Below are 57259 nucleotides of genomic sequence, written 5' to 3' on the forward strand. Positions count from 1 at the left end.
CAAGACGCTCGGCTGGAATACCCCAGCCGAGCGTCTACGTGATCTACTCACCACCTAAAACCAAGTGGTGTTGCGACGACCCCTTGAACCCAAGCTCCCGGGGGCCTTTCCGTTCAACGGGCCGACTGGGTCAGCCGGATGCCGGATCAGCCGCTGAACTCGTCCTGGCTCTTGTGCGCCTGCTCCAGCAGCGTCCGCACGCCGGCCAGCTCGGACTCCAGCTTGGCGACCTTGCTCGCGTTGCCGGCCGCGCGGGCCTTGTCCAGATCGGCCTGGATCTTGTCGGCCTTCGCCTGGAAGAGGCCGACCATGCCGGCGGCGCGGGCCTTGGCCTCCGGGTTGGAGCGCTTCCACTCGGCGTCCTCGGCCTCGCGGATCGCCCGCTCGACCGCGTTCAGCCGGCCGTCCAGCTTCGGACGGGCGTCGCGCGGCACGTGCCCGATCGCCTCCCAGCGCTCGTTGACGTCGCGCAGCGCGGCCTTCGCGGCCTTCAGGTCGGTGATCGGCAGGATCGCCTCGGCCTCGGCCGCCAGCGCCTCCTTGAGCTTCTGGTTGCCGACCTGCTCGGCGTCCCGCTCGCTGAACACCGCGGAACGGGCCTGGAAGAAGACGTCCTGGGCGCCGCGGAACCGCGCCCACAGCTCGTCCTCGATGTCCCGCTGGGCGCGCCCGGCGGCCTTCCAGCGCGCCATCAGGTCGCGGTACTGGGCCGCCGTCTCGCCCCACTCGGTCGACGAGGAGAGCGCCTCGGCCTCCGTGACCAGACGCTCCTTGACGGCCCTGGCCTGGTCGCGCTCGGCGTCCAGGGTCGCGAAGTGCGCCTTGCGGTGCTTGGAGAAGACCGAGCGGGCGTGCGAGAAGCGGTGCCACAGCTCGTCGTCACTCTTGCGGTCCAGCCGGGGCAGGCCCTTCCAGGTGTCCACCAGCGCGCGGAGCCGGTCCCCGGCCTCCCGCCACTGGGTGGACTCGGCGAGCTGCTCGGCCTCCGAGACCAGGGCCTCCTTGGCGGCGCGGGTCTCGTCCTGCGCCTTGGCGCGGGCGGCCTTGCGCTCCTCACGACGGCTCTCGATCTCACCGGCGAGCGTGTCCAGCCGCTTGGCCAGCGACTCCAGGTCACCGACCGCGTGCGCCTCGACGACCTGCGACCGCAGGTGCTCCAGCGCGGCCTGGGCGTCCTTCGCGGCTAGGTCGGTGGTGCGCACCCGCTTCTCCAGCAGGCCGATCTCCACCTCGATGCCCTGGTACTTGCGCTCGAAGTAGGCGAGAGCCTCCTCGGGCGAGCCGGCCTGCCAGGAACCCACGACACGTTCGCCGTCGGCTGTCCTGACGTAGACCGTGCCCTGCTCGTCGACACGGCCCCACGGGTCGCTGCTCATAGCGCGTCCTCCACATGACGTCGCGCCCGCGCCGGGGCGGTACGCGTCCGTCGTCCACAGTTGATGTGCGGCGGACCGATGAGTCCGCCGTCCCGTCCGCCGTGCTCTGCTGCCGAGGGTGACGGCCGGCGGGTCTGGGCACCCTACACAACGCCAACATAGGCGACCAGGCCCGGTGCTGTCCGCATCCGGGCCGGGCGATTTCGGGCCCGGGCCGCGCCGACGCCCCTCGCGGGCGGTGGCGACGCGGCCCCGGCGTGGATCAACCCTTCGCGACGGTGACCGAGTTGAAGGTGACGTCGGCCATCGGGTGGCCGTCCGTACCGCCTTCCAGGGTGCCCGCGGCGGCGATCTTCTCGACCACGTCCAGACCGCCGGTGATCTTGCCGAAGGGGGTGTAGCTCGGCGGCAGCTGGGTGTCCTTGTAGACCAGGAAGAACTGGCTGCCGTTGGTGCCGGGGCCGGAGTTGGCCATCGCCACCGTGCCCGCCGGGTAGGTCGCGCCGGTCAGGTTCTCGTCGGCGAACTTGTAGCCGGGGCCGCCCGTGCCGCCGGGGACGGTCGCGCTGGCGGTCGGGTCGCCGCACTGCAGCACGAAGATGCCGCCCGTGGTCAGCCGGTGGCACTTGGTGTGGTCGAAGTACTGCTCGCCGGTCAGGAAGGCGAAGGAGTTCACCGTGTGCGGCGCCTTGGCCGCGTCCAGCGCGATCGTCACCTTGCCGCAGTTGCTGTCCAGCGTCGCGGTGTACGAGGCGGCCGTGTCGACCGTCATGGCCGGCTCGGCCTGCCACTGCTTGCCGTTCGGCGCGCCCGGCGCCGGGTCGGCGCAGCCCTCGACCGGCTTGCGGGTCGGCGTGGTGGGCTCGTCGGTCGCGGTGGGCGCGGCCTGCGCGGTCGGAGCGGAGTCCTTCTTGTCGTCCGAGTCGAAGGCGCCGGTGCCGACCAGCGCGCCACCGCCCGCCAGCACGACCACGGCCAGCGACGCGCCGAGGATCGTGTTGCGGCGCTTGCGCGCGGCGTGGGCCTCGGCCCGTCGCTGCGCCTGGCGCTCGTACTTCTCGCGGGCGAGCTGCCGCCGCCGCTGTTCGCTGGTGACCACCGGCCGTGTCTCCTACATATGCGCTGGGGGGTCCCCCGCCCGATGGCGGGCGGGGAGGGAGTGGGTACGAATGCTGAAGCGGATCATCGCATCCATCGGCGGCCAAGTGTAGGTACCACGGCTGTAAGAACGCGGTGAACCCGTCATGATGAAGTGAACCTGTCACCCCCTGTCTGGTTCGCAACCGGACCCGGACCGCCGGTAGGCTGCGTTACATCGTGTAGCTGCCACTGTCGACCGAATCATGAAGGACTCGCGTGTTCATCGCCGGATTCCCCGCTGGAGCCTGGGGCACCAACTGCTACCTGGTCGCACCGGCGCCCGGCGAGGAGTGCGTCATCGTCGACCCCGGCCACCAGGCCGCCGCCGGCGTCGACGAGCTGATCCGCGAGCACGGGCTGAAGCCCGTCGCGGTCGTCCTCACCCACGGGCACATCGACCACGTCGCCTCCGTGGTCCCGGTCTGCGGCGCCCGCGGCGTCCCGGCCTGGATCCACCCCGAGGACCGCTACATGATGGCCGACCCGGAGAAGGCGCTCGGCCGCTCGCTCGGCACCCAGCTGATGGGCGAGCTCACCGTCGGCGAACCCGACGACGTACGCGAGCTCACCGACGGCAGCGTGCTGGAGCTCGCCGGTCTGAAGCTCACCGTCGACCACGCGCCCGGCCATACCAAGGGGTCGGTGACGTTCCGGACGCCCGGCGCCGAGGACCTGCCTCCGGTGCTCTTCTCGGGCGACCTGCTCTTCGCCGGCTCCATCGGGCGCACGGACCTCCCGGGCGGAGACAGCGAGGCGATCATGCGGTCGCTGGCCCGGGTGTGCCTGCCCCTCGACGATGCCACCGTGGTCCTGTCCGGCCACGGCTCCCAGACCACCATCGGCCGCGAGCGCGCCACCAACCCCTACCTCAGGCAGGCGGCGGGAGCGCTCGGCGCTCCGGCCTTCCCGCGACGAGGAATGTGACGGAAGAGAAGTTGAGCACCTTCACCGCCCCCAAGGGCACCTACGACCTGCTGCCTCCCAGCTCCGCGACCTTCCTGGCGATCCGCGAGAGCCTCTCCGCGCCGCTGCGCCGGGCCGGCTACGGCTACATCGAGACCCCGGTCTTCGAGGACGTCAAGCTGTTCTCCCGCGGTGTCGGCGAGTCCACGGACATCGTCACCAAGGAGATGTTCTCGCTCACCAAGCGCGGCAAGGAAGACCTCGCGCTGCGCCCCGAGGGCACCGCCTCGGTGGTCCGCGCGGCGCTCCAGGCCAACCTGCACAAGCTGGGCAACCTCCCGGTCAAGCTCTGGTACTCCGGTTCCTTCTACCGCTACGAGCGTCCGCAGGCCGGCCGCTACCGCCAGTTCGCCCAGGTCGGCGCCGAGGCGATCGGCGCCGAGGACCCGGCGCTGGACGCCGAGCTGATCATCCTGGCCGACGACGCCTTCCGCTCGCTGGGCCTGAGCGACTACTCGCTGCTGATCAACAGCCTCGGGGACAAGCAGTGCCGGCCGGTCTACCGCGCCGCCCTGGTCGAGTTCCTGGACGGCCTGGACCTCGACGAGGAGACCCGCCGCCGCGCCGGGATCAACCCGCTGCGCGTCCTCGACGACAAGCGCGAGTCCGTCCAGGCCCAGCTGACCGACGCCCCCAAGCTGCGCGACTACCTCTGCGAGGAGTGCAAGGCGTACGACGAGAAGGTGCGCGAGCTGCTCACCGCGGCCGGCGTGGCCTTCGTCGACGACCCCAAGCTGGTCCGCGGGCTGGACTACTACACCCGCACCACCTTCGAGTTCGTGCACAACGGTCTCGGCTCGCAGTCCGCGATCGGCGGCGGCGGCCGCTACGACGGCCTCTCCGAGATGCTCGGCGGCCCGGCGCTGCCCTCGGTCGGCTGGGGCCTCGGCGTGGACCGCACCTACCTGGCGATGGAGGCGGAGGGCATCGCCCTCGACCTGCCCGCCACCACCTCGGTCTACGCCGTCGCGCTCAGCGACGAGGCCAAGAACGTCCTCTTCGCCAAGGTGGTCGAGCTGCGCCGGACCGGCGTCGCCACCGACCTCGCCTTCGGCGTCAAGGGCATCAAGAACGCCATGAAGTCCGCCGACCGTTCCGGCGCCCGCTTCGCGGTGCTGGCCGGTGACCGGGACCTCGCCGAAGGCGTCGTCCAGCTCAAGGACCTGACCACCGGCGAGCAGAACCCCGTCGCCCTCGACGCACTCGTCACCACCCTGAAGGAGAAGCAGCTGTGATCCGCACGCACGACGCGGGCACGCTCCGCCCGGAGCACGCAGGCACCACCGTCACCCTGGCCGGCTGGGTCGCCCGCCGCCGAGACCACGGCGGCGTGGCCTTCATCGACCTGCGCGACGCCTCCGGCACCGTGCAGATCGTGGTCCGCGACCTGGACTCGGTGCACGGCCTGCGCGCCGAGTACTGCGTCAAGGTCGTCGGTGACGTCCGGGTGCGCCCCGAGGGCAACGAGAACCCGGACATCCCGACCGGCGCGGTCGAGGTCGTGGTCAGCGAGATCGAGGTGCTCTCCGAGGCCGCCCCGCTGCCCTTCCCGGTCGCCGAGTACGAGCCCGGCACGGTCAACGAGGAGGTCCGGCTGCGCTACCGCTACCTGGACCTGCGCCGTGAGGGCCCGGCCAAGGGCCTGCGGCTGCGCTCCAAGGTCAACAACATCATCCGCCGGGTGATGGAGGAGAACGACTACCTCGACATCGAGACGCCGTACCTCACCCGCTCCACCCCCGAGGGCGCCCGCGACTTCCTCGTCCCGGTCCGCCTGCAGCCCGGCCACTGGTACGCGCTGCCGCAGTCGCCCCAGCTGTTCAAGCAGCTGCTGATGGTGGCCGGTATGGAGCGCTACTACCAGATCGCGCGCTGCTTCCGCGACGAGGACTTCCGCGCCGACCGCCAGCCGGAGTTCACCCAGCTCGACATCGAGGCCTCCTTCGTCGACCAGGAGGACATCCTGGCCCTCGGCGAGAAGATCGTCGGCTCGATCTGGCGCGAGGTGCACGGCTACGAGATCCCGAACCCGCTGCCCCGGATGACCTACGCGGACGCCATGTCCCGCTACGGCTCCGACAAGCCGGACGTCCGCTTCGGACAGGAACTCACCGACCTCACCGAGTACTTCAAGGGCACCGCGTTCCGCGTCTTCCAGGCCCCGTACGTCGGTGCCGTGGTCATGCCCGGCGGCGCCTCGCAGCCCCGCAAGGCGCTCGACGCCTGGCAGGACTGGGCCAAGGCGCGCGGCGCCAGGGGCCTCGCCTACGTGGTCATCGACGCCGAGACCGGCGAGCTGCGCGGCCCGGTCGCCAAGAACCTCTCCGAGGAGCACCTGGCCGGCCTGGCCGCCGCCGCGGGTGCCAAGAACGGCGACGCGATCTTCTTCGCGGCCGGCAAGCAGCGCCCCTCGCAGGAGCTGCTCGGCGCCGCCCGCCTGGAGATCGGCCGCCGCTGCCGGCTGATCGACGAGTCCGCGTGGGCCTTCCTCTGGGTCGTCGACTTCCCGATGTTCGAGCCGATCGAGGACGACAAGGGCGAGTTCCAGGGCTGGCACGCGGTGCACCACCCGTTCACCGCCCCGACCGCCGAGTCGCTCGCCACCTTCGACACCGACCCGGGTACGGCCCTCTCCAACGCCTACGACCTGGTCCTCAACGGCTCGGAGCTGGGCGGCGGTTCGATCCGTATCCACCAGCGCGACGTGCAGAAGCGGGCGTTCGACGCGATCGGCCTCTCCGAGGAGGAGGCCGCCTCGCAGTTCGGCTTCCTGCTCGACGCCTTCAACTACGGCCCGCCGCCGCACGGCGGTGTGGCCTTCGGCCTCGACCGGATCGTCACGCTGCTCGGCGGGTACGACACCATCCGCGACGTCATCGCCTTCCCGAAGACGTCCACCGGTGGTGACCCGCTGACCGGCGCCCCGACCCCGATCACCCCGGCCCAGCGCCGGGAGGCCGGTGTGGACGCCCAGCCGAAGGTCCGCGAGGACGCCAAGTCCGAGGCCCAGCCCAAGGCCTGACCCTTGATCGGCTAACCTTTCACGGCCCCGGACGGTTCACCTACCGTCCGGGGCCGGTCCACAATGGCGTGCGACACAGAGAGGGTTCCCCCATGAAGGTCAGTACCAGGATCGAGTGTCCCGACGACGCACCCGCCACCAGACGGGTCCACATGGCCGCGTTCCCCGGCCCCGACGAGGCGGACCTGGTGGACGCGCTGCGCCGCGATCCCGCCTGGCTGCCCGGGCTGTCGGTGGTCGCGGTGGACGAGTCCGGCCTGGTGGTCGGCCACGCCCTGCTCACCCGGCTGCCGGTCGGTGACGGCAAGGGCCTGGCGCTCGCGCCCGTCGCGGTCGCCCCCGAGTGGCAGCGCAAGGGCGTCGGCGAACTCGTCGTCCGGGCCGCGCTGTCCGCCGCCGAGGACGCGGGCGAGAAGCTCGTCATCGTTCTCGGAGACCCGGACTACTACGGCCGGTTCGGGTTCACCCCGGCCCAACGGCACGAGGTCACCGGCCCGTTCGAGGTGCCGGACATCTACTTCCAGGCGCTCGCCCTGCCCGCCTACGACGGCGCCCCGCGCGGGCTCTGCCGCTACCCCGAGCCCTTCGAAGCCGTCTAGTCCTGCTGGAGTACTAAGGCGTGTCGGCGCCGGAGCCGACGGTGGTCCGGCAACTGCGCACGAACGCGGCCATCGCGGGCGTCGGTTCCCGGTCCTTCGGCCAGTAGAGCCCGACCTGGCTCGGGCTCAACCCCCGCACCGGCCGGTACGCGACATCCTCCCGCGCCGCCAGCCTGCTCATCGTCTCCGGGGCGAAACCGACGCCCTGGCCGCACACCACCGCGGCCAGCCACTCGTCGGTGTTGCGTGCCACCGCGCCGATCCGCACCGGCCGCCCGCCCCGCTCCCGGACCGCCAGCCAGTAGTCGCGCCAGTGGCCGGCCTCGTGCGGGATCGCCACGAAGGGCTCGTCCAGCAGCTCCTCGAAGTCGATCACCGCACGCCCGGCCAGCCGGTGCCCGGCCGGCAGCGCCAGACAGCGCGGCTCCTTGCCGAGCAGTGCGACGCTGTACTGCTCGGAGAGCGACGGCGGCCCGTGCCAGAGCGTGAGGTCGATCTCGCCGGTGGCCAGGCCGGACGTCGGGTCGAGCCAGTTGTTCTGCCGCAACTCCACCTGCCAGCCGGGCATCCGCCGGGTGAAGTCCGCCACCGTGCGGCGGGTCATCAGGTTGATGATCCCGCCCTCGAAGCCCACCCGCAGGGTCGAGCCCTGCTCGGCCGCCGCCGCCCTGGTGGCGCGCAGCGCGTCCTCCCAGCCCGCCAGCACGGTCCCGGCGTACTCGGCCAGCGCCCGCCCGGCCGACGTGGGCGCCATGCCGCGGCGGGAGCGTTCGAACAGCTCCACCCCGAGCAGTACCTCCAGCTGGCGGATCTGCTTGGTGAGGGTCGGCTGCGAGACGAACAGCCGGGCCGCCGCGGCCGTCAGCTGCCCCTCCTCGCAGACCGCGGTGAAGCCGCGCAGCAGTCGGGTGTCCACATCCATGCCCCAAGGTTATGGAACGGGATATTGGACCGGTCCGGCAGGTCTGGGCCAAGGTGATCACCCGGCCCTCGGGCCGGTCCACGGGGGAGCCCGGCAGCGGCGGTTCAGGGGGCCGCCGCTGCCGCGCCGACCGGACAGGACCTGCGGGAGCGGCGCATTGCGCCTACGGTGAGTGCTCATCAGCACGCTCCCCGGTCTTCGGCCGGCAGATGTCCCGCGACGGAGGTACCCAGGTGGCCAAGGTCCAGCATGAGCGGTCCGCCCAGCCGGAGCGGCTGGCGAAGAAGCCGTACGAGCGGGAGCTGCTGCGGCTGCAGAACGAGCTGGTGAAGCTCCAGGAGTGGGTGCGCGCCGAGGGCGCCCGGCTGGTGGTCGTGTTCGAGGGGCGGGACGCGGCGGGCAAGGGCGGCGCGATCAAGCGGGTGACCGAGTACCTGAACCCGCGCATCGCCCGGGTCGCCGCCCTGCCCACCCCCACCGAACGCCAGCGCACCCAGTGGTACTTCCAGCGGTACGTCGAGCAGCTGCCGGCCGCCGGGGAGATCGTCCTGTTCGACCGCAGCTGGTACAACCGGGCCGGCGTCGAGAAGGTGATGGGCTTCTGCACCGACGAGGAGTACTGGCAGTTCCTGCACCAGTGCCCGACCTTCGAGCGGATGCTGATCGAGTCGGGCGTGCTGCTGCGCAAGTACTGGTTCTCGGTCAGCGACACCGAGCAGCAGCGGCGCTTCCGGGACCGTCTGGAGGACCCGATGCGGCGCTGGAAGCTCTCGCCGATGGACGTCGAGTCGATCACCCACTGGGAGGACTACTCGCGGGCCAAGGACGAGATGTTCGTCTACACCGACACCCCCGAGTCGCCCTGGAACGTGGTGGAGAGCGACGACAAGCGGCGGGCCCGGATCAACATGATCGCCCACCTGCTCTCCAGCGTCCCGTACCACGAGGTCACCCCGCCGAAGATCGACCTGCCGCCCCGCCCGGCCCCCCGCGGCTACCAGCGGCCCCCGCGCGACCTGCAGAAGTACGTGCCGGACCATGCGGCCAGGCTGGAGTAGCGGCCCTGTCGGTGGGCTCGCATAGGCTTCCGGTGTGGACGAACCGGACCTCTTCACCGCCGCCGCCGAGGAACGCCAGGCCAAGGAGCCGGGGCGGGCCCCGCTCGCCGTGCGGATGCGACCGCGCACCCTGGACGAGGTGGCCGGGCAGCGGCAGCTGCTGAAGCCCGGCTCACCGCTGCGCCGGCTGGTGTCGGGCTCGCGCGGCCCGGCGGCGACCAGTTCGGTGATCCTCTGGGGGCCGCCCGGCACCGGGAAGACCACGCTGGCGCATGTGATCAGCCAGGCCGTCGAGGGCCGTTTCGTCGAGCTGTCCGCGATCACCGCCGGGGTCAAGGAGGTCCGGGCGGTGATCGACGGCGCCCGCCGCGCGGTCGGTATGAGCGGCCGGGAGACGGTGCTCTTCCTGGACGAGATCCACCGGTTCTCCAAGGCCCAGCAGGACTCGCTGCTGCCCGCCGTGGAGAACCGCTGGGTCACGCTGATCGCCGCGACCACCGAGAACCCGTACTTCTCGGTGATCTCCCCGCTGCTGTCGCGCTCGCTGCTGCTCACGCTGGAGTCGCTGACCGACGACGACATCCGGGCGCTGCTGCGCCGGGCGGTGGCCGACGAGCGCGGTCTGGAGGGCTCGCTGGAGCTCTCCGAGGAGGCGGAGGACCACCTGGTGCGGCTGGCCGGCGGGGACGCCCGGCGGGCGCTCACCACGCTGGAGGCGGCGGCCGGCGCGGCGCTGGAGAAGGGGGAGGCGAGCATCACGCTGGCCACCACCGAGACCGCCGTCAACCACGCCGCGGTCCGGTACGACAAGGACGGCGACCAGCACTACGACGTGGCCAGCGCGCTGATCAAGTCGATCCGGGGCAGTGACGTGGACGCCACCCTGCACTACCTGGCCCGGATGATCGAGGCGGGGGAGGATCCGCGGTTCATCGCCCGGCGGCTGATGATCTCGGCCAGCGAGGACGTCGGCCTGGCCGATCCGACGGCGCTGACCACGGCCGTGGCGGCGGCCCAGGCGGTGGCGCTGATCGGCTTCCCGGAGGCGCGGATCATCCTCTCCCAGGCGGCGATCGCGCTGGCGCTGGCACCCAAGTCGAACGCCGCGTACCTGGCGATCGACGCGGCGCTGGCGGACGTCCGGCAGGGGCTGGCGGGCGCGGTGCCACCGCACCTGCGGGACGCGCACTACGGCGGCGCGGGCAAGCTCGGGCACGGTCAGGGCTACCAGTACCCGCACGACCTGCCGGAGGGCATCGCGGCGCAGCAGTACGCGCCGGACGCGGTGCACGGCAAGGCGTACTACCGGCCGACCCGGCACGGCGGGGAGGCCCGGTACGCGGACATCGTGGAGTGGACCAGGGGGCGACTGAAGGGCGAGTGAGCGGCGGGTATACTCGTGCGGAGTGCCATGTCCCGGGACGGCGGCAGGGGAGACCTTGCTGACCGGCCGCACCAGCGGGGCACTGGCCGTAGACCCCCTCGCGGGGTCTTGAGGAGCGTTGCGCACCGTTTCGGTGTCGCGTGCAGCCCACCAACCCCGGTTCGGTGGGCCGCTCGTGCGCAAGCACATCCGTGCCCGGCTCCGGAGAGCGGCTGACCACACCACCCGCGGGTGGAGCGGTTTTTCTCCGGGTCGCGAGGAGCGACCTCCGTCAACACCTGGTGAAGCCGTATTCATAAGCAAGGAAGGTTTGGTTCATGGCGAACCAGAAGCGTCCCAAGGTCAAGATCGCGCGTGCGCTCGGCGTGCCGCTGACCCCGAAGTCCGTCAAGTACTTCGAGGCCCGCCCGTACCCGCCCGGCCAGCACGGCCGTGGTCGCAAGCAGAACTCGGACTACAAGGTCCGTCTGCTCGAGAAGCAGCGTCTGCGCGCCCAGTACGACCTGAGCGAGAAGCAGATGGCGCGCGCGTTCGACCGCGCGAAGAAGGCCGAGGGCAAGACCGGTGAGGCGCTCGTCGCCGAGCTGGAGACCCGTCTGGACTCCCTGGTGCTGCGTTCGGGCATTGCCCGCACCATCTACCAGGCCCGCCAGATGGTCGTCCACGGCCACATCGAGGTCAACGGCGGCAAGGTCAACAAGCCGTCGTACCAGATGAAGCCGGGCTTCGTCGTGACCGTTCGCGAGCGCAGCAAGGAGAAGGTCCCGTTCCAGGTCGCCCGTGAGGGTGGCTACGCGGGCGAGGGCCAGACCCCGAAGTACCTCGAGGTCAACCTGAAGGCCCTGGCCTTCCGCCTGGACCGTGCGCCGCAGCGCAAGGAGGTCCCGGTGATCTGTGACGAGCAGCTGGTGGTCGAGTACTACTCGCGCTGACCCGCGGGCGGTGCACCCCGGTGTACCCCAGCGAGCCCCCGTCGCCTCTCGAGGCGGCGGGGGCTCGCCCCTTTTCACGGCTCTGCCGTCACAGCTCCCCGCCGGCCATCGCGGCGGCCAGCCGCAGGTGCGGGCGGGCCTCCTCGGCGCGGCCCTGGCGCTCCAGGGTGCGGCCGAGCATCAGCCGGGCGTAGTCCTCGGCGGGGTCGGCGTCCAGGACGCGGCGCAGTTCGGCTTCGGCCCGGGACAGCTGGGCGGAGTGGTAGTAGCTGCGGGCCAGCAGCAGCCGGACGGAGAGGTTGGCCGGCTCCTGGGCCAGGACCGCCTCCAGGAGGCGGGCGGCGTCGGAGTACGCCTTGGAGTCGAAGGAGAACTTCGCCATGCGGTACTCGTCGGCGGCGCTGTAGGTGGCCACGGTCGCTCCTTTCGGTGCCGGTCGATGCCCTTCGGCGTCCTCCGCGCCTGGGGCTTCACCGGTTTCTCGCGGTGGTGCTGCCCCCTCCAGCAATGGACAATCTTCAACTATTCCATCGGTCGTTCGCCGGGCCGTCCGCCCGGCCGGTCCTCCGCGTCACCGTGGCCGCCGAGCGCCCGGCGGACCGCCGCGTCCAGGCCGAGCCGGGCGCCGCGGCCGAAGAAGCCGGCGGACTCCCGCCCGGTCAGCCCGGCCCCGGCCCGCCGTTCGCAGATGCGATGGGGGTCGCCGAAGCCGCGCGAGCCGAAGAACGGCCTGCCCACCGCCCGCCAGATCCGGTGCGCGGCGCCCTGCAGCACCCGGGCCTCGCGCAGGTCGCCCGGCCGGTCCGGACCGGTGGGCTCGGTCTCCAGCAGCGCCAGCACGTCGATCGCCAGCGCGATGCCGGGCAGGTCGTGGAGCCGGTGGCTGAGCCGGACGCTCTCCCTGGCCCGGACGCGGGCCAGCCGTATGTCGCCGTCCAGCCAGTGCGCGTACGCCAGCGCGTAGAGCCCCCACGCGTACGCCCATCGCTCGCCGTGCCGCTCGCACAGCTCGCGGACCCGGCCCAGCCAGAACGCGCCGCCGGGCCGGTCGCCCTGGAACAGCCGGGCCAGGCCCAGCTCGACCATGGCCATCAGGACGGTGCTGTCCAGCTCGCCGATCGCCCGGTAGCGCCGGAGCGCCTCCTCGAACAGCCCGGTGGCCAGGGCCGGTTCGTCGCCGATCAGGGCCGCGCAGCCCTGCCGGTGGAGCGCGTGGGCGAGCGCCCGGTCGTCACCGGTGGCCAGGGCCTGACGGCGGCACTCCTCCAGCACGGGCCGGGCGGAGGCCGGATCGCCCTGGAGGGTGGCCAGGTAGCCGGTCACCCAGAGCGCCTTGGCGCGGGCCTCGGTCGGTTCGGGGGCAAGCGCCAGCGCGCGGTCCAGCCAGCGCCGGCCCTCGCCGGGGTGGCCGCAGCCGGCCCAGTAGAACCAGAGGGCGCCCGCCAGTCGCAGCGCGCTCTGCTCCTCGCCGGGCTCGGCGAGGCAGAACTCCAGCGCCGTACGGAGGTCGGGGTGGGCGGTCCCGGTTCGCTCGGCGGTCTCCGCCTGGTGCGGCCCGGACCACTCGACCTCGCCCCAGGTGGCCACGCCCAGGTACCAGTCGCGGTGGCGGCGGAGCAGCCGGTGCTTCCCGCCGGTGGCGCGCAGCCGGTGCCCGCCGTACTCGCGCAGCGGGTCGGGCAGCCGGAAGCGGGCGCCGAGGGCGCTGCCGCCGCCGGCCCGGCTGCCGGGCGGCGCCCCCACCCGCAGGACGACCGACCTGCCGGCCAGTCCGGCGAGCAGGTCGGCCATCTCGTCCGGCTCGATGCCGTCGCCCGCGCAGACGTACTCGGCGGCCTCCGGATCGAAGTCGCCGGGGAAGACGGACAGCCGGGACAAGAGCAAACGTTCCTGCTGCGTGCAGAGCTCAAGGCGCGGGCCGTGCTCCGGCCGCCGCGCCGTCGTGCCCGGGGACTGGGTTGTCGAGTCGTCGGCCAAGAACTGCTCCCGTGTCCGGGCCCGGACCCTCGCGGTCCGGACGTGCGTCGGGCCGTGCGGGCGACGGTCCGCCCGACAGAACGAGGTGACCGGTCGGTAGGTTACGCGCGGGCTTCGCACACCCGACCGGATCCGCAGGGACGCCCCGGGGCGACAACCCGGTCCGGAAACCGGGCATGGGCGCGATAGGGTTCCCTTTGGAGAACAGCAAGGCGAGGGAGCGCGCAAGGTGTCCGTGGGAGAGCTGGCCGGGTTGCTCGTCGCCGTGTTCTGGGCGGTCCTGGTCACCCTGCTCGCCGTCGTCCTGGTGCGGCTCTCGCGCGTACTGAAGGAGGCCACCGTCCTGGTCTCCGCCGTGACCGAACAGGCCGTGCCGCTGCTGAGCGACGCCGGCGCCGCCGTGCGCAGCGCCAACGAGCAGCTGGAGCGGGTGGACGAGATCACCGCCAATGTGCAGGACGCCGCCGCCAACGCCAACGCGCTCTCCTCCACCGTCGCGGCCACCCTGGGCGGGCCGCTGGTCAAGGTCGCGGCCTTCAGTTACGGCGTCCGCAAGGCCGTCGCCAAGCAGAACGGCACCCTGACGCTGCCCGCCCAGCCGGGCGAGCGCGAGGAGCTGGCCCGGCTGATCCGGGCCGAGGTGCGCGCGGCGACCGCGCCCAAGGGCGGCCTGCTGGCCAGGGTCCGGCGCGTGGTGAGGGGCTGACGGCATGGTGCGACGCATCTTCTGGATGGCGGTCGGCGCCGGCGCCACCGTCTGGGCCATGAACAAGGCCAACGAGGCCGTGCACCGGCTCACCCCGGACAGCCTCTCCGGCACCGCCGCGCGCGGTGCGCTGCACCTGGGCGACGCGGCGAAGCGGTTCGCCCTGGACGTCAAGGCCGGCATGGCCGAGCGTGAGGAGCAGCTGCGCGAGGACCTCGGACTGGACGGCACCGCCGTCGTCGAGCCCCGGCGCCGCCGGGTCCTCAGGGGCGAGCCGCAGTACCGAGCTATCTCGGCGGCGCCCGGCAGCCCGGCCGCCGCCCTGCCTCCGCCCAGCAGTGCCCGCACTGTGTCCAACGGCGCCCGCGCCACCCCAGCCATCGACAACACGTCCCGCCGCGCGCTGCCGCCGCGGGACGGCATCCCGAACCGGAAGGACCACTAATGGAGTCGGCAGAGATCCGCCGCCGCTGGCTGCGCTTCTTCGAGGAGCGCGGCCACACCGTCGTTCCGTCGGCGTCCCTGGTCGCCGACGACCCCACCCTGCTGCTGGTCAACGCCGGCATGGTGCCCTTCAAGCCGTACTTCCTGGGCGAGGTCAAGCCGCAGTTCTCGCGCGCCACCAGCGTGCAGAAGTGCGTGCGCACCCTGGACATCGAGGAGGTCGGCAAGACCACCCGGCACGGCTCGTTCTTCCAGATGTGCGGCAACTTCTCCTTCGGGGACTACTTCAAGGAAGGAGCCATCACGTTCGCCTGGGAGCTGCTCACCTCTCCCGTCGCGGAGGGTGGCTACGGCCTGGAGAAGGAGAAGCTCTGGATCACCGTCTACCAGGACGACGACGAGGCCGAGCAGATCTGGCGGGACGTCATCGGCGTGCCCTCCGAGCGGATCCAGCGCCTCGGCATGAAGGACAACTTCTGGTCGATGGGCGTCCCCGGCCCCTGCGGCCCGTGCTCGGAGATCAACTACGACCGCGGCCCCGCGTACGGCGAGGAGGGCGGCCCGGCCGTCAACGGCGAGCGCTACCTGGAGATCTGGAACCTGGTCTTCATGCAGTACGAGCGCGGCCACGGTGACGGCAAGGACGGCTTCGAGATCCTCGGCGACCTGCCGAGCAAGAACATCGACACCGGCCTCGGCCTGGAGCGCCTCGCCGCCATCCTGCAGGGCGTCGACAACCTCTTCGAGATCGACACCAGCCGGCTGATCCTCGACCGCGCCGCCGAGCTGACCGGCCACACCTACGGTGCCGACCACAAGTCCGACATCTCGCTGCGCGTGGTCACCGACCACATCCGCACCGCGGTCATGCTGGTCGGCGACGGCGTCACCCCCGGCAACGAGGGCCGCGGCTACGTGCTGCGCCGTATCCTGCGCCGCGCCATCCGCAACATGCGCCTGCTGGGCGCCAACGGCGTGGTGGCCAGGGAGCTCACGGACATCACCATCAAGGCGATGGCCCCGCAGTACCCGGAGCTGGAGGCCGAGCGCAAGCGGATCGAGACGGTGGTCGCCGCCGAGGAGACCGCCTTCCTGCAGACCCTGAAGGCCGGCACCAACCTGCTGGACGCCGCGGTCACCGAGACCCGGCAGGCCGGCGGCGCGGTGCTCTCCGGCGAGCAGGCGTTCAAGCTGCACGACACCTACGGCTTCCCGATCGACCTCACCCTGGAGATGGCCGAGGAGCAGGGCCTCCAGGTGGACGAGTCCGGCTTCCGCCGGCTGATGCAGGAGCAGCGGGACCGCGCCAAGGCGGACGCCAAGGCCAAGAAGATGGGCCACGCCGACGTCGCCGCGTACCGCGAGGTCGCCGACAGGTCCGGCGCCAGCGTCTTCACCGGCTACAGCCTCACCGAGGGCGAGGCCACCGTGGTCGGCCTGCTGGTGAACGGCTCCCCGGCGCCGGCCGCGAGCGAGGGCGACGAGGTCGAGATCATCCTCGACCGCACCCCGTTCTACGCCGAGGGCGGCGGCCAGCTCGCCGACCACGGCCGGATCCGGCTGGACTCCGGCGCGGTGGTGGAGATCCGCGACGTGCAGCAGCCCGTCCCGGGCGTGAGCGTGCACTCCGGCGGTGTGCTGTTCGGCGAGGTCGTGCTCGGCGCCTCGGCGTACGCCACCATCGACATCGAGCGCCGCCGGGCGATCGCCCGCGCCCACTCGGCCACCCACCTGACCCACCAGGCGCTGCGTGACGCGCTCGGCCCGACGGCCGCCCAGGCCGGCTCCGAGAACGCCCCCGGCCGCTTCCGCTTCGACTTCGGCTCACCCGCCGCCGTGCCCGGCAGCGTCCTGGTCGACGTCGAGCAGAAGATCAACGACGTGCTCACCCGTGAGCTGGACGTCACCGCCGAGGTCATGACGATGGACCAGGCCCGTAAGGCCGGCGCCATCGCGATGTTCGGCGAGAAGTACGGTGACGAGGTCCGGGTCGTCACCATCGGGGACTTCTCCAAGGAACTCTGCGGTGGCACGCACGTCGGCAACACCGCCCAGCTGGGCCTGGTGAAGCTGCTCGGCGAGTCCTCGATCGGCTCCGGCGTGCGCCGTGTCGAGGCGCTGGTCGGCGTGGACGCGTACAAGTTCCTGGCCCGTGAGCACACGGTCGTCGCCCAGCTGACCGAGCTGGTCAAGGGCCGCCCGGAGGAGCTGCCGGAGAAGATCTCGGGCATGCTCGCCAAGCTCAAGGACGCCGAGAAGGAGATCGAGCGCTTCCGCGCGGAGAAGGTCCTCGCCGCCGCGGCCGGCCTGGCCGACTCGGCCGAGGACGTGCAGGGGATCGCCGTGGTCGCCGCCAAGGTCGCCGACGGCACCGGCGCGGACGAGCTGCGCAAGCTGGTCCTGGACGTGCGCGGCCGGCTCGGCTCGCGCCCGGCCGTGGTCGCCGCGTTCACCGTGGCGAACGATCGCCCGCTGACCGTGATCGCCACCAACGAGGACGCCCGCGGCCGCGGCATCAAGGCCGGTGAGCTGGTCCGGGTCGCGGCCAAGACCCTCGGCGGCGGCGGTGGCGGCAAGGACGACGTCGCCCAGGGCGGCGGCTCCAACCCGGGCGCGGTGGCCGAGGCCATCGCCGCGGTGCGCGGCCTGGTCGCGGAGCGCGCCTCCTGATGGTCGGAGAAGAGCAGGAACGGCCCTTCCGGCGGGGGCGGCGGATCGCCGTCGACGTCGGTGACGCCCGGATCGGGGTCGCGTCCTGCGACCCCGACGGGGTGCTCGCCACACCCGTGGAGACCGTCCCCGCCGGGGTCAAGTCGCAGGCCCGGATCGCCGCCATCGTCGAGGAGTACGAGGCGGTGGAGGTGATCGTCGGCCTTCCGCGCTCGCTCAACGGCAGGGAGGGTCCGGCGGCGGAGAAGGTCCGCGCGTACGCGGTCCGGCTGGCCAACCGGCTCCACCCGGTGCCGGTCCGGCTGGTGGACGAGCGGATGTCGACCGTCACGGCGACCCACGGCCTGCGGGCCTCCGGCGTGAAGGCCAAGAAGGGGCGCTCGGTGGTCGACCAGGCCGCCGCGGTGGTGATCCTGCAGACCGCCCTTGAGTCCGAACGGGTGAGCGGTCGCCCGCCGGGTGAGAGCGTCGAGGCGGTCCACTGACCCCCCTGTTCTAACGTCCCGGAGAGGGGCCCGTGCGGACGCGTCCGCACGGGCCCTCATCCGTTCCGGGACAGCCGAGGGGGCGCCATGACCGATCAGGACTTCACGCCCGGGCTCACGCCCGGCCACCTCGGTGCGCCGGTCCTGGAACCGGAGGGCCGTCCGCCGGGCGCGCCCCGTCCGCAACCCGATGCGCCGGATCCACACCGTTGGCGTAACGGGCTGGCCTGCGGGCTGACCGCGCTCGCCCTGGTGGCCGTCTTCGGCGGGGCCGGGCTGGTCGGGTACACCTGGTGGAAGGGCCAGCAGAATCCGCCGGCCGCCGCCGACTACGCGGGCGCCGGTTCGGGCAGCGTCCAGGTCTCGGTGCCCGAGGGCGCGGGCCTGAGCCAGATCGCCTCCGCCCTGGTGCACAACGGCGTGGTGGCCAGCTCGCTCGCCTTCACCCGGGCGGCGAAGGGCAGCGCGGCCGCCGCCGGGCGGATCCAGCCCGGCACCTACACCCTGCGGCAGCGGATGTCGGCGGCCGCGGCGCTCGCCGTCCTGATCGACCCGGCCAACGCCAACGGCCTGACCATCCCCGAGGGCTGGCGCGGCAACCAGATCTACGCGGCGATCGACAAGAGGCTCGACCTGCCCGACGGCACCACCCAGCGCGCCGCCCAGGAGCAGGCCGCCGAACTGGGCCTGCCGGACTTCACCAAGGGCAGCGTCGAGGGGTATCTGTTCCCCGCGACCTACAGCGTCACCGAGGGCACCACCGCGGTCGACCTGCTGAAACAGATGGTGGAGCGGGCCGGCAAGGAGTTCGCCAGGGACGATGCCGGCGTCGTCGCGCAGAACCTCGGGCAGAGCCTGTACGGGCTGGTGACGATCGCCAGCATGGTCCAGGGCGAGGCCGACAACACCGAGGACATGGCCAAGGTGGCCCGGGTCATCTACAACCGGCTGGCCAAGAACATGCCGCTGCAGCTGGACTCGACGATCAACTACGCGCTCGGCCGGTCGACGCTGAACACCACCGTCACCGACACCAGACTGGACTCCCCGTACAACACCTACCAGCACCCCGGGCTGCCGCCGACGCCGATCTCCAACCCGGGCCGCCAGGCGATCATGGCGGCCGTCGATCCGGCGCAGGGGGACTGGCTGTACTTCGTCACCGTGAAGCCGGGGGACACCCGTTTCACCGACAGCTTCGAGGTGCAGCAGCGCAATGTGGCGGAGTTCAACGCCCTCCAGACGGCGAAGCCGAGCGCTTCGGCGAGCACCTCGGGGAGTGCGCCGGCGGGGACGGGAACCGGTGATCCGAGCGGGGCGTCGCCGGGCGCGCCGGAGGGTGGGGCCGGGGGTGCGGCGGGGCACTGACGGGACGTCTGTCCTGCCGGGGGCCGGTCTGCGGTACGGTAACGTCTCCCTCCAGGCGATGCGCTAGCACGCCGGTTCGAGAACAGCCGGGACGCCGTCCCGGACGGCCGGTCCGATCCTCCGGCCGTCTCCGTCGGTGTAAGGGGATCAATGACCGATCTGGGTCGGGGCTACGGCCCCCAGGGCTCCGAGCCGTGGCACCCCGGGGAGCCGGGGTACGGTGGCCAGCAGCCGGTCCCCGGCCAGCAGGACGGCCAGTGGCAGCAGCATCCCCAGCAGGTTCCGCAGGGCCAGCAGTACGGTGCCGGCCAGCAGGGCCAGCCGCAGCAGGGCTACCCGCAGCAGGCGCAGCAGCAGGGCTACCCGCAGCAGGGTTACCCGGGTGGCGGGCAGCAGCCGCCGCAGCAGTACGGGCAGCAGCCTGTGCAGCAGTTCCAGCAGGGGCAGCCGCAGTACGGGGGCGGCCAGCAGGGGTATCCGCAGCAGCAGGACCAGGGCGGACAGGGCCTCCCCGGCCAGCAGGGGTACCAGGGCCAGCAGCAGGGGTATCCGCAGCAGGGCTATCCGCAGCAGCAGGGGCAGCAGGGTCTGCCCGGCGAGCAGCAGAACTTCCAGGCGTTCCAGCAGCAGGGTGTGCCGCAGGGGCAGTATCCGCAGCAGGGGATGCCCCAGCCCGGCGAGCAGCAGCAGGGCGTACCGCAGCAGGCGATGCCCCAGCAGGGTGTGCAGCCGCCCGTTCAGCAGCAGGTGCCGCAGCAGGGCGGGCAGCCGGGGGCGCCGGAGTCCGACGAGCCGCCGCAGGGCGGGCGGCGGGCGTCCCGGCGACGGGCCGAGCCCGTGGCCGGACCGGGCCCGGACGGTATCGACTGGGAGGCGGAGGCCGCCGCGCTGGAGTCGGGCGCGGCTCCGGCCGAGGCCGTTCCCGAGACCGCCGAGGACGAGTGGGACGGCCACGAAGGCGGTTACCACGAGGACGGCGACGAGGACCGGGACACCTTCCTCGGCGAGGAGGACAGCTCCCGCGAGGCCCAGAAGAAGCGCAAGGAGAAGGGCAAGAAGTCCGGCCGTCGCAACGGCGGGGCCTGCCTGGTGGTCGCCCTGGTGCTGCTCGGCGGTTTCGCCGGCGCCGGCTGGTGGGGCTACGGCTTCTACCAGGACCACTTCGGGCCGCCCCCGGACTTCGCCGGTGAGGGCACCGGCACCGTCCAGGTGGAGATCAAGAAGGGCGCCGTAGGGGCCCAGATGGGCCTCGCGCTGAAGCAGGCCGGCGTGGTCAAGAGTGTCAAGGCCTTCACCAACGCGTGCGAGAAGAACCCGAAGTGCATCTCCATCCAGCCCGGGACGTACTCCCTCCCCCGTGAGATGTCGGGCGAGGCCGCCGTCGCGAACCTGGTGGAGGAGAACGGTGGCGAGAAGCTGATCATCCGGGAGGGGCTGACGGCCGCCGCCACCTACGTCAAGATCGACGACAAGCTGAAGCTGCCCAAGGGCACCACGGCCGACGTCGCCAAGGCCCAGATCGGCAGCCTCGGCCTGCCCCCGTACGCCAACGGCAACATCGAGGGCTTCCTCTGGCCGGCCCGCTACTCGATCTCGGAGGGCATGAAGCCCGAGGACCTGCTCAAGCAGATGGTCAAGAACGCCGTCGACCGCTATGCGGGCCTGGACGCGGAGGCCTCCAAGATCGGTCTCAAGTCCGGCTACGAGGTGGTCATCGAGGCCAGCATCCTCCAGGCCGAGGGCAACAACCCGGAGGACTTCGGCAAGATGGCCAAGACCATCCAGAACCGTCTGGCCAACCAGACCGAGACCCAGCACCGCCTCGGTATGGACACCACGCTGCAGTACTCGCTCGGTCGCAAGGACCTCACCAGGAAGGACATGGACGACGCGTCCAACAAGTACAACACCTACCTCAACGCGGGGCTGCCGCCGACGCCGATCTCCAACCCCGGTGACGACGCCATCAAGGCGGTGCTGAACCCGGCGGACGGCAAGTGGCTGTTCTTCATCGCGATGTCCCCGATCAAGACCCTCTTCTCGGACACCTACAAGGAGCACCTGGCCAACGTGGAGCAGTACTGCACGGCGGCCGGCCAGGGCTTCGACAAGGATCGCGGCCACTGCACCACGAAGTAGTGGCCGCCCCGCCGTACCGCCGTTTCGGAGAACCAACGTGACCAGCAAGCACCGGGCCGCCGTACTGGGCTCGCCGATCGCCCACTCGCTCTCGCCGGACCTGCACCGGGCCGCCTTCGCGGCGCTCGGGCTGGACGGCTGGCGCTACGACCGGTTCGAGGTGGACGAGGCGGGGCTGCCCGCCTTCGTCGCCGGGCTGGACGAGGCCGAGTGGGCGGGCCTGTCGCTCACCATGCCGCTGAAGCGGGCGGTCATCCCGCTGCTCGACGAGGTGAGCGCGACGGCGCGTTCGGTGGAGGCGGTGAACACGGTGGTGTTCACCGCCGACGGGCGGCGGACCGGGGACAACACCGACGTCCCCGGGCTGGTGAACGCGCTGCGCGAGCGGGGGATCACCGAGGTGCCGGGCGCGGCGGTGCTCGGAGCCGGGGCGACGGCCTCCTCGGCGCTGGCGGCGCTCGCCCAGATCTGCACCGGCGAGGTGACGGTGTACGTGCGCAGCGCGGAGCGGGCGCGGGAGGTGGCCGAGCTGGGCGAGCGGCTGGGTGTCGCCGTGCGGACGGCCGACTGGGAGCGCGGCGCCGAGGCGCTGGCGCACCCGCTCACCGTCTCCACCACCCCGGTCGGGGCCACCGACGGGTTCGCCGAGCGGCTGCCGGCGGACCCCGGGGCGCTGTTCGACGTGCTCTACCACCCCTGGCCGACGGCGCTGGCCGCCGCCTGTGCGGAGCGCGGTGCGACGGTGCTGGGCGGTCTGGACCTGCTGGTCCATCAGGCGGTGCTGCAGAACGAGCAGTTCACCGGTCGTACGCCGGGCCCGCTGGCGGCCATCCGCGCGGCGGGCGAGGCGGCTCTCGCGGTCCGCTGAGGCGCTTCGGACGGTGGCGCGTTGTGCCGGTCCGGCGTTCGGTGCCCGGTTCACGCGTCGTGTCATCCCGGCATGACGTGCCGGGTCGCGTGGCCGCCGCCCGCGGAGCAGGAGGTCGGGCCCGCCGACTTCCTGCTCCCTTTCCCGCTCTCCTTCCTGTTCCCCGCTGGTCACGCCGTGTCCGCGTCCGCCCGTCGGCCGGGCGCCGTCCGTCACGCGGACTCTGCGCCCGGCTCGGCCCGGGGCATGAAAGGATTCAGGGACAAGGCACGCCCGGGCGGGTCGCGGTAGGTCCGTGACCGGTCCGCTGATGAAGGAGCTCCGTTGGGTACGTTGCGCTGGCTGACGGCGGGGGAGTCGCACGGCCCCGCACTCGTCGCGACGCTGGAGGGCCTGCCGGCCGGTGTGCCGGTCACCACGGCCGTGGTCGCCGACGCGCTGGCGCGCCGCCGGCTCGGCTACGGTCGCGGCGCCCGGATGAAGTTCGAGCAGGACGAGGTGACGTTCCTCGGCGGGGTCCGGCACGGGGAGACCATGGGCAGCCCGGTGGCGGTCATGGTCGGCAACACCGAGTGGCCGAAGTGGGAGCAGGTCATGTCGGCCGACCCGGTCGACCCCGAGGTGCTGGCGGGCCTGGCCCGCAACGAGGCGCTGACCCGCCCGCGGCCCGGCCACGCCGACCTCGCCGGGATGCAGAAGTACTCGCTCGACGAGGCCCGCCCGATCCTGGAGCGCGCCAGCGCCCGTGAGACGGCCGCCCGGGTCGCGCTGGGCGCCGTCGCCCGCGCGTACCTCAAGGAGACCTGCGGCATCGAGATCGTCAGCCACGTCGTGGAGCTGGCCGCGGCCAAGGCCCCGGCCGGGGTGCTGCCGCTGCCCTCGGACGAGGCGCGGCTGGACGCCGACCCGGTGCGCTGCCTGGACGCCGACGCGTCGAAGGCGATGGTCGCGGAGATCGACCAGGCCCACAAGGACGGCGACACCCTCGGCGGTGTGGTCGAGGTGCTGGCGTACGGGGTGCCGGTGGGCCTGGGCTCGCACGTGCACTGGGACCGCCGTCTGGACGCGCGGCTGGCCGCCGCGCTGATGGGCATCCAGGCGATCAAGGGCGTCGAGGTCGGCGACGGCTTCGAGCTGGCTCGCGTCCCCGGCTCGCAGGCGCACGACGAGATCGTGCCGACCGCCGAGGGCGTCAAGCGCACCTCCGGCCGCTCCGGCGGCACCGAGGGCGGCCTGTCCACCGGCGAGCTGCTGCGGGTGCGTGCCGCGATGAAGCCGATCGCGACCGTTCCGCGCGCCCTGCAGACCCTGGACGTGCGGACCGGTGAGCCCGCCAAGGCCCACCACCAGCGTTCCGACGTCTGTGCCGTGCCGGCCGCGGGCATCGTCGCCGAGGCGATGGTCGCCCTGGTGCTGGCCGACGCGGTGAACGAGAAGTTCGGTGGCGACCACGTCTCCGAGACCCGCCGCAACGTGCAGAGCTACCTCGACAACCTGATCGTCCGATGACCGCTGAGCGTCCGGCGGATTCCCCGGTCGTCGTGCTGGTCGGCCCGCCCGGCAGTGGCAAGTCCACGGTCGGGCGGGCGCTCGCCGAGCGCCTCGGCGTCGGCTTCCGGGACACCGACACCGACATCGAGCGGCTGGCCGGCAAGCCCATCCCGGAGATCTTCATCGACGAGGGCGAGCCGCACTTCCGCGAGCTGGAGGCACGCGCCGTGCGCGCCGCCGCCGAGGCCCACGGAGGTGTGCTGGCGCTCGGCGGCGGCGCGGTGATGGCCGAGGCCACCCGCGCGCTGCTGCGCGACCTGCCGGTGGTCTTCCTGGAGGTCCCGCTGGCCGACGCGGTCAAGCGGGTCGGCCTGGACGCCCCCCGTCCGCTGCTGGCCGTCAACCCCCGGGCCCGCTGGCGCGAGCTGATGGACGCCCGCCGCCCCCTCTACCTGGAGGTGGCCACCGCCGTCGTCGACACCGCCGGCCGCACGCCCGAGCAGGTCGTGGCCGCCGTACTGGAAGCACTGGAGCTGAAGACCCCCCATGACTGACATCGTCAGGATTCACGTCGGCGGCAGCGCCGGCCACGACCCGTACGACGTGCTGATCGGGCACCAGCTGCTCGGCGAGCTGGCGCCGCTGATCGGCACCCGGGCCAAGCGGGTCGCGATCATCCACCCGGAGGCGCTGACCAGCACCGCCGACGCCGTTCGCGAGGACCTGCTCGGCGAGGGCTACGAGGCGATCGTCCTCCAGGTGCCCAACGCCGAGGACGCGAAGAGCGCCGAGGTGGCCGCCTACTGCTGGTCGGTGCTCGGCCAGACCGGCTTCACCCGCAGTGACGTCGTGGTCGGCCTCGGTGGCGGCGCCACCACCGACCTGGCCGGCTTCGTCGCCGCCACCTGGCTGCGCGGGGTCCGCTGGATTTCGATGCCCACCACGCTGCTCGGCATGGTCGACGCGGCCGTCGGCGGCAAGACCGGCATCAACATCGCCGAGGGCAAGAACATGGTCGGGGCCTTCCACCCGCCGGTCGGCGTGCTGGCGGACCTCGACACCCTGGAGACGGTGCCGAAGCACGACTACGTCTCCGGCCTCGCCGAGGTCGTCAAGTGCGGCTTCATCGCCGACCCGGCCATCCTCGACCTGATCGAGGCCGACCCGGAGGGCGCCAGGACGCCGGCCGGGCCGCACACCGTCGAGCTGATCCGGCGCGCCATCCAGGTCAAGGCCGACGTGGTCTCCGGGGACCTCAAGGAGTCCGGCCTGCGGGAGATCCTCAACTACGGCCACACCCTCGGCCACGCCATCGAGCGCAACGAGCGGTACAAGTGGCGGCACGGCGCCGCGATCTCCATCGGCATGGTCTTCGCCGCCGAACTCGGCCGCCTGGCCGGACGGCTGGACGACGAGACGGCCGACCGGCACCGGACGGTGCTGGCCTCGGTCGGCCTGCCGCTGAGCTACCGCGCGGATGCCTGGCCGAAGCTGCTGGACGCCATGAAGATCGACAAGAAGTCGCGCGGCGACCTGCTGCGCTTCATCGTCCTGGACGGTCTGGGCAAGACCTCCGTCCTGGAGGGCCCCGACCCCTCCCTGCTGGTCGCCGCCTACGCGGAGGTCTCCTCGTGACCCGGGTGCTGGTGCTCAACGGCCCCAACCTCGGCCGGCTCGGCAGCCGCGAGCCGGACGTCTACGGTGCCACCTCCTACGCCGGGCTGGTCGAGCGCTGCACCGCGCTGGGCAAGGAGTTCGGCTTCGAGGTCGAGGTGCACGAGACCAACTCCGAGCAGCAGATGGTGGAGTGGCTGCACGAGGCGGCCGACGGCCGGGTCCCCGTGGTGATCAACCCGGGCGCCTTCACCCACTACTCGTACGCGATGCGCGACGCCGCCGCCCAGCGGACCGCCCCGCTGATCGAGGTGCACATCTCCAACCCGTACGCACGGGAGACCTTCCGGCACACCTCGGTGATCGCCGCGGTCGCCTCCGGCACCATCGCCGGATTCGGCCTCGGCTCGTACGAGCTGGCCCTGCGGGCCCTCGCCGGACAGCTCACCACGGGCTGACGCCTGGTCAGCGGCCCGGCGGCGGACTGTGCCCGTCGCCGGGCCGCCGTGTAATGTCCCCGCTGAAAGAAGTCGGGAGGTGACCGTGACGCAGTACTCCGGGGGTGGACAGGTCCCCCCGCGTCCCGTCGCTCCGCCGGCCCCGCCGTACCCCGGCACCGCCGCCGCCGGGCCCCTGCCGGCTCCCCAGAACCCGCCCCGGACCGGATCCCGGCCCGGGCCGCCGGACGGGCCGCGGCCCGCCGGGGCGCCCCCGCACGGCGGCCCGCCCACCGTTCCGCAGGGCGCGCCGGTGCCGCCCCCCGCCCCGCCCGCGCCCGCCGCCGCGGCTCCCGCCCCGGCCCCCGCGCGGGCGCCTGGCCCCGCGCCGGTGCCGGCCGGTGCGACCGGGCACTTCCTGCTGCCCTCCGGATCGCCCGTGCAGCTCCCGGCCCACCCGCCGCAGCGGCACGCGCCCGCCGGCCCGATCGCGGTGCTGCTGATCGGCCCGGCCGGCGCCGGCAAGACCACCGTCGCCCGGCACTGGGCCGAGCGGCGCCCCACGCCCACCGCGCACATCAGCCTCGACGACGTCCGCGAGTGGGTGCAGTCCGGCTTCGCCAACCCGCAGTCCGGCTGGAACAACGCCTCCGAGGCGCAGTACCGGCTGGCCCGGCGGACCTGCGGCTTCGCCTGCCGCAACTACCTGGCCAACGGCATCTCCTGCATCATCGACGACGCCGTCTTCCCCGACCGCCCGGCGATCGGGCTCGGCGGCTGGAAGCGGCACATCGGCCCCGGCATGATCCCGGTCGTGCTGCTGCCCAGCCTCGACTCGGTGCTCACCCGCAACGCCCGGCGCAGCGGCAACCGGCGGCTGGGCGACGAGGAGGTGGCCCGGATCCACGGACGGATGGCCGGCTGGTACAACTCCGGGCTGCCGATCATCGACAACTCCCACCTGGACGTCGCCGGCACCGCCGCCGAGCTGGACCGGGTGATCCTGGCCCGGCTGATGGGCATCCCGGTCCGCTGAGGCGCGGGCGGGAGCGGGGGGACGTGACCTGCGGCCCGGCCGGAGTGTCGGTGCCGGCTGCGATGATGGGCCCATCCTGCTGAACCACCCGGGGGAGCTAACGCCCGTGCCGGAAGGCCACATCATCCACCGTCTCGCCGCCGAGAACGCCAAGGCCTTCGGCGGCCGCCCGGTCCGGGTCTCCAGCCCGCAGGGCCGGTTCGCCGACGGCGCCGCACTGATCGACGGCCAACCGCTCGCCGAGGCGCAGGCCGTCGGCAAGCACCTCTTCCTCGGCTTCGAGGAGGGTGCCTGGGTGCACATCCACCTCGGCCTCTACGGCGGATTCACCTTCGGGGAGGGCCCCGCGCCCGAGCCGGTGGGCCTGGTCCGGCTGCGGATGGAGAACGACGACGCCTACGCCGACCTGCGCGGTCCCAACACCTGCGCGCTGATCACCGGGGCCGAGAAGGCCGCCGTCGCGGCCAGGCTCGGGCCCGACCCGCTGCGCGCCGACGCCGACCCGGAGCCGGCCTGGCGGCGGATATCCGCCAGCCGGACGACGGTCGCCGCGCTGCTGATGGATCAGAAGGTGCTGGCCGGCGTTGGCAACGTCTACCGCGCCGAGGTGCTGTTCCGGCTGGGTATCAGCCCGCACCGGGCCGGGCGCGACCTCTCCCGTGCCGAGTGGGACGCGATCTGGGCCGACCTCGTGGCCCTGATGCACGAGGGCGTCGGCGCGGGCCGGATCGACACCGTCCGCCCCGAGCACACGCCCGAGGCGATGGGCCGCCCCCCGCGCGTGGACGACCACGGCGGCGAGGTTTACGTGTACCGCCGTGCCGCCATGCCCTGCCTGGTCTGCGGTACGGAGGTCCGGACGGAGGAGCACGCCGCCCGGAACCTCTTCTGGTGCCCGGCCTGCCAGCAGGTGTAGTCGTCCCGGCCGCCGGGGGAGGGGTGCGGGCGGAACCGACGGCCGGCCGGCCTGCCAGCCCGTAGGCTGGGGCCGGGCCGGTCGGAGGGAGCGGGCAGGTGGAGGGCTACGAGAAGGCCAACACCGTGTCGGGCACGGTGTACGGCAATGTGGTGCAGGGCCGGAACGTCGAGGTGCACGTGCACGGGGCGCGGCCGCCGCTCGGGGCGCCGCAGCAGGTCAGGAAGCCCCGCCGGACCTTCGTCAACCGGGCGAAGGAGCTCGCCGCGCTCACCGCGGCGCTCGGCCATCTCGACGGCTCCCGGCCGGTCGTGATCGCCTTCACCGGCCTCGGCGGCGTCGGGAAGACGGAGCTGGTCGCCCAGTTCGCGGCCGGCCACGCCGAGCACTTCCCGGACGGCCAGCTCTACGCCGACCTCGCCGCCCACCGCCACCTGGGCGGGGTGGACCTCGGCGAGATCCTGGCCGGCTTCCTGCGCGGCTTCGGGCTGGAGCCGCACCAGGTACCGGAGACGCTGCCCGAACGGGCCGCGCTGTTCCGGACGGTCACCGCCGACCGCCGGGTCCTGGTGTTCCTGGACAACGTCGACCACGCCGCCGAGGTCCGCACCCTGCTGCCGTCCACCGGGCTGGTGGTCGTCGCGGGCCGGCGGCGGCTGCCCGGGCTCGCGCTGGACGGCGCCGAGGTGCTGCGGCTCGACCCGCTCAGCACGACGGCCGGCACCGAGCTGGTCCGGGGCTGGCTCGGCCCGGGCCGGGGCACCGACCGGGAGCTGGAGGACCTGGTCGAGCTCTGCGGCGGCCTGCCGCTCGCGCTGAACGCGGTCGGCTCCCAGCTGCTCGACCGCAGTGGGCTCCGGGTGGACCGGGTGGTGGCGGAACTCGCGGACAAGGAGCGGAGATTGGCATCACTCGGCAGTGACGAGGGCGCGATCGGCGACGTCCTGGACGCGGTCTACCTCCGGCTGGCCGGCCACACCCGGGACCTCTACCACCTGATCGGGACCGTCCCGGGTCCGCACGTCTCCGTCGAACTGGCCGAGGCGGTCGGCCTCGAACGGGTGCCGGACGGTCTCGCCGACCTGCTCGCCGCCCACCTGCTGGACGAGGTGGTGGACGACGGCCCGGAGGAGCGCTTCCGCACCCACGACCTCGTCCGGCTGCACGCCCGCGACCGTGCCCGCCGGCAGCCCGGCCGGGCGGAACTGCTGCGCGGGATCGTGGCGTACTACCGCGGCCGGGCCGCGCTGGCGGACCGGGCCGTGCTCGGTGACCGGCTGCGGCTCCAGGAGCCCGGTGGCGCGGAGCTGCCCGGCTTCGCCTCACGCGCCGAGGCGATGGAGTGGCTCCAGGCCGAACGGGCCAATCTGCTCGGCGCGGTCCGCGCGGCCGCGGAACAGCGCTGGCACGGCGAGGTGTGGCGGCTCTGCGAGTCGCTCTGGCCGCTGTACCACGGCCGCGGGCTCTACGACGACTGGACCGAGTCCCACCTGCTGGGCGTCGAGGCGGCCCAGTGGGACAACCGCCCGGACGCCGGGATCCGGATGCGCAACCAGCTCGCCCGGGCCTACCACGGGCGCAAGGAGTACCCCCGCGCGGCCGAGCAGTTGGCCGCGGCGTCCGCACTGCTCCCGCTGGTGGACGAGCCGCGGCTGGCCGGCCTGGTCCGTGAGACCGACGGGCTGCTCTGCCTCGCCGACGGCCGTCCGGAGCGGGCGGTGGAGCTGTTCACCCTGGCCCGGGAGGCCAACGAGGGCGACCCGCACGGGGTGGTGGTGCAGAGCTATCACCTCGGGCAGGCACTGATCGCGGCGGGCCGCCCCGAACAGGCGCTGGCCGTTCTCGACGAGGCGACCGCGACGGCCGGGCGGACGGCGGACTCCCCGATGCTGATGCGGCTGTCGCTCGTCCGGGCCCGCGCCCACCGGGCCCTGGGCCGGCTGGACCGGGCCGTCGTCCACGCGGGCGAGAGCGCCGACCGGGCCTTCGCCCTGGGCCAGGCGGCCAAGGAGGGCGAGGCGCACACGCTGCTCGTCGAGCTGGCGGACGAACTCGGCGACACCGGGCTGGCCGACCGCAGCCGGGCCCGGCTGCGGCGGCTTCGGGGCGAAGCCCAGGCGTTCTGACCCAGGGCTACGGCCGGCCGGTCGGAGGGCCTGCGGGGGGCGGGGCGTCGCCCCGCTCGGCCCCGGCGCCGGTCCGGCCGGGGGAGTCGGAGCCGTGGGCGCCGTCGTGGGCGGTCCGCCGGAAGTGCCGCGCGGCGAACTCGCCGAACCGGCGGGCGGCCTCGGTGCGATAGGAGTCGCCGTCGCGGACCAGCCGCAGCTCCCGCCGGCAGCCGGGGGCCGCCAGCCGCACCCAGGCGACGGAGCCCCGGGGGCCCGAGCCGCGCGCCATCGCGGGCAGCAGCGCGGCCCCCAGGCCGGCCGCGACCAGCTCCAGTACGGCGCCCGGCTCGTCGCCCTCGCAGGCGACCACCGGCCGCACACCCGCCTCGGCGAAGAGCCGGTCGGCGAGCACCCGCTGCCAGTGGCCCGGGCGCGGGGTGACGAACAGTTCGCCGTCCAGCTCGGTCACCGCGACCTGCTCCCGCCCCGCCAGCCGGTGGCCGACGGGCACCACCAGCAGCACCTCCTCGCGCAGCAGGACCACGGAGCTCAGGGCGGGTCCCGCCAGCGGCTGGGAGGCGAAACAGAGGTCCACCTCGCGGTCGCGGAGCTGACGGACCATCACATCGGCGGCGGACTGGCGCAGCCGGACCTCGACGTCCGGGTGAGCCGTCCGGAAGCGGGCGAGCACCCCGGCGAGGGTCAGCAGGGTCTCGGTGGCCACCGTCACGGTGCCGCCGGCGCCATCTGCGGCATCCGCCAACTCCCTTCGGCCGTCGTCGAGTTCGCGCAGCGCCCGGTCGACCCGCCGGAGGAAGGCCGCGCCGTGGCGGTTGAGGTGGATCCGGCGGCCCCTGCGGTCGAAGAGCGGAACACCCAGCTCGGTCTCCAGCCGGGCGATCATCCGGCTCACCGAGGGCTGGGCGACGCGCAGTTCCTCGGCCGCCCGGCTGACGTGCTCGTGGCGCGCGACGACCTGGAAGCAGCGCAGCGCCAGCAGGTCCATCCGCCGCCCCCCCGGGTCGGGCCGTTCCTCATAACCCGCAGGACATCATCTTATGCCGCATCAGGTCTTGGATCCGGCGAGCCGGGCACCCATAGCCTCCAGGAGGGGCCGCCGCGACCGGCCGGTGCCCCGACTCCACCACGGACCGACCCGCACCACGGACCGACCCGCACCACGCCCGCGCCGGACGCCCTGCCGAAGGAGGCCCCCGCCGTGTCCGAGAACCCGGCACCGCCGTACGAGAGTTACGTCGAACGCATCCTCGACGCCCTCCGTCGCTCCCCCGAGCACACCGCGCTGATCACCGCCGAGGGGCGCGCGGTCCCGGCCGGGGAGCTCCACGAAGCCGTCCTGCTCAGTGCCGCCGCCCTGGCGGAGCACGGCGTGCGCCGCGGCAGCACCGTCTCGCTGCTCGTCGGCGACCGCCCCGAGGCGCTGGTCGCGCGGTATGCGGCCAATCTCCTCGGCGCCCGGGTCGTCTCGCTCGGCCTCGGCTCGGCCCCCGGGACACAGGCGGCCATCGTGGACAGCGTCGGTACCGCCGCGCTGCTCGTCGACCCGGACCTGCGGACGGCGGGCGAGGCGCTGCTCGCGCTGGTCCGGGTACCGGCCGTGCTCACGCTGGACTCCGCCCCCACCGACTGGCACCCGGCGGCGGTGGCGGGTTCGGCGCTCCGCCCGGGCCGGACCGGGACGGCCACCGGGACCACCGCCGGGCCGAAGGGCGCCGCGCAGGCCGAGGACGACTGGTGCATCCGCTTCACCGGCGGCACCACCGGCATCCCCAAGGGCATCCGGATGGCACACGGCCCGTACGGCCGGCTGCTGGTCTCGCACGCCGCCCGCCTCGCGCCCTCCCCGCCGCCCCGCTTCCTCGCCTGCACCGCCCTCGCCCATATGGCCGGAATCGTCGCCGACGCCACGCTGCTCGCCGGGGGCACCGTCGTGCTGCGGTCCGGCTTCGACCCGCTCGACGTCATCACCGCCCTCGAACGGGAGCGGATCACCGACCTCTGGCTCCTGCCGCCGCTGCTGTACGAACTCCTGGACCACCCGGCCCTGGCCACCGCGGACCTGTCCGCCCTGCGCCGGGTCTTCTACGGCGGCACCCCCGCCTCCGCCGAGCGGCTGCACCGGGCGGCGGAGCTCCTCGGCCCGGTCCTGTACGGCTGGTACGGCCAGACCGAGGCCGGCAACATCACCGAGGTCCTGCCGCACGAGCACGGGGTGACCGGGCCGGACGGCCGGATCACGGTCGGCCGGGCGCAGGAGGGCGTCGAGATCGAGATCCGCGACCTGCGGGGCGCGGTGCTGCCCACCGGCCGGAACGGGGAGATCCACGTCCGGACGCCCATGCTCATGAGCGGCTACTGGCGCAGGCCCGACCTCACCGCGCAGGTGCTGCGGGACGGCTGGATCAGCACCGGGGACGTGGGGCACCTCGACGGCGACGGTTTCCTCCACCTCGTCGACCGGCTGAAGGAGATGGTCATCGTGGTGGGAGGCCACGTCTACCCGGCGGAGGTGGAGCAGGTGCTGCTCGCCCACCCCGCCGTCGCCCAGTGCGCGGCGTTCGGGACACGGCGGGCGGACGGGAGCGAGGAGCTCCAGGTGGCCGTCGTCCCGGCGGCCGGCCACCGGCTGGACCGGGAGCTGGTCCGGGGGTTCGTCACCGAGCGGCTGGGCTCGATGTACGCGCCCGCCGCCGTGCACGTCCTCGACCGGCTGCCGCTGACCGAGGCGGGCAAGCCCGACCGGAAGCTGCTGCGGGCCACGCTCGGCCCGGACCACGGACAACCGGACCAGGGATAAATGGTCGGCGGGTCGAAGGGAGGGCGCGCTAGCATCCGGTGCCGATCAAGGAGAAGGACGTGCACATGGGTGAGGACCAGCGGACCGGGACGCGGCTGGAGCTGTCGTACCGACCGACCGCGGAGGATTTCCGGGAGGCGCTGACCGCCCGGGCGAAGATCTCCGCCACGGGCCGGCGGACCCGTTGGCTGCTGACCGTGGCGGCGGTGTGCGCGGTGGTCGGCTCCGTCCTGTCCGTGACGTCGGGCGAGGGCGTCAGCTCCTCACTCGTCGTGATGCTCCTCGTCACCCTGCTTCTGCTCGCCCTGCCGTGGCTCCAGGCGCGGCAGTTCCACCGCCTGACGGAGGGCAAGGGGGAGTACCGGGCCGTCGTCGACGACTCCGGCGTCACCGTCAGCACCGAGCAGTCGTCGAGCACCCTCACCTGGCAGGCCGCGCCGCGCTTCGTCGAGACGCCCCGGCTCTTCGTCCTGCTGAGCGGTGACCGGAACGCCTCCTGCCTCACGCTGCTGCCCAAGCGGGGCATCGCCGAGGGCGCCGACGTCGACCGGCTCCGCGCCGTCCTGGACCGGCACCTGTCCAGGGCCGGGAAGCCCTAGCTGTTCTGACCCGGGCGGCGGGTGAACGCGACCCGGGTGCGGCGGTCGCCGGTGCGGACGGTGAGGCCGTGTTCCGGCAGGCCGGCCGGGTCGCCGCCGTCGGCGAGCCAGAGGGCGACGGCGGCGCCGAGCAGGAGGGGGTCGAGGTGCGGTGTGGCCGCACCCCAGGGGCGTTCGGCGTGGGCCTCCAGCAGCAGGCCGCCGCGGAGCCGCAGCAGATGGCGGGCCTTGCCGAGAGCGGCCACGGCCACGCCGAGGCCCGGCAGTTGGGCCGCGGTGTCGGCGAGCCAGCGCTCGGCGGGCAGTTCGGCGCGGACTTCGGTACGGGCCATCACCTCGGCGCTGTGACGCAGCGCGAGCGTCGGCTCCTCGGCGCTGACCGCGTAGCTGCCCCGGGCCTCGCGGTGGTCCGGGCCGACCGGGTAGCGCCGCAGGCGGACCTCGGTGCCCCGGCGCTCCCCTTCGACGTCGTACGCCGTCGGGCCGGGCAGGGCCGTGGGCAGCGGGACCGGTCGCGGGTACGGCGGCTGGCGAGGTTCGTCGTCCGGTTCGTCCACCTGCCGCAGATAGGAGTAGAGCAGCGGGCGCAGCAGCCGGGCGGACTGGCCCTGCCGGCCGAGCGAGCGGTCGGTGATCGGGCGCAGCGCGGCCCGGTCCGGCTTCGCCAGGGCCTGTTCCAGCTGGGTGAGCAGGTCGCCGTCGGGGTCGAGCGGCGGCGCGGCCTGGCCGAAGGCGTAGGTGGGGGAGCGGGGGTCGAGTTCGTCGGCGCCGGTGGCGACGAGCAGGGTGTGGCGTTCCAGGGCGGCGCCGTAGAAGGAGACCGAGCCGTGGTCGCCGATCAGGCAGTCGGCCGCGACGAGGGCGGCCTGCCAGCCCTGGTCGGGCGGGACGAGCCGCAGTCCGGACCGTTCGGCGGCGGCGAGCAGCGCCGCGGGGTCGTGCCGGGCCCAGATGTTGGGGTGCAGGACGACGGCGACGGTGTACTCGTCGGCGGGGAGCCGGCCGACCAGACGCAGCGGCAGGTCGGGGTGGCGTCCGAACAGGGAGTGCTCGCTCCAGGTCGAGTTGACGACGACCAGGCGGCGGCCGTCCACGGCGCCCAGCGCGGCGCGGTACCCGTCCCGGCCGTCCAGGCTGCGCAGCATCCGGTCGAAGCACGGGTCGCCGACCACGCGTGCGCGGGGCAGGGCCTCGGGGCAGGAGATCCGCAGCCGGTCGAGCTGCTCCTCGTGGGAGAGGCCGATCACCGCGGGGAACACCCGCCCCCAGTGGGTGAGTTCGCGGCGGGAGAGGCCGGCGGCGGAGACGGTGTCGCCGGTGGACCGGGTGACCAGGCGGTTGTAGCCGGCACCGTGCGGCAGCACGATCAGCGGGGCTTTCAGCCGGGCCATCGAGCGGTGCACCGCGCAGGCGACCGCGAGGTCGAACCGCCGCCGGGTGGCCTCGCGCCAGTCCAGCACGGTGATGCCGGTGAGGCCGGCGAGGAAGCCGTCGAGCCCGGTGGCGAACGCGGAGCCGGGGTTGACGGTGAGGTAGAGGCGGATGCCGTCCTGGCCGCGCAGCAGGGTGAGCACGTCCAGTACCCGGGTGGCGGAGGTGAGGGTGCGGGCGACCGCCAGCACGCGGGCCCTGACGGGCCGGGTGTCCCAGCGGTCGTCATCGGGCCAGGCGCGGGCCTGCGGGCGGAACGGCACACGAAGATCGTACTGAACCGCCCCTGGCCGGGGGCGGTTGTCCGGCTGTCCCCGAGGGCCGGTCAGCCGGCGGCCGCGGAGGGCTCGTGGTGCTCGGCGGCGGCACACGAGTCCAGCAGGGGGCGCATGCCGTCGTCCACGAGCCGGTAGCGCACCACGCGGCCGTCCTTGTCGCCGCTGACCACGCCGGCCGTGCGCAGCAGGCGCAGGGCCTGGGAGACGGCCGGGTCACGCATGCCGGTGGCGACCGCGAGGTCGGTGACGGCGAGCGGGCCTGCCCGGTGCAGGGCGAGCAGCAGGGCGAGCCGCCCGGGGTCGGCGAGCAGCGAGAACCGCTCGGCCCAGGACCGGACGTGCGCGGTGTCGCCGATCGCGGCGATGGCCTCGCAGACCCGGTGTCCGTCGATGGTGCGGTGGCCCGCGCGGTCGGCCGGTACGAGATGCATGGCCCCATTCTTGCAGTCCGCGTCCTGTGATTCTGAACACCTGCGCAGGTGCGCAGCCTTGCAAGGGTGTCCCACGGGCCCTACGGTGTTCCCCGCCGTGGTGCTCGGGAAGACCGGTGACGGATCCTCAGGGATCCCAGTCCGGAGCGGCCCTCGCCACTGTGATCGGGGGGAGTCGTCCGTACCCACGACGCCACTGGGCGCCTCGCGCGCCTGGGAAGGCGGGTACGGGAGCCCCGTAAGCCAGGAGACCGGCCACGGCATCTCACGAAGCCATTCCACGAGGTGCTGGAGCGTGATCCGAAGATGACCCTGCCCGAAACCGCCACCCCGGCGACACCGTCGGTGTTGCCCACTTTCCGTTGGAAACGCCAGGACACCATCCGCACGGCCGGGCTGATGGGGGTGATCCTGGCCATGCACGTGGCGGCGTTCGGGACGCTCATATTCCTGGTGGCACCGCACGAGTACACGGTCGGCACCCAGGTCTTCGGTGTGGGCCTGGGGATCACCGCCTACACCCTCGGCATGCGGCACGCCTTCGACGCCGACCACATCGCGGTGATCGACAACACCACCCGCAAGCTGATGGCGGACGGCAAGCGGCCGGTCTCCGTGGGCTTCTGGTTCGCGCTCGGGCACTCCTCGATGGTGGTGCTGATGGCCGCCCTGGTGGCGGGCGGGGCGCAGCTGGCCAACACGCTGATGGACGACGACTCCACCACCCACAAGTGGCTGGGCGTGGTCGGCACCACCGCCTCCGGTGCCTTCCTCTACCTGATCGGCGCGCTCAACCTGGCCGCCCTGCTCGGCATCCTGAAGGTGTTCCGGTCGATGCGGGCCGGCCGGTACGACGAGGCTGAGCTGGAGGAGCACCTCAACGCGCGCGGCTTCCTCGCCCGGGTGCTGAACCGGGCGACCCGCTCGATCACCCGGCCCGGCCAGATGTTCCCGGTGGGCATGGTGCTCGGCCTCGGCTTCGACACCGCGACCGAGGTGACCCTGATGGTGATGGCCGGCTCCGGCGCGGCGGCCGGTCTGCCCTGGTACGCGATCATCTGCCTGCCGCTGCTGTTCGCGGCGGGGATGAGCCTGTTCGACACGCTGGACGGGACGTTCATGAATTTCGCGTACCAGTGGGCGTTCGCCAATCCGGTGCGCAAGGTGTACTACAACCTGACCATCACTGGGCTGTCGATCGCGGTGGCGTTCATCATCGGCACCATCGAGCTGGTCGGGGTGCTGCACGAGAAGCTGGACCTCACCGACCCGGTCAGCGGGTGGATCGCCGACCTCTCGCTGGACAACGTCGGCTATGTGATCGTCGGCCTGTTCGTGGTGGTCTGGGTCGCGGCGATCGCCTACTGGCGGCTGGCCGGGGTGGAGCGGCGCTGGTCCCCGCAGACCCAGCACGCGGGGGCCCGGCCGACGCCGGCCGGGGAGGCCACGGAGGCCACGGAGGCCAAGGCCTGAGCCGGGCGCGGCCCGGCCCCGGCCCCGGCCCGGTCGGGCCCGCCCGACGGGCGGATCGGGGCGGCGCTCCGTAGGCTCGACGCATGGCTGATGCGTACGCGGGTCGGCGGGAGCGGCTGAGGGAGCACTGCGGTGCGACCGGGGCCGACGCGGCGCTGATCACCAGGCCGGCGAACGTGCGCTATCTGACCGGGTGCGCGCCCTGCGGGGCGACGCTGCTGCTCACCCGGGAGCGGGCGCTGCTGGCGCTGCCGGACGACCTGCCGCCGGACGACACCGGGGAGCACCTGCTCGGCGAGGACCTCACCCAGGTCCCGGTCGCGGCGGGGGAGGACACCGCGCTGGCCGCCGCCGCGGCCGCCGGGCGGCTCGGCGTGGACGACCTGGCGGTGGAGGAGCACGACCTGACGGTCACCCGGCACCGGTCGGTGGCGGGCCTCGCCGAGGGGGTCAGACTGGCGGGCCTCGGACCGGTGGTCGAGCGGCTGCGGGTGGTCAAGGACGAGCACGAGATCGCCGACCTGCGGATCGCCGCCGAGATCGCCGACCAGGCGCTCGGCGAACTGCTGGAGTCGATCCTGGTCGGCCGCACCGAACGGCACCTGGCGATGGAGCTGGAGCGCCGGATGATCGACCACGGTGCGGACCGGGCGGCCTTCCCGGTCTCGGTCGGCACCGGCAGCCACTCCGGTCAGCAGGCCCACCAGCCCACCGACCGCCGGGTGGAGGAGGGCGATTTCCTCACCGTCGTGCTCGGCGCCCAGTACCGGGGCTACGGCGTCTCCACCGCCCGGACCTTCGTGATCGGCGCCGCCCCCGCGCCCTGGCAGGTCGAGCTGCACCGGCTGGTGTTCCGGGCCCAGCGGGCCGGACGGGAGGCGCTCGGGCCTGGCGTCGAGCAGTGCGTACCCGACCAGGCGGCCCGGGCGATCCTCCAGGCGGCCGGGCACACCGAGCCCTCCCCGCACCCGGTCGGGCACGGCATCGGGCTGGAGATCCGGGAGGCGCCGCGCCTGGGCCCGTCGGACATGGGTAAACTGGACAGCCGCGTGCCGGTCACCGTCGGCCCGGGAGTCCACCTCCCGGGTAAGGGCGGTGTCCGGATCGAGGACACGCTCGTGGTGCGCCCCCTCGAAGAGGGCGGGCCCGAGCTGCTCACCATCACCACCAAGGAGCTCCTCGCCCTGTGACCCGCGGCCGCCCGGCGGCTGCTGCGGGCGGCAGGACGCAACCCTTGGTTCCTTGACAGCTATATCCAGGAGTTAGTGCGCCCGTGGCTTCCACGAACGATCTCAAGAACGGCATGGTCCTCAAGCTGGAGGGCGGCAAGCTCTGGTCCGTCGTCGAGTTCCAGCATGTCAAGCCCGGCAAGGGCCCGGCCTTCGTGCGCACCAAGCTCAAGGAGGTCCTGACCGGCAAGGTCGTCGACAAGACCTTCAACGCCGGCACCAAGGTCGAGACCGCCAACGTCGACAAGCGCGGCATGCAGTTCTCGTACAAGGACGGCGAGAACTTCGTGTTCATGGACACGGACACCTACGACCAGGTGACGATCGAGCCCGCCGTCGTCGGCGACGCCGCCAAGTACCTGCTGGAGGGCTTCGACGCCCTGGTGGCCATGTACGAGGGCTCCCCGCTGTACATCGAGCTCCCGGCCTCGGTCGAGCTCGTGATCTCCCACACCGAGCCGGGCGTCCAGGGCGACCGCTCGACCGGCGGCTCCAAGCCGGCCACCCTGGAGACCGGCGCCGAGATCGCGGTGCCGCTGTTCATCGTGACCGGTGAGAAGATCAAGGTCGACACCCGCGACGGCAGCTACCTCGGCCGGGTGAAGTAAGTCCGTGTCGGCCGCACGCAGCAAGGCCCGTACCCGGGCCTTCCAGATCCTCTTCGAGGCCGACCACCGCGGGGTGGACCCGCAGCGCGTCCTCGCCGACTGGGTGGCCCGCGCCCGGGAGCCCAAGCCTGACGAGGGCACCCCGCAGGTCGGCGAGTACACCATGGAGCTGATCGAGGGCTACGTTCAGCACGCCCGCCGGATCGACGACCTGATCTCGCAGTACGCGGTGGGCTGGACGCTCGACCGGATGCCGATCGTGGACCGCAACGTCCTGCGGCTCGGCGCGTACGAGCTGATCTGGGAGGACGGCGTCCCGGACGCGGTCGTCCTGGACGAGGCCGTGGAGATCGCCAAGGAGTTCTCCACGGACGACTCCCCGGCGTTCGTCAACGGTCTGCTCGCCCGCTTCCTGGAGCTCAAGCCGAGCATCCGCCGCTAGGGATCGTCCGACGAACCCTGGGCACACCCCGACGCACGGCCGCCGGACCGGAAACGGTCCGGCGGCCGTCGTGCGTTCCGGACGGGTGGCGTATGTTGGGGCTACTCATCGGTAACCCCGCAGTGAAGGGCAGGCCACCCCCATGACCACGGCGACCCGCAGCGAGTTCGACCAGGGCATCGCCCTGACCCGGCACCCGGACGAGCCCGGCCGCTACGACGGTGAGCTGGGCGCCGGCTGGCAGATCGGCGGCGGCGTCAACGGCGGACTGCTGCTCGCGATGGCCGGCCACGCCCTCGCGCTGGAGCACGGCGAGCACACCGACCCCGTCTCGATCAGCGGCTACTACCTCTCCGCCTCCCACCCCGGCCCGGCCACCGTCCGCACCGAGGTGCTCCGTACCGGCCGCGGCCTCTCCACCGGCACCGCCTCGCTCAGCCAGGACGGCGTCGAGCGGCTGCGGGTGGTCGCCAGCCACGGCGACCTCGCCACCGCCGACGGCGAGGTGCGCACCACCGCCCGGCCGCCGCAGCTGCCCCCGCCGGACCGGTGCATCGGCATGGAGCACGCCCCGAAGGAGCTGGTCCGGCAGGCCGCCCTGCTGGACCGCTTCGACCTGCGGCTGGACCCGGCCACCGTCGGCTGGGCGCTCGGGCAGCCGTCCGGCACCGGCCGGATCCAGGGCTGGTTCAAGCTCGCCGACGGCCGCGAGCCCGACCCGCTGCTGCTCCTGCTGGTCGCCGACGCCCTGCCGCCGGTCACCTTCGACCTCGGCCTGCCCGGCTGGGCGCCCACCGTCGAGCTGACCGTCCACCTGCGGGCCAGGCCGGTGCCCGGCTGGCTGCGGGTCACCCACGCGACCCGCAACCTGGCCGGCGGCTACTTCGAGGAGGACGCCGAGGTCTGGGACGAGTCCGGCCGCCTGGTCGCCCAGTCCCGCCAGCTGGCCCGGGTGCCGCGCCCGGCGTGAGGCCCGGGGCGGACGCCCCAAGCCGCGCCTCACGGTCGGTTACAGTCCTGTGACACGCCGTACGTGTGCGGCGCGCGGGGCGGGGGAGGACAACGGTCAGCGGCACGCCCGCCGCTGACCGTCACCCGTCCAGGACGCCCCAGGAGCCACCGATGAGCCGCAACGGCCGCACCCGCCGCATCACCGACTGCACCGCCGGCGGCGGCCTCCGCCCCCGGCTGCGGTCGCCGCACGGGCGTCGCCGGGCCGACGCAGGCGAGCAGGCCTTTGTGATCGGTGTCCTGACCAGCGCCGCCGACTTCGAGCGGGCCCGCGCCTGGCGGCTGTCCGACGCCCCCGACTACGCGTGCTACCTGCGGGAGACCGCCGAACTGCTGGCCGAGGCGCGCCGCCGGTTCGAGACCGTCCGGGCCCGGATGTTCCACCCGCAGGACTTCGAGGAGTTCTGCCTGCTGCACGGGCTCGACCCGGTCGAGCCGGCCGCCCGGGACCGCTACCTGGTCAACCCGCCGCTGCAGACCCAGCTCCTGGCCTACCAGGGCGAGGAGCTGGCCGGGGACTTCGTCCCGCGGCTGGCCCGGGCCCGGGAGAACGGGCTGACGCTGCGCCACGCCGACCTGCTGCTCGACGGCGGGCTCTACGACGAGCGGGGCCGCGGGGTCCGTGAGGCCTACCAGCGCGGGGCCGAGGTCTTCCGCCGGATGCTGGTCGGCGCCGGCCCCGGCGTGTACGAGCTGCGCCTCGCCGTGGACGCGCCGGGCGGCCGGCTGACCGTCGCGGCCCGGGTGCTGCAGTGGGAGGACGGCGTGGTGCGGATCAACGACGAGGACCTCGACCTGCTCTGCGCGGTGCTCTGCACGGGCCTGGCCAGGGAGCTGCCGGGGCTGGCGGTGCTGCACGGCTCGCAGGGCTCGGCGGAGGCCTGCGGGGAGTACCGGCCCTCGGCGTGGGCCTGGGCCAGCGGCGGGCAGGACTGGGCGCCGGCGGCCGGCCCGGTGCGGCTGGACGGGGTGGCGGCGGAGCCGGGCTACCGGCTGGACACGGTCTGCTGAATCCCGGCGCGCGCCGTCCGGACGCACGACGGCGCGGCACCCGTGAATCCGGGTGCCGCGCCCTGGCGCATTCACCGTCTCCGCTGGTGGGAGCCGGTGCGGCGGGACTTAGCCCGCCTCCTCCTCACGCACCGCACGGCGCGCGTCGGGGTTCAGCACGCCCCACGAGATCAGCTGCTCGGTGAGGATCGACGGCGACTGGTCGTAGATCACGGCCAGGGTGCGCAGATCGTCCTGGCGGATCGACAGCACCTTGCCGTTGTAGTCGCCGCGCTGGCTCTGGATGGTCGCCGCGTACCGCTGCAGCGGACCGGCCTTCTCGGAGGGCACCTGGGTCAGTCGCTCCAGGTCCAGCACCAGGCGTGGCGGCGGTTCGGCCGCACCACCGGGCGTACCGCCGGGCAGGAGCTCCTGCACCGGGACGCCGTAGAACTCCGCCAGCTCGGCCAGCCGCTGCACGGTGACCGCACGGTCGCCGCGCTCGTACGAGCCGACGACGACTGCCTTCCAGCGCCCCTGGGACTTCTCCTCGACACCGTGCAGGGAGAGACCCTGCTGAGTGCGGATCGCTCGGAGCTTGCCTCCGAGTTGCTTCGCGTAGTCGCTGGACATTGATCTCCCCGGACGAGATTGCTTCGCGTTCAGTGGTGGGTCACGGGCGATTGCCGACGCCGTTACCGGTGGGTCCGACGTCCGTCTCGTAACTCACTGTGAGGTTACGTAGAGTGAGGTAGTTGCGTCAAGCCGAATGGGGCAGTCGTGCGAATGGTCCGCATCGGTGATGCGTCCGGCGCGTTAACCCGATGAAGCGGAATGATGGACGTCTGTTTGCCGGAGAGCGCGCTGGTAGGATGACCGAAGCCCACGCCGCATCGGCGGGGGCGATCCCAGACATCCTTTAAGGCCCGTCCCGTGAGGCGGGGAAGGAGGTCCGCTTCGGCATGACCGCAGACCACGAAACGACGCCGCGTCCGCCGCACCAGGTGCTGGACGGTACGGACATCACCCGGGTGATCACCCGGATAGCGCATGAGATCGTCGAGCGCGCCAAGGGCGCGGAGGACGTCGTCCTGCTCGGCATCCACACCAGGGGCGTCCATCTCGCCCGCCGCCTGCACGCCAGGCTGGCCCAGATCACCGGCCGCGAGATCCCGCTCGGCACCCTGGACATCACCATGTACCGGGACGACCTGCGGCTGAAGCCCGCCCGCGCCCTGGAGCACACCGAGATCCCGGCCGACGGCATCGACGGCAAGCTCGTCATCCTCGTCGACGACGTGCTCTTCTCCGGCCGCACCATCCGCGCCGCGCTCGACGCGCTCAACGACATCGGCCGCCCGCGCGCCGTCCAGCTCGCCGTCCTGGTCGACCGCGGCCACCGCGAGCTGCCCATCCGGGCCGACTACGTGGGCAAGAACCTCCCCACCTCGCTGCGCGAGGCCGTCCAGGTCCGCCTCGCCGACACCGACGGCGTGGACGCCGTCCTGGTCGGCGACCGCGACTACGCGTCCCGCTCCTCGCAGGCCCTGGCCTCCCAGCCGTCCGAACCGCACCTCCCGGAGTAACCGCGTGAAGCGCCACCTCGTCTCCGCCGCCGACCTCACCCGCGACGACGCGCTGCTCATCCTGGACACCGCCGAGGAGCTGGCCCAGCTCTCCGGACGAGCCGTCAAGAAGCTGCCCACGCTCCGCGGCCGCACCGTCGTCAACCTCTTCTTCGAGGACTCCACCCGCACCAAGACCTCCTTCGAGGTCGCCGAGAAGCGGCTCTCCGCCGACGTCATCAACTTCTCCGCCAAGGGCTCCTCCGTCTCCAAGGGCGAGAGCCTCAAGGACACCGCGCTCACCCTGCAGGCGATGGGCGCCGACGCGGTCGTCATCCGCCACCACGCCTCCGGCGCGCCCGCCCGGCTCGCCCAGTCCGACTGGCTGCACGGCAGCGTCATCAACGCCGGTGACGGCACCCACGAGCACCCCACCCAGGCGCTGCTCGACGCCTTCACCATCCGCCGCCACCTCAACCCGGGCCTCGGGCAGGACCTCGCGGGCCGGCGGGTGACCATCGTCGGCGACATCCTGCACAGCCGGGTCGCCCGCTCCAACGTCCACCTGCTCACCACCCTCGGCGCCCAGGTCACCTTCGTCGCCCCGCCGACGCTGCTGCCGATCGGCATCGAGAACTGGCCCTGCGAGGTCAGCTACGACCTGGAGCGGGTGCTCCCCAAGACGGACGCGCTGATGATGCTCCGGGTGCAGCGCGAGCGGATGAACGCCGCGTTCTTCCCGACCGAGCGCGAGTACAGCCGCCGCTACGGCCTGGACGGCATCCGGATGGCGCAGCTGCCCGAGCACGCCGTCGTGCTGCACCCCGGCCCGATGGTCCGCGGCATGGAGATCACCGCCGAGGTCGCCGACTCGCCGCGCTGCACCGTGGTCGAGCAGGTCGCCAACGGCGTCTCCGTCCGGATGGCCGTTCTCTACCTGCTCCTCGGCGGAGCCACCCTCTCCGACGCCCCCCGTAACGACTCCAGCGAGACCGCCCAGTGAACGAGCGAAGCGAGCGAACCGACAGCATGGTCACCTACCTGATCCGCAACGCCCAGATCCTCGGCGGCGCCCCGCAGGACCTCTACCTCGCCGACGGCGTCGTCCGCGAGATCGGCACCGCCCTCGCCGTCGAGGCGGACATCGAGATCGACGCCACCGGCCTGATCGCGCTGCCCGGCCTGGTCGACCTGCACACCCACCTGCGCGAGCCCGGCCGGGAGGACGCCGAGACCGTCCTCACCGGCACCCAGGCCGCCGCCAAGGGCGGCTTCACCGCCGTGCACGCGATGGCCAACACCTTCCCGGTGGCCGACACCGCCGGCGTGGTCGAGCAGGTCTGGCGGCTCGGCCAGGAGTCCGGCTACTGCGACGTGCAGCCGGTCGGCGCCGTCACCGTCGGCCTGGAGGGCAAGAAGCTCGCCGAGCTGGGCGCGATGCACGACTCCGCCGCGGGCGTGCGGGTCTTCTCCGACGACGGCAAGTGCGTGGACGACGCGGTGATCATGCGCCGCGCCCTGGAGTACGTGAAGGCCTTCGACGGGGTCGTCGCCCAGCACGCCCAGGAGCCGCGGCTCACCGAGGGCGCCCAGATGAACGAGGGCCAGGTCTCCGGCGAGCTCGGGCTCGGCGGCTGGCCGGCCGTCGCCGAGGAGGCGATCATCGCCCGCGACGTGCTGCTCGCCGCGCACGTCGGCTCCCGCCTGCACGTCTGCCACGTCTCCACGGCGGGCTCGGTGGAGATCATCCGCTGGGCCAAGGCCAAGGGCTGGGACGTCACCGCCGAGGTCACCCCGCACCACCTGCTGCTCACCGATGAGCTGGTCCGCTCCTACGACCCGGTCTACAAGGTGAACCCGCCGCTGCGCACCGAGGCCGACGTGCAGGCGCTGCGCAAGGCGCTCGCGGACGGCACCATCGACGCCGTCGCCACCGACCACGCGCCGCACCCGGCCGAGGACAAGGACTGCGAGTGGGCCGTCGCCGCGATGGGCATGGTCGGCCTGGAGACCGCGCTGTCGGTCGTCCAGCAGACCATGGTCGACACCGGCCTGCTGAACTGGGAGGGCGTCGCCGACCGGATGTCGCACCGCCCGGCCCGGATCGGCCGTCTCACCGGACACGGGCGTCCGGTCTCGGTCGGTGAACCGGCCAACCTGGTGCTGTTCGATCCCGCGTACCGTGGTGCCGTGAACCCCGACAGCTTCGCCACCCGCAGCCGCAACACCCCCTACCGGGGCCTGGACCTGCCCGGACGGGTGCACGCCACCTTCCTGCGGGGCACCGCCACCGTGCTGGCCGGCGAGCTGGCCGTGCAGGGCGGGCTGGCGTGACCCCCTTCGCCCCGCTCGCCCAGGAGCAGGCCAAGGTCACCAACTGGCCCGGGTACATCGGCTGGGCCGTCGGCCTGCTGATCGTGATCGGCCTGGTCTACTGGCTGATGCGCCAGGGCTGGAACTGGCGCCGCACGCTCCAGTCCGGCCTCCCCGCACTGCCCGCCGTGCCGGCCGGCGCGGGCCGGACCATCCTGGAGACCAGCGGCCGGTACCACGGCACCACCACCGCCGGGAACTGGCTGGACCGGGTCGTCGCGCACGGCCTGGGCACCCGCAGCCGCGCCGACCTGACCCTCGGCGAGGACGGGCTGCTGGTCCGGCGGCCCGGTGACGTCGACCTCTGGATCCCGGCCGCCAACCTGACCGGGGCCCGGACGGACTCCGGGATCGCCGGCAAGGTCGTCCCGTCCGGACTGCTCGTCGTCACCTGGACGCTCGACGGCACCGCACTGGACTCCGGCTTCCGGGCCGACCACCCCGACGAGCACGCCGCCTGGGTCGAGGCGATCGCTCGCATCGCAACACGTACGAAGACGAAGACGGAAGAGGCCGCCACATGACCGCACCTGCCCCCACCACGCAGCGCCAACGGCGGGAACGAGTCCCCGCCGTGCTCGTCCTGGAGGACGGCCGGACCTTCCGCGGCCAGGCCTACGGCGCCCTCGGCGAGACCTTCGGCGAGGCGGTCTTCAACACCGGCATGTCCGGTTACCAGGAGACCCTGACCGACCCGTCGTACCACCGCCAGGTGGTCGTGATGACCGCCCCGCAGATCGGCAACACCGGCTGGAACGACGAGGACGACGAGTCCAGGCAGATCTGGGTCGCCGGCTACGTCGTGCGCGACCCCGCCCGCGTCCCGTCCAACTGGCGCTCGCGCCGCTCGCTGGACGAGGAACTGCACAACCAGGGCGTCGTCGGCATCAGCGGCATCGACACCCGGGCGCTCACCCGCCACCTGCGCGAGCGCGGCGCCATGCGCTGCGGAATCTTCTCCGGCACGGCGCTGGAGGACGACACCACCCTGCTGGCCAAGGTGCAGCAGGCGCCCGAGATGAAGGGCGCCGACCTGTGCGCCGAGGTCGCCACCACCGAGCCGTACGTGGTGCCCGCCATCGGTGAGAAGAAGTTCACCGTGGCCGCGCTGGACCTCGGCATCAAGGCGATGACCCCGCAGCGGATGGCCGAGCGCGGCATCGAGGTGCACGTGCTGCCGGCCAACTCGACCATCGAGGACATCTACGCCGTCAACCCGGACGGCGTGTTCTTCTCCAACGGCCCGGGCGACCCGGCCACCGCCGACCACCAGGTCGCCGTCGCGCAGGGGGTGCTGGAGCGCAGGACCCCGTTCTTCGGCATCTGCTTCGGCAACCAGATCCTCGGCCGCGCGCTGGGCTTCGGCACCTACAAGCTCAAGTACGGCCACCGCGGCATCAACCAGCCGGTGCAGGACCGCACCACCGGCAAGGTCGAGGTCACCGCGCACAACCACGGCTTCGCCGTGAACGCACCGCTGGACAAGGTGAGCGACACCCCGTACGGCCGGGTCGAGGTCTCCCACGTCTGCCTCAACGACGACGTGGTCGAGGGCCTCCAGGCGCTCGACGTGCCCGCCTTCAGCGTGCAGTACCACCCCGAAGCGGCGGCCGGCCCGCACGACGCGGCCTACCTCTTCGACCGGTTCGTCGAGCTCATGCGAGGCGACGACAACAGCGTGAAGCTCATGGAGGGCCAGCGTGCCTAAGCGCACTGACATCAAGTCCGTCCTGGTCATCGGGTCCGGCCCGATCGTGATCGGCCAGGCCGCCGAGTTCGACTACTCGGGCACGCAGGCCTGCCGGGTGCTCAAGGCCGAGGGCCTGCGGGTCATCCTGGTCAACTCCAACCCGGCCACGATCATGACCGACCCGGAGATCGCCGACGCCACCTACGTCGAGCCGATCACCCCGGAGTTCGTCGAGAAGATCATCGCCAAGGAGCGCCCCGACGCGCTGCTCCCCACCCTCGGCGGGCAGACCGCGCTCAACACCGCGATCTCCCTGCACTCCGCCGGCACGCTGGAGAAGTACGGCGTCGAGCTGATCGGCGCCGACGTCGTGGCGATCAACAAGGGTGAGGACCGCGAGCTCTTCAAGGGCGTCGTCGAGGCCGTCAACGCCAAGATCGGCCACGGCGAGTCCGCCCGCTCGGTCATCTGCCACACCATGGACGACGTGCTGGCCGGGGTCGACACCCTCGGCGGCTACCCGGTCGTCGTCCGGCCCTCCTTCACCATGGGCGGCGCCGGCTCCGGCTTCGCCCACAACGAGGAGGACCTGCGCCGCATCGCCGGCCAGGGCCTGACCCTCTCGCCGACCACCGAGGTGCTCCTGGAGGAGTCCATCCTCGGCTGGAAGGAGTACGAGCTCGAGCTGATGCGCGACAAGAACGACAACGTCGTGGTCGTCTGCTCGATCGAGAACTTCGACCCGATGGGCGTGCACACCGGTGACTCGATCACCGTCGCCCCGGCGATGACGCTGACCGACCGCGAGTACCAGATCCTGCGCGACATCGGCATCGCCGTCATCCGCGAGGTCGGCGTCGACACCGGCGGCTGCAACATCCAGTTCGCCGTCAACCCGGACGACGGCCGGGTCATCGTCATCGAGATGAACCCGCGCGTCTCCCGCTCCTCCGCGCTGGCGTCCAAGGCCACCGGCTTCCCGATCGCCAAGATCGCCGCGAAGCTCGCCGTCGGCTACACCCTGGACGAGATCCCCAACGACATTACCGAGCAGACCCCGGCCTCCTTCGAGCCGGCCCTCGACTACGTCGTGGTCAAGGTCCCGCGGTTCGCGTTCGAGAAGTTCCCGAGCGCCGACGCCACGCTGACCACCACCATGAAGTCCGTCGGCGAGGCCATGGCCATGGGCCGCAACTTCCCCGAGGCGCTCAACAAGGCGCTGCGCTCGCTGGAGAAGAAGGGCTCCCAGTTCACCTGGACCGGCCCGGTCGGGGACAAGGCCGCGCTGCTGGAGAAGTCCGTCGTGCCGACCGACGGCCGGATCAACACCGTCATGGAGGCCATCCGGGCCGGCGCCACCCAGGAGGAGGTGTTCGAGGCCACCAGGATCGACCCGTGGTTCGTCGACCAGCTCTTCCTGCTCGACGAGATCGCCGCCGAGCTGGCCGGGGCGGGCGAGCTCACCCCCGAGCTGCTGCGCCACGCCAAGCGGCACGGCTTCTCCGACCAGCAGATCGGCGAGATCCGCGGCCTCAAGCCGGACGTGGTCCGCGAGGTCCGGCACGCCCTCGGCATCCGCCCGGTGTTCAAGACCGTCGACACCTGCGCCGCCGAGTTCGCCGCCAGGACCCCGTACTTCTACTCGTCCTACGACGAGGAGAACGAGGTCGCCCCGCGCACCAAGCCCGCCGTGATCATCCTCGGCTCCGGCCCCAACCGCATCGGCCAGGGCATCGAGTTCGACTACTCCTGCGTCCACGCCTCGTTCGCGCTGGCCGACGCCGGGTACGAGACCGTGATGGTCAACTGCAACCCGGAGACCGTCTCCACCGACTACGACACCTCCGACCGGCTCTACTTCGAGCCGCTCACCCTGGAGGACGTGCTGGAGATCGTCCACGCCGAGCAGCAGGCCGGACCGCTGGCCGGCGTCATCGTCCAGCTCGGCGGCCAGACCCCGCTCGGCCTGGCCCAGGCGCTCAAGGAGAACGGCGTCCCGATCGTCGGCACCCAGCCCGAGGCGATCGACCTCGCCGAGGAGCGCGGCGCCTTCGGCCGGGTGCTGCGCGACGCCGGCCTGCCGGCCCCCAAGCACGGCACCGCCTTCTCCTTCGACGAGGCCAAGTCGATCGCCGACGAGATCGGCTACCCGGTCCTGGCCCGCCCGTCCTACGTGCTCGGCGGCCGCGGCATGGAGATCGTCTACGACGAGGCCTCGCTCGCCTCCTACCTGGAGCGGCACGCCGGCCTGATCTCCGAGCACCCCGTCCTGATCGACCGCTTCCTCGACGACGCGGTGGAGATCGACGTCGACGCGCTCTACGACGGCACCGAGCTCTACCTCGGCGGCGTCATGGAGCACATCGAGGAGGCCGGCATCCACTCCGGCGACTCCGCCTGCGCCCTGCCCCCGATCACCCTCGGCGGCTACGACATCAAGCGGCTGCGCGCCTCCACCGAGGGGATCGCCCGCGGCGTCGGTGTGCGCGGTCTGATCAACATCCAGTTCGCCCTCTCCGGCGACATCCTCTACGTGCTGGAGGCCAACCCGCGCGCCTCCCGCACCGTGCCGTTCACCTCCAAGGCCACGGCCGTGCCGCTGGCCAAGGCCGCCGCCCGGATCTCGCTCGGCGCCACCATCGCCCAGCTGCGCGCCGAGGGCCTGCTCCCGGCCGAGGGCGACGGCGGCACCCTGCCGGCCGACTGCCCGATCTCCGTCAAGGAGGCCGTGATGCCGTGGAGCCGCTTCCGCGACGTCCACGGCCGCGGCGTGGACACCGTGCTCGGCCCGGAGATGCGCTCCACCGGCGAGGTCATGGGCATCGACAAGGTCTTCGGCACGGCGTACGCCAAGTCGCAGGCCGGCGCCTACGGCGCGCTCCCGACCAAGGGCAAGGTCTTCGTCTCCGTCGCCAACCGCGACAAGCGCAACCTGGTCTTCCCGGCCCGCGCGCTGGTCGGCCTCGGCTTCGAGCTGCTCGCCACCGCCGGCACCGCCGAGGTGCTGCAGCGCGGCGGCATCCCCGCCACCGTGGTGCGCAAGCACAGCGAGGGCGAGGGCCCGAACGGCGAGAAGACGATCGTCCAGCTGATCCACGAGGGTGCGGTCGACCTCATCATCAACACGCCGTACGGCACCGGTGGCCGCCTCGACGGCTACGAGATCCGCACCGCGGCCATCGCCCGCGCCGTGCCCTGCCTGACCACCGTCCAGGCCATGGGCGCCGCCGTCCAGGGCATCGACGCGCTGCTGCGCGACGAGGTCGGGGTGATGTCGCTCCAGGAGCACGCCGAGCTGATCAACGCCGGCCGCGCCAAGTAGCACCACCGCAGTGGGGGGCACCGAACCGCCTGGTGCCCCCCACTGCCATGCCCGCCCCTCGTCCGTCGCCGTCCGCCGCGCCCGCCGTCGCCCGTCGCGCCCGCGCCTCCTGTTGGGAGCTGCCATGTACAAGCTGCTGTTCGATCTCGTCTTCAAGAAGATGGACCCCGAGAAGGCCCACCACCTCGCCTTCTTCTGGATCCGGCTGGCCTCCTCCGTGCCCGGCCTGCGCACCCTGGTGCGCCTGGTGCTCGCCCCGCGCGACCGGGCCCTGCACACCACCGCCCTCGGCCTCGACCTGCCCGGCCCGTTCGGTCTGGCGGCCGGCTTCGACAAGAACGGCGTCGGCATCGACGGCCTGTCGATGCTCGGCTTCGACTACGTCGAGATCGGCACCATCACCGGCGAGCCCCAGCCCGGCAACCCGGCGCCCCGGCTCTTCCGCCTGGTCGAGGACCGCGCGCTGATCAACCGGATGGGCTTCAACAACCAGGGCTCGGCCCGGGTCGCCGCCCGCCTCGCGGCCCGCCCGCACACCAGCTCCACCCCCGTGGTCGGCATCAACATCGGCAAGACCAAGGTGGTCGAGGAGGCCGACGCGATCGCCGACTACGTCAAGAGCACCGAGCGCCTCGCCAAGTACGCCGACTACCTGGTGGTCAACGTCAGCTCGCCGAACACCCCCGGGCTGCGCAACCTCCAGGCCGTCTCCCACCTCGGCCCGCTGCTGTCCGCCGTCCGCGAGGCCGCGGACCGCACCACCCCGCACCATGTGCCGCTGCTGGTGAAGATCGCCCCCGACCTGGCCGACGAGGACGTCGACGCGGTCGCCGACCTCGCCCTGGAGCTCGGCCTGGACGGCATCATCGCCACCAACACCACCATCGGCCGCGAGGGCCTGCGCGAGAGCGCCGCCCGGATCGAGGAGATCGGCATGGGCGGCCTGTCCGGCGCCCCGCTCAAGGCCCGCGCCCTGGAGGTGCTGCAGCGCCTGCGCGCCCGGACCGAGGGCCGGCTGACGCTGGTCTCGGTCGGCGGCATCGAGACCGCCGAGGACGCCTGGCAGCGCATCATCCACGGGGCCGACCTGGTCCAGGGCTACAGCGCCTTCATCTACGAGGGTCCGTTCTGGTGCCGCCGCATCCACAAGGGCCTCTCCGCCCGCGTCCGGGCCGGCGGCTTCCGCGACCTGGCCGCCGCCGTCGGCAGCGCCAAGGCCTCCTGACCCCCTCTCACGAACTCACGAACGTTCCGGAAAGGACGTCATGACCCTCGCCCCGTTCGGCGCCCGCCTGCGCCACGCCCTCGACACCCGCGGCCAGCTCTGCGTCGGCATCGACCCGCACGCCTCCCTGCTCGCCGCCTGGGGGCTCGGCGACGACATCGCCGGCCTGGAGACCTTCAGCCGCACCGTGGTCGAGGCGCTGGCCGACCGGGTGGCCGTGCTCAAGCCGCAGGCCGCCTTCTTCGAGCGCTTCGGCAGCCGGGGCGTCGCGGTCCTGGAGAAGTCCGTGGAGGAGGCCCGCGCGGCCGGTGCGCTGGTCCTGATGGACGCCAAGCGCGGTGACATCGGCTCCACCATGGCCGCGTACGCCGAGGCCTTCCTGGCGCCCACCAGCCCGCTCTTCTCGGACGCCGTCACCGTCAGCCCCTACCTGGGCTTCGGCTCGCTGCGCCCGGCGCTCGACCTGGCGGCCGCGAACGGCGCCGGCGTCTTCGCGCTGGCGCTCACCTCCAACCCGGAGGGTGCCGAGGTGCAGCGCGCGACCGGCGCGGACGGCACCTCGGTGGCCGCCTCGGTGCTGCGGCAGCTGGCCGCCGAGAACGCCGGTGCCGAGCCGCTGGGCTCGTTCGGCGCGGTGGTCGGGGCGACCCTGGCGGACGCGGGCGTGGACCTGGCGATCAACGGCCCGCTGCTGGCCCCCGGGATCGGCGCCCAGGGCGCGACCATGGCGGATCTGCCGCGGGTGTTCGGCGCCTCGGTGCGCAACGTGGTGCCGAGCGTCAGCCGGGACGTGCTCCGGCACGGACCGTCGGTGCCGGCCCTGCGGGCGGCGGCGGAGCGCTTCGTCGGCGAGTACGCGGACGCGGTGAAGTAGGGCGCCGAAGTAGCGCGCGGCGGCGGCGGGTTCGGCTCCGCCCGGTCCGCCGGCGTCGCGTGGGACGGCCTCGCGGTGCGCCGGTAGCGCGCTGCGACGGCACGGACGGGTGGTGTGACGCCCGACGACTTGACGTGAGCGCCGTCACATCGGTGCCGCCAAAGGTCCGCAATCGCGGTCATTTTGCCCCGGAAAGTCCTGGTCGGCCTTGGCTGACCAGGACTTTTCGTGTTCTTTTCCTGACGCGGCGCCGCAATCCGGGTAGTGTCCGGCGATAGGTCATCGAAGAGCGGCGATTCCCGTTGCTCTCGCAGGTCAGAGCCGTACGGTTCCCCTGTGGCCGGTGTCCTGGGAACCACCAGTCATAGCTCAATCCCTTCCTTCCACACCCTGAGGTGAACGGCGTGGCTCTTCCGCCCCTTACCCCTGAACAGCGCACCGCCGCGCTCGCCAAGGCCGCCGAGGCTCGCCGGGAGCGCGCCGAGGTCAAGAACCGGCTCAAGCACTCCGGCGCCTCCCTGCACGAGGTGATCAAGGCCGGCAAGGCCGACAACGACGTGATCGGCAAGATGAAGGTCTCCGCACTGCTGGAGTCCCTTCCGGGCGTCGGAAAGGTCCGTGCCAAGCAGATCATGGAACGTCTCGGCATCAGCGAGAGCCGTCGCGTCCGCGGCCTCGGTACGAACCAGATCGCCTCCCTGGAGCGGGAGTTCGGCGGGGGTGCCGCCTGACCGTGCCCCGTGGTCCCGGCATCGTCCGCGATCCGGGATAATCGGTGCATGAGTGAGCGTCCGCGGCTGACCGTGCTCTCCGGCCCCTCGGGGGTCGGCAAGAGCACGGTCGTCGCTCATATGAGGAAGCAGTACCCCGAGGTCTGGCTCTCGGTGTCGGCGACGACCCGCCACCCGAGGCCCGGCGAGCAGGACGGGGTCCAGTACCACTTCGTCGACAACGACGAGTTCGACAAGCTGATCGCCAACGGCGAGTTGCTGGAGTGGGCGGTGTTCGCGGGCAACCGCTACGGCACCCCGCGCTCGGCGGTGCTGGAGAAGCTGGACCGCGGCGAGCCGGTCCTGCTGGAGATCGACCTGCAGGGCGCCCGTCAGGTGCGCGAGTCGATGCCCGAGGCCCAGCTCGTGTTCCTGGCTCCGCCGAGCTGGGACGAGCTGGTCCGCCGGCTGACCGGCCGGGGCACCGAGTCGCAGGACGTGATCGAGAAGCGGCTGGAGGCCGCCAGGGTCGAGCTGGCCGCGGAGTCGGAGTTCGACACAACCCTTGTCAACACCTCCGTCGAGCAGGTAGCGGCCGAACTGCTAGCCTTGCTCGGTGTAGCCTGACCTGTCTGTCTTTTCCACCTTTCGGAAGGTTTTCGCGTGTCCTCTTCCATGACCGCGCCCGAGGGCATCATCAACCCGCCGATCGACGAGCTGCTTGAGGCCACCGACTCCAAGTACAGCCTCGTGATCTACGCCGCCAAGCGCGCGCGTCAGATCAACGCCTACTACTCGCAGCTCGGTGAGGGCCTGCTGGAGTACGTCGGCCCGCTGGTCGACACCCACGTGCACGAGAAGCCGCTGTCGATCGCGCTGCGCGAGATCAACGCCGGCATGCTCACCGCGGAGGCGGTCGAGGCGGAGACCCGCTGAGCGGTCGTTGCCTGTTCTCTTGCCCGAAGGGCCCGGCGGAATCGTTTCCGCCGGGCCCTTCGGCCTGTCCGGGGCCGGGTGTTGGGCGGACGGCGTGCGTGCGCGGCTGTGCGTTCCGCCACAGTGCGGGTGATCGTCACGGGGCCGTAGGGTGAGCACGTTCTGACCAGGCCGGAGGAGGAAACGGGAGCATGAGCGCGAGCACGGACGCGAGTACGGACCGGACGGGCACCCAGGCCCCGCGGGTGGTTCTCGGCGTCAGCGGCGGCATCGCCGCCTACAAGGCCTGTGAACTGCTGCGCCGTTTCGCCGAGTCCGGCCACCAGGTCACCGTGGTGCCCACCGCCGCCGCGCTGCACTTCGTCGGCGAGGCCACCTGGGCCGCGCTCTCCGGCCGGCCGGCCGCCACCGAGACCTGGGACAAGGTCCACGAGGTGCCGCACGTGCGGATCGGCCAGCAGGCCGACCTGGTCGTGGTCGCCCCGGCCACCGCCGACCTGATGGCCAGGGCGGCCCACGGGCTGGCCGACGACCTGCTCACCAACACCCTGCTCACCGCCCGCTGTCCGGTGGTGCTGGCGCCCGCCATGCACACCGAGATGTGGGAGCACCCGGCCACCCGGGAGAACGTCGCCACCCTGCGCCGCCGCGGTGTCATCGTGCTGGAGCCCGCGGTCGGGCGGCTCACCGGCAAGGACACCGGCAAGGGGCGGCTGCCCGAGCCGTCCGCGATCTTCGACGCCTGCCGGGCCGTGCTGCGCCGGGGCGCACCGTCGGGTGACCTGGCGGGCCGGCACGTGGTGGTGTCGGCCGGCGGGACGCGCGAGCCGCTGGACCCGGTGCGCTTCCTCGGCAACCGCTCCTCCGGCAAGCAGGGCTACGCGCTCGCCGCGACCGCCGCGGCGCGGGGCGCCCGCGTGACATTGATCTCGGCCAATGCCGAGCCGGCCGATCCGGCGGGGGTGGATGTGGTGCATGTCTCGACCGCGCTGGAGCTCCGGGACGCCGCGCTGAAGGCGGCGGCGGACGCGGACGCCGTGGTCATGGCCGCCGCGGTGGCCGACTTCCGGCCCGCCGAGTACGCCACCGGCAAGATCAAGAAGGTCGAGGGGGTCGAGCCGGCGCCGGTCGCGCTCGTCCGGAACCCGGACATCCTGGCGGAGCTGTCGGCCCACCGTGCCCGTTCGGGTCAACTGGTCGTGGGTTTCGCGGCGGAGACGGACGACGTGCTCGCCAACGGCCGCGCCAAGCTCGCACGCAAGGGCTGTGACCTGCTGGTGGTCAACGAGGTGGGGAACGGGAAGGCGTTCGGTACGGACGTCAACGAGGCCGTGGTGCTCGGCTCGGACGGGAGTGAGACGGTTGTTCCGGTGGGGCCCAAGGAGGCGCTCGCCGATGTCGTCTGGGACCTGATCGCGAAGCGGCTGGAACCGGTCGCCCGGTGATCTGAACCGACAATCGTCCGGTCTTGATTTCCGGAATGGAGTGACGGTTGCCGGTAGCCGACCGTTACACTCCAGGAATCAAGTCTTTCCGGATGTCCCCGGTCCGCCGGGGGCCTTCAGTCAGCAGCCGCTGCAACCCCAGGGAGCGCTGTGTCTCGCCGCCTGTTCACCTCGGAATCCGTGACCGAGGGACACCCCGACAAGATCGCTGACCAGATCAGCGACACCATCCTTGACGCTCTCCTTCGTGAGGACCCGAAGTCCCGGGTCGCCGTGGAGACGCTCATCACCACCGGCCAGGTGCACGTGGCCGGTGAGGTGACCACCAAGGCGTACGCGCCGATCGCCCAGCTCGTCCGGGACAAGATCCTGGAGATCGGTTACGACAGCTCCAAGAAGGGCTTCGACGGCGCCTCCTGTGGCGTGTCGGTGTCCATCGGTGCCCAGTCGCCCGACATCGCGCAGGGCGTCGACACCGCGTACGAGGCCCGGGTCGAGGGGTCCGCCCACGGCGACGAAGGCGACGACCTGGACAAGCAGGGCGCGGGTGACCAGGGCCTGATGTTCGGCTACGCGTCGGACGAGACGCCGGAGCTGATGCCGCTGCCGATCACGCTGGCGCACCGGCTGTCCAAGCGCCTGTCGGAGGTCCGCAAGAACGGGACGATCCCGTACCTGCGCCCGGACGGCAAGACCCAGGTCACCATCGAGTACGACGGCGACCGCGCCGTCCGCCTGGACACCGTGGTCGTCTCCTCGCAGCACGCGAGCGACATCGACCTGGAGTCGCTGCTCACCCCGGACATCCGCGAGTTCGTCGTGGAGCCGGAGCTGAAGGCGCTGGCCGAGCAGGGCATCAAGCTGGTGACCGAGGGCTACCGCCTGCTGGTCAACCCGACCGGCCGCTTCGAGATCGGCGGCCCGATGGGCGACGCCGGCCTCACCGGCCGCAAGATCATCATCGACACCTACGGCGGCTACGCCCGCCACGGTGGCGGTGCCTTCTCCGGCAAGGACCCGTCCAAGGTCGACCGCTCGGCCGCCTACGCCATGCGCTGGGTCGCCAAGAACATCGTCGCCGCCGGCCTCGCCCGCCGCGCCGAGGTCCAGGTCGCCTACGCCATCGGCAAGGCCGAGCCGGTCGGCCTCTTCGTCGAGACCTTCGGCACCGAGACCGTCCCGGTCCTCACCATCCAGAAGGCCGTCACCGACGTCTTCGACCTGCGTCCGGCCGCGATCATCCGCGACCTGGACCTGCTGCGCCCGATCTACGCGCAGACCGCGGCGTACGGCCACTTCGGCCGTGAGCTGCCGGACTTCACCTGGGAGCGGACCGACCGGGTCGACCAGCTGAAGAAGGCCGTCCAGGACTGACGCCCTTCCCCACGCGCACGACCGCAGGCGGCGGCCGCCCCGAGCCCTCGGGACGGCCGCCGCCTGCGGCGTTGTGCCCGATGTCGGTGTGACCTGGTAGTACTTGGAGCGATGAGCAGCGAAGAGGAGAGCGGCGGGGGCGGTGCGGGGGCGCCGGAGCAGCTCGCGTTCATCCGGGAGACGGTGCGCCGGGCCAAGCCCCGTACCTGGCGCGGGGCCAAGCGCGCCGAGCACCTGCCGGTGGCCCGGGTGGTGGTCGACAAGGGCGTGCTGACCATCGACAAGTTCTTCGACTACGAGGTGCCCGCCGCGATGGCGGAGGACGCCCGGCCCGGCGCGCGGGTGCGGGTGCGTTTCGGGGCGCGCGTGGTGAAGGGCCAGCGCGAAGGGGGGGAACTGCACGACGGGTTCATCGTCGCGCGCCTGCCCGAAAGCGACTTCCCCGGCCCGCTGGCGCCGCTCGCCCAGGTGCTCTCGCCCGAGCCGGTGCTCACCCCGCAGCTGCTGCGGCTCTGCCGGACCGTCGCCGACCGCTACGCGGGGACCCTGGCGGACGTCCTCCAGCTGGCGATCCCGCCCCGGCACGCCAAGGCCGAGGCCGAGCCCTCCCCGCCGCCCAGGCCCCGGCCGGCCGCGCCCGCCCCCGGTGGCTGGCAGCGCTACCCCGCCGGGCCCGACTTCCTCGCCGCGCTGGCCGGCGGCGGAGCGCCGCGCGCGGTCTGGACGGCGCTGCCCGGCCCCGGCTGGCCGTACGAGATCGCCCGCGCCGTCGCCGCCACC

53 protein-coding genes and 1 riboswitch (1 of these 54 cut by a window edge) are annotated in these 57259 nt (G+C 72.7%); of the genes, 43 read left to right on the forward strand and 10 right to left on the reverse strand.

The window, feature by feature from the left end:
• Positions 1 to 146: 146 nt before the first annotated feature.
• Both ACIQIB_RS21680 and ACIQIB_RS21685 read right to left on the reverse strand, forming a co-directional pair.
• Positions 147 to 1376, reverse strand: coding sequence for a DUF349 domain-containing protein (locus ACIQIB_RS21680; RefSeq protein WP_363610531.1), 1230 nt, complete (start codon positions 1374 to 1376; stop codon positions 147 to 149).
• 262 nt (positions 1377 to 1638) lie between these two features.
• Positions 1639 to 2475 (reverse strand): peptidylprolyl isomerase, encoded by an 837-nt coding sequence (locus tag ACIQIB_RS21685; protein WP_363610526.1) that lies wholly within the window; start codon positions 2473 to 2475, stop codon positions 1639 to 1641.
• Positions 2476 to 2732: 257 nt separating this feature from the next.
• On the opposite strand from ACIQIB_RS21685, the gene ACIQIB_RS21690 reads away from it, so the two are divergent.
• The 4 genes from ACIQIB_RS21690 to ACIQIB_RS21705 all read left to right on the forward strand — a co-directional run bounded on the left by ACIQIB_RS21690 (position 2733) and on the right by ACIQIB_RS21705 (position 7100).
• On the forward strand, positions 2733 to 3440 hold the full coding sequence (locus tag ACIQIB_RS21690) for an MBL fold metallo-hydrolase (RefSeq protein ID WP_363610524.1): 708 nt from the start codon (positions 2733 to 2735) through the stop codon (positions 3438 to 3440).
• Positions 3441 to 3451: 11 nt separating this feature from the next.
• Complete coding sequence (gene hisS, locus ACIQIB_RS21695) at positions 3452 to 4714, forward strand: histidine--tRNA ligase (protein WP_363610522.1); 1263 nt, start codon at positions 3452 to 3454, stop codon at positions 4712 to 4714.
• Positions 4711 to 6501, forward strand: coding sequence for an aspartate--tRNA ligase (gene aspS / locus ACIQIB_RS21700; RefSeq protein WP_363610520.1), 1791 nt, complete (start codon positions 4711 to 4713; stop codon positions 6499 to 6501). The genes hisS and aspS overlap by 4 nt, the downstream gene beginning before the upstream one ends.
• Before the next feature lie 92 nt (positions 6502 to 6593).
• Positions 6594 to 7100 carry an N-acetyltransferase gene (locus tag ACIQIB_RS21705; RefSeq protein ID WP_363610518.1) on the forward strand — a complete coding sequence of 169 codons (507 nt, stop codon included), beginning with the start codon at positions 6594 to 6596 and terminating at the stop codon, positions 7098 to 7100.
• Positions 7101 to 7113: 13 nt separating this feature from the next.
• Here ACIQIB_RS21705 and ACIQIB_RS21710 read toward each other — a convergent pair whose 3' ends face one another.
• Positions 7114 to 8022, reverse strand: coding sequence for a LysR family transcriptional regulator (locus ACIQIB_RS21710; protein ID WP_400759841.1), 909 nt, complete (start codon positions 8020 to 8022; stop codon positions 7114 to 7116).
• Between the two features lie 209 nt (positions 8023 to 8231).
• On the opposite strand from ACIQIB_RS21710, the gene ppk2 reads away from it, so the two are divergent.
• From ppk2 to rpsD, 3 genes are all read left to right on the forward strand, one after another.
• Positions 8232 to 9080 (forward strand): polyphosphate kinase 2, encoded by an 849-nt coding sequence (ppk2, locus tag ACIQIB_RS21715; protein WP_400658263.1) that lies wholly within the window; start codon positions 8232 to 8234, stop codon positions 9078 to 9080.
• 34 nt (positions 9081 to 9114) lie between these two features.
• On the forward strand, positions 9115 to 10464 hold the full coding sequence (locus tag ACIQIB_RS21720) for a replication-associated recombination protein A (RefSeq protein ID WP_363610512.1): 1350 nt from the start codon (positions 9115 to 9117) through the stop codon (positions 10462 to 10464).
• Positions 10465 to 10781: 317 nt separating this feature from the next.
• Positions 10782 to 11396 carry a 30S ribosomal protein S4 gene (gene rpsD, locus ACIQIB_RS21725; protein WP_063346792.1) on the forward strand — a complete coding sequence of 205 codons (615 nt, stop codon included), beginning with the start codon at positions 10782 to 10784 and terminating at the stop codon, positions 11394 to 11396.
• An 88-nt stretch (positions 11397 to 11484) separates the two neighbouring features.
• On the opposite strand, the gene ACIQIB_RS21730 is transcribed toward rpsD, so the two are convergent.
• Positions 11485 to 11778, reverse strand: a complete 294-nt coding sequence (locus tag ACIQIB_RS21730) for a tetratricopeptide repeat protein (protein ID WP_363610535.1) — start codon at positions 11776 to 11778, stop codon at positions 11485 to 11487.
• A 140-nt stretch (positions 11779 to 11918) separates the two neighbouring features.
• The gene (locus ACIQIB_RS21735) at positions 11919 to 13274 is read right to left on the reverse strand and encodes an ATP-binding protein (protein ID WP_400759843.1); all 1356 of its coding nucleotides are present in this window, start codon (positions 13272 to 13274) and stop codon (positions 11919 to 11921) included.
• Between the two features lie 328 nt (positions 13275 to 13602).
• On the opposite strand from ACIQIB_RS21735, the gene ACIQIB_RS21740 reads away from it, so the two are divergent.
• The 5 genes from ACIQIB_RS21740 to mltG (ACIQIB_RS21760) all read left to right on the forward strand — a co-directional run bounded on the left by ACIQIB_RS21740 (position 13603) and on the right by mltG (ACIQIB_RS21760) (position 19046).
• Positions 13603 to 14079, forward strand: a complete 477-nt coding sequence (locus ACIQIB_RS21740) for a DUF948 domain-containing protein (protein ID WP_400759845.1) — start codon at positions 13603 to 13605, stop codon at positions 14077 to 14079.
• 4 nt (positions 14080 to 14083) lie between these two features.
• Entirely contained in the window at positions 14084 to 14524 is a 441-nt protein-coding gene (locus tag ACIQIB_RS21745; protein ID WP_400658257.1) for a DUF6167 family protein, read from the forward strand.
• Positions 14524 to 17193, forward strand: coding sequence for an alanine--tRNA ligase (alaS, locus tag ACIQIB_RS21750; RefSeq protein WP_400759847.1), 2670 nt, complete (start codon positions 14524 to 14526; stop codon positions 17191 to 17193). Before ACIQIB_RS21745 ends, alaS begins: the two co-directional genes overlap by 1 nt.
• Positions 17193 to 17678: a Holliday junction resolvase RuvX gene (gene ruvX, locus ACIQIB_RS21755; RefSeq protein ID WP_363610502.1), complete on the forward strand. Its 486-nt coding sequence runs from the start codon at positions 17193 to 17195 to the stop codon at positions 17676 to 17678. Before alaS ends, ruvX begins: the two co-directional genes overlap by 1 nt.
• 87 nt (positions 17679 to 17765) lie before the next feature.
• The gene (gene mltG / locus ACIQIB_RS21760) at positions 17766 to 19046 is read left to right on the forward strand and encodes an endolytic transglycosylase MltG (protein ID WP_400658251.1); all 1281 of its coding nucleotides are present in this window, start codon (positions 17766 to 17768) and stop codon (positions 19044 to 19046) included.
• Positions 19047 to 19193: 147 nt separating this feature from the next.
• Here the strand turns inward: mltG (ACIQIB_RS21760) and ACIQIB_RS21765 are convergent, their stop codons facing one another.
• Positions 19194 to 20000, reverse strand: a complete 807-nt coding sequence (locus ACIQIB_RS21765; protein WP_400759849.1) for a hypothetical protein — start codon at positions 19998 to 20000, stop codon at positions 19194 to 19196.
• On the opposite strand from ACIQIB_RS21765, the gene mltG (ACIQIB_RS21770) reads away from it, so the two are divergent.
• The 9 genes from mltG (ACIQIB_RS21770) to ACIQIB_RS21810 all read left to right on the forward strand — a co-directional run bounded on the left by mltG (ACIQIB_RS21770) (position 19884) and on the right by ACIQIB_RS21810 (position 29673).
• On the forward strand, positions 19884 to 21185 hold the full coding sequence (mltG, locus tag ACIQIB_RS21770) for an endolytic transglycosylase MltG (protein WP_400759851.1): 1302 nt from the start codon (positions 19884 to 19886) through the stop codon (positions 21183 to 21185). The two genes, ACIQIB_RS21765 and mltG (ACIQIB_RS21770), sit on opposite strands and share 117 nt — an antisense overlap.
• Positions 21186 to 21222: 37 nt before the next feature.
• Positions 21223 to 22053 (forward strand): shikimate dehydrogenase, encoded by an 831-nt coding sequence (locus ACIQIB_RS21775; protein WP_400658246.1) that lies wholly within the window; start codon positions 21223 to 21225, stop codon positions 22051 to 22053.
• Between the two features lie 324 nt (positions 22054 to 22377).
• Positions 22378 to 23562 carry a chorismate synthase gene (gene aroC / locus ACIQIB_RS21780; protein ID WP_363610492.1) on the forward strand — a complete coding sequence of 395 codons (1185 nt, stop codon included), beginning with the start codon at positions 22378 to 22380 and terminating at the stop codon, positions 23560 to 23562.
• Complete coding sequence (locus ACIQIB_RS21785; protein WP_363610490.1) at positions 23559 to 24098, forward strand: shikimate kinase; 540 nt, start codon at positions 23559 to 23561, stop codon at positions 24096 to 24098. Before aroC ends, ACIQIB_RS21785 begins: the two co-directional genes overlap by 4 nt.
• Positions 24091 to 25179 (forward strand): 3-dehydroquinate synthase, encoded by a 1089-nt coding sequence (gene aroB / locus ACIQIB_RS21790; protein WP_363610488.1) that lies wholly within the window; start codon positions 24091 to 24093, stop codon positions 25177 to 25179. The genes ACIQIB_RS21785 and aroB overlap by 8 nt, the downstream gene beginning before the upstream one ends.
• Positions 25176 to 25616, forward strand: coding sequence for a type II 3-dehydroquinate dehydratase (gene aroQ / locus ACIQIB_RS21795; RefSeq protein ID WP_363610486.1), 441 nt, complete (start codon positions 25176 to 25178; stop codon positions 25614 to 25616). Before aroB ends, aroQ begins: the two co-directional genes overlap by 4 nt.
• 85 nt (positions 25617 to 25701) lie before the next feature.
• The gene (locus ACIQIB_RS21800; RefSeq protein WP_400759996.1) at positions 25702 to 26631 is read left to right on the forward strand and encodes an AAA family ATPase; all 930 of its coding nucleotides are present in this window, start codon (positions 25702 to 25704) and stop codon (positions 26629 to 26631) included.
• A 106-nt stretch (positions 26632 to 26737) separates the two neighbouring features.
• A complete protein-coding gene (locus tag ACIQIB_RS21805; RefSeq protein WP_363610482.1) occupies positions 26738 to 27547 on the forward strand; it encodes a DNA-formamidopyrimidine glycosylase family protein in 810 nt (269 codons plus the stop codon).
• A gap of 98 nt (positions 27548 to 27645) precedes the next feature.
• Positions 27646 to 29673 (forward strand): regulator, encoded by a 2028-nt coding sequence (locus ACIQIB_RS21810; RefSeq protein WP_363610480.1) that lies wholly within the window; start codon positions 27646 to 27648, stop codon positions 29671 to 29673.
• Between the two features lie 7 nt (positions 29674 to 29680).
• Here ACIQIB_RS21810 and ACIQIB_RS21815 read toward each other — a convergent pair whose 3' ends face one another.
• Positions 29681 to 30661 (reverse strand): LysR family transcriptional regulator, encoded by a 981-nt coding sequence (locus tag ACIQIB_RS21815; protein ID WP_400759856.1) that lies wholly within the window; start codon positions 30659 to 30661, stop codon positions 29681 to 29683.
• Between the two features lie 213 nt (positions 30662 to 30874).
• On the opposite strand from ACIQIB_RS21815, the gene ACIQIB_RS21820 reads away from it, so the two are divergent.
• Positions 30875 to 32473, forward strand: a complete 1599-nt coding sequence (locus tag ACIQIB_RS21820; protein WP_400759859.1) for an AMP-binding protein — start codon at positions 30875 to 30877, stop codon at positions 32471 to 32473.
• Positions 32474 to 32511: 38 nt separating this feature from the next.
• Positions 32512 to 33072 (forward strand): YcxB family protein, encoded by a 561-nt coding sequence (locus tag ACIQIB_RS21825; protein WP_363610474.1) that lies wholly within the window; start codon positions 32512 to 32514, stop codon positions 33070 to 33072.
• On the opposite strand, the gene ACIQIB_RS21830 is transcribed toward ACIQIB_RS21825, so the two are convergent.
• Together ACIQIB_RS21830 and ACIQIB_RS21835 are read right to left on the reverse strand one after the other, a co-directional pair.
• Positions 33069 to 34766: a hypothetical protein gene (locus ACIQIB_RS21830; protein WP_400759862.1), complete on the reverse strand. Its 1698-nt coding sequence runs from the start codon at positions 34764 to 34766 to the stop codon at positions 33069 to 33071. The two genes, ACIQIB_RS21825 and ACIQIB_RS21830, sit on opposite strands and share 4 nt — an antisense overlap.
• A 62-nt stretch (positions 34767 to 34828) precedes the next feature.
• Positions 34829 to 35212, reverse strand: a complete 384-nt coding sequence (locus ACIQIB_RS21835; RefSeq protein ID WP_363610470.1) for a metalloregulator ArsR/SmtB family transcription factor — start codon at positions 35210 to 35212, stop codon at positions 34829 to 34831.
• Between the two features lie 81 nt (positions 35213 to 35293).
• Positions 35294 to 35487, forward strand: a riboswitch (cobalamin riboswitch).
• Positions 35488 to 35518: 31 nt separating this feature from the next.
• Between ACIQIB_RS21835 and ACIQIB_RS21840 the strand changes: the two genes are divergently transcribed.
• The 6 genes from ACIQIB_RS21840 (at position 35519) to ACIQIB_RS21865 (ending at position 40986) form a co-directional block, all read left to right on the forward strand.
• Positions 35519 to 36685 (forward strand): HoxN/HupN/NixA family nickel/cobalt transporter, encoded by a 1167-nt coding sequence (locus ACIQIB_RS21840; protein WP_400759865.1) that lies wholly within the window; start codon positions 35519 to 35521, stop codon positions 36683 to 36685.
• An 83-nt stretch (positions 36686 to 36768) separates the two neighbouring features.
• On the forward strand, positions 36769 to 37875 hold the full coding sequence (locus tag ACIQIB_RS21845; protein ID WP_363610466.1) for an aminopeptidase P family protein: 1107 nt from the start codon (positions 36769 to 36771) through the stop codon (positions 37873 to 37875).
• 83 nt (positions 37876 to 37958) lie between these two features.
• Complete coding sequence (efp, locus tag ACIQIB_RS21850) at positions 37959 to 38522, forward strand: elongation factor P (protein ID WP_363610464.1); 564 nt, start codon at positions 37959 to 37961, stop codon at positions 38520 to 38522.
• Positions 38523 to 38526: 4 nt separating this feature from the next.
• Positions 38527 to 38964, forward strand: a complete 438-nt coding sequence (gene nusB / locus ACIQIB_RS21855) for a transcription antitermination factor NusB (RefSeq protein ID WP_063346766.1) — start codon at positions 38527 to 38529, stop codon at positions 38962 to 38964.
• 142 nt (positions 38965 to 39106) lie between these two features.
• A complete protein-coding gene (locus ACIQIB_RS21860) occupies positions 39107 to 39934 on the forward strand; it encodes a thioesterase family protein (protein ID WP_363610462.1) in 828 nt (275 codons plus the stop codon).
• 152 nt (positions 39935 to 40086) lie between these two features.
• The gene (locus tag ACIQIB_RS21865) at positions 40087 to 40986 is read left to right on the forward strand and encodes a hypothetical protein (protein ID WP_400759867.1); all 900 of its coding nucleotides are present in this window, start codon (positions 40087 to 40089) and stop codon (positions 40984 to 40986) included.
• Positions 40987 to 41094: 108 nt separating this feature from the next.
• Here the strand turns inward: ACIQIB_RS21865 and ACIQIB_RS21870 are convergent, their stop codons facing one another.
• Positions 41095 to 41598, reverse strand: a complete 504-nt coding sequence (locus ACIQIB_RS21870; RefSeq protein WP_045692870.1) for a transcriptional regulator — start codon at positions 41596 to 41598, stop codon at positions 41095 to 41097.
• 329 nt (positions 41599 to 41927) lie between these two features.
• Between ACIQIB_RS21870 and pyrR the strand changes: the two genes are divergently transcribed.
• From pyrR to ACIQIB_RS21940, 14 genes are all read left to right on the forward strand, one after another.
• On the forward strand, positions 41928 to 42551 hold the full coding sequence (pyrR, locus tag ACIQIB_RS21875) for a bifunctional pyr operon transcriptional regulator/uracil phosphoribosyltransferase PyrR (protein WP_363610458.1): 624 nt from the start codon (positions 41928 to 41930) through the stop codon (positions 42549 to 42551).
• A gap of 4 nt (positions 42552 to 42555) precedes the next feature.
• The gene (locus ACIQIB_RS21880) at positions 42556 to 43533 is read left to right on the forward strand and encodes an aspartate carbamoyltransferase catalytic subunit (protein ID WP_363610456.1); all 978 of its coding nucleotides are present in this window, start codon (positions 42556 to 42558) and stop codon (positions 43531 to 43533) included.
• 26 nt (positions 43534 to 43559) lie between these two features.
• Positions 43560 to 44864, forward strand: coding sequence for a dihydroorotase (locus ACIQIB_RS21885; protein ID WP_400759999.1), 1305 nt, complete (start codon positions 43560 to 43562; stop codon positions 44862 to 44864).
• Entirely contained in the window at positions 44861 to 45427 is a 567-nt protein-coding gene (locus ACIQIB_RS21890; RefSeq protein WP_363610454.1) for a hypothetical protein, read from the forward strand. Before ACIQIB_RS21885 ends, ACIQIB_RS21890 begins: the two co-directional genes overlap by 4 nt.
• Positions 45424 to 46611 carry a glutamine-hydrolyzing carbamoyl-phosphate synthase small subunit gene (gene carA, locus ACIQIB_RS21895; protein ID WP_363610452.1) on the forward strand — a complete coding sequence of 396 codons (1188 nt, stop codon included), beginning with the start codon at positions 45424 to 45426 and terminating at the stop codon, positions 46609 to 46611. Before ACIQIB_RS21890 ends, carA begins: the two co-directional genes overlap by 4 nt.
• A complete protein-coding gene (gene carB, locus ACIQIB_RS21900) occupies positions 46604 to 49915 on the forward strand; it encodes a carbamoyl-phosphate synthase large subunit (RefSeq protein WP_400759870.1) in 3312 nt (1103 codons plus the stop codon). The genes carA and carB overlap by 8 nt, the downstream gene beginning before the upstream one ends.
• Positions 49916 to 50039: 124 nt before the next feature.
• Positions 50040 to 51140, forward strand: a complete 1101-nt coding sequence (locus ACIQIB_RS21905; protein ID WP_363610448.1) for a quinone-dependent dihydroorotate dehydrogenase — start codon at positions 50040 to 50042, stop codon at positions 51138 to 51140.
• Positions 51141 to 51180: 40 nt separating this feature from the next.
• Positions 51181 to 52014, forward strand: a complete 834-nt coding sequence (gene pyrF / locus ACIQIB_RS21910; protein ID WP_363610446.1) for an orotidine-5'-phosphate decarboxylase — start codon at positions 51181 to 51183, stop codon at positions 52012 to 52014.
• Positions 52015 to 52418: 404 nt separating this feature from the next.
• The gene (gene mihF, locus ACIQIB_RS21915; protein WP_030056187.1) at positions 52419 to 52745 is read left to right on the forward strand and encodes an integration host factor, actinobacterial type; all 327 of its coding nucleotides are present in this window, start codon (positions 52419 to 52421) and stop codon (positions 52743 to 52745) included.
• A 48-nt stretch (positions 52746 to 52793) separates the two neighbouring features.
• On the forward strand, positions 52794 to 53351 hold the full coding sequence (gene gmk / locus ACIQIB_RS21920; RefSeq protein ID WP_363610444.1) for a guanylate kinase: 558 nt from the start codon (positions 52794 to 52796) through the stop codon (positions 53349 to 53351).
• Positions 53352 to 53387: 36 nt separating this feature from the next.
• Positions 53388 to 53660 (forward strand): DNA-directed RNA polymerase subunit omega, encoded by a 273-nt coding sequence (gene rpoZ, locus ACIQIB_RS21925; protein WP_363610442.1) that lies wholly within the window; start codon positions 53388 to 53390, stop codon positions 53658 to 53660.
• A 191-nt stretch (positions 53661 to 53851) separates the two neighbouring features.
• On the forward strand, positions 53852 to 55105 hold the full coding sequence (coaBC, locus tag ACIQIB_RS21930; protein WP_363610440.1) for a bifunctional phosphopantothenoylcysteine decarboxylase/phosphopantothenate--cysteine ligase CoaBC: 1254 nt from the start codon (positions 53852 to 53854) through the stop codon (positions 55103 to 55105).
• A gap of 150 nt (positions 55106 to 55255) precedes the next feature.
• The gene (gene metK, locus ACIQIB_RS21935) at positions 55256 to 56479 is read left to right on the forward strand and encodes a methionine adenosyltransferase (RefSeq protein ID WP_363610438.1); all 1224 of its coding nucleotides are present in this window, start codon (positions 55256 to 55258) and stop codon (positions 56477 to 56479) included.
• A gap of 111 nt (positions 56480 to 56590) precedes the next feature.
• Positions 56591 to 57259: the 5' end (the start) of a primosomal protein N' gene (locus tag ACIQIB_RS21940; RefSeq protein WP_400658216.1), read on the forward strand. 1425 nt of this gene lie beyond the right edge of the window; the window shows 669 of its 2094 coding nt (coding positions 1-669); it begins with the start codon at positions 56591 to 56593; its stop codon lies beyond the right edge, outside the window.

The organism is Kitasatospora sp. NPDC092286 (genome assembly GCF_044755565.1).
Classification (GTDB): Bacteria; Actinomycetota; Actinomycetes; order Streptomycetales; family Streptomycetaceae; genus Kitasatospora.

Bases quoted from the DNA above. Each gene is read 5' to 3' on its own strand.
- ACIQIB_RS21865 (WP_400759867.1), top strand. From the start codon at position 40,087: ATGAGCCGCAACGGCCGCACCCGCCGCATCACCGACTGCACCGCCGGC.
- ACIQIB_RS21840 (WP_400759865.1), top strand. From the start codon at position 35,519: ATGACCCTGCCCGAAACCGCCACCCCGGCGACACCGTCGGTGTTGCCC.
- carA (WP_363610452.1), top strand. From the start codon at position 45,424: ATGACCGCACCTGCCCCCACCACGCAGCGCCAACGGCGGGAACGAGTC.
- coaBC (WP_363610440.1), top strand. From the start codon at position 53,852: ATGAGCGCGAGCACGGACGCGAGTACGGACCGGACGGGCACCCAGGCC.
- aroB (WP_363610488.1), top strand. From the start codon at position 24,091: ATGACTGACATCGTCAGGATTCACGTCGGCGGCAGCGCCGGCCACGAC.
- ACIQIB_RS21815 (WP_400759856.1), bottom strand. From the start codon at position 30,661: ATGGACCTGCTGGCGCTGCGCTGCTTCCAGGTCGTCGCGCGCCACGAG.
- alaS (WP_400759847.1), top strand. From the start codon at position 14,524: ATGGAGTCGGCAGAGATCCGCCGCCGCTGGCTGCGCTTCTTCGAGGAG.
- ACIQIB_RS21860 (WP_363610462.1), top strand. From the start codon at position 39,107: ATGACCACGGCGACCCGCAGCGAGTTCGACCAGGGCATCGCCCTGACC.
- pyrF (WP_363610446.1), top strand. From the start codon at position 51,181: ATGACCCTCGCCCCGTTCGGCGCCCGCCTGCGCCACGCCCTCGACACC.
- ppk2 (WP_400658263.1), top strand. From the start codon at position 8,232: ATGTCCCGCGACGGAGGTACCCAGGTGGCCAAGGTCCAGCATGAGCGG.
- ACIQIB_RS21680 (WP_363610531.1), bottom strand. From the start codon at position 1,376: ATGAGCAGCGACCCGTGGGGCCGTGTCGACGAGCAGGGCACGGTCTAC.
- ACIQIB_RS21835 (WP_363610470.1), bottom strand. From the start codon at position 35,212: ATGCATCTCGTACCGGCCGACCGCGCGGGCCACCGCACCATCGACGGA.
- gmk (WP_363610444.1), top strand. From the start codon at position 52,794: ATGAGTGAGCGTCCGCGGCTGACCGTGCTCTCCGGCCCCTCGGGGGTC.
- ACIQIB_RS21845 (WP_363610466.1), top strand. From the start codon at position 36,769: ATGGCTGATGCGTACGCGGGTCGGCGGGAGCGGCTGAGGGAGCACTGC.
- pyrR (WP_363610458.1), top strand. From the start codon at position 41,928: ATGACCGCAGACCACGAAACGACGCCGCGTCCGCCGCACCAGGTGCTG.
- ACIQIB_RS21885 (WP_400759999.1), top strand. From the start codon at position 43,560: ATGGTCACCTACCTGATCCGCAACGCCCAGATCCTCGGCGGCGCCCCG.
- ACIQIB_RS21730 (WP_363610535.1), bottom strand. From the start codon at position 11,778: ATGGCGAAGTTCTCCTTCGACTCCAAGGCGTACTCCGACGCCGCCCGC.
- ACIQIB_RS21705 (WP_363610518.1), top strand. From the start codon at position 6,594: ATGAAGGTCAGTACCAGGATCGAGTGTCCCGACGACGCACCCGCCACC.
- ACIQIB_RS21870 (WP_045692870.1), bottom strand. From the start codon at position 41,598: ATGTCCAGCGACTACGCGAAGCAACTCGGAGGCAAGCTCCGAGCGATC.
- rpsD (WP_063346792.1), top strand. From the start codon at position 10,782: ATGGCGAACCAGAAGCGTCCCAAGGTCAAGATCGCGCGTGCGCTCGGC.
- ACIQIB_RS21745 (WP_400658257.1), top strand. From the start codon at position 14,084: ATGGTGCGACGCATCTTCTGGATGGCGGTCGGCGCCGGCGCCACCGTC.
- ACIQIB_RS21785 (WP_363610490.1), top strand. From the start codon at position 23,559: ATGACCGCTGAGCGTCCGGCGGATTCCCCGGTCGTCGTGCTGGTCGGC.
- ACIQIB_RS21710 (WP_400759841.1), bottom strand. From the start codon at position 8,022: ATGGATGTGGACACCCGACTGCTGCGCGGCTTCACCGCGGTCTGCGAG.
- mltG (WP_400658251.1), top strand. From the start codon at position 17,766: ATGACCGATCAGGACTTCACGCCCGGGCTCACGCCCGGCCACCTCGGT.
- ACIQIB_RS21905 (WP_363610448.1), top strand. From the start codon at position 50,040: ATGTACAAGCTGCTGTTCGATCTCGTCTTCAAGAAGATGGACCCCGAG.
- ruvX (WP_363610502.1), top strand. From the start codon at position 17,193: ATGGTCGGAGAAGAGCAGGAACGGCCCTTCCGGCGGGGGCGGCGGATC.